Raw genomic sequence first — 57,671 nt, 5'->3', positions numbered from 1 at the left:
CCACGCCTGGGTGGGCATCAAGATATGCCGCCAATTTTTCGGTAGCATCCATTAGGCTTAGTTCTCTTCGGTATCCGGCTGGCGGTCTTCTTTGCTTATTTTGTCAAATATCTTATCCATGCGCTCTACATAGTCGCTGGTATCATCCACAAAAAACTCCAGTTGTGGTATTATCCTCACCTGGTCTTTAATACGGGCACCTAATTTATACCTGATTTCGGATGCGTGCAGTTTTATGGTTTGCAGGGCTGTTTGGTTGTCGGTATTATTAAAAAAGCTTAAAAATACACGGGCAATAGCCAAATCGGGCGTTACACGTACGCGGGTAATAGTTACTAAGGTATGTGGTAAATAATTCATGCCTTCGCGTTGAAATATTGCTGCCAGGTCTTGTTGTATTACCCCGGCAAATTTTTGCTGACGTTTTGATTCCATGATATGTTAACGCTTATAAGGCTAATGAGTTTGTTTTAATGCCTTTTGAAAGGCAACGGATAAAGCTACTGAATTGAAAACGCCCTGCAAATTATTTGTTATGTTTTGCTGTGAGTTGCATATCATTAGATTGCCCCAACATAGTATTTTACTTAAAGGTCTTGCTTAATTTCGTCTAGGCCTTTAACGCTTAACCGGGCGCTGATGCCTGCAGCTATCAAGGCAATCCCGCTTACCGTAAAAAACACCAGAAATAGGTCGCTTAGTTTAAAGGCTACGGGGTAGGCATCCAAAACGGATAGCTTTGCGCCCAATTTGATGAGCCCAAATCGCAGCTGTATCAAACATATGATGTAGCCAAAAATAATACCGGCTATACTACCTATAAAACATATCATCATTCCTTCAAAAAAGAAGATGCCTTGTATAAGCCCCCTGCCGGCACCTAAACTGGTTAATATGGCAATATCCTTGCGCTTATCCATCACCAACATGGTAAGTGACCCAACTATATTAAATATGGCTATGATGAGCACAAAGGTTAATATCATAAATATCGACCAACGTTCGTAATTAATGGTTTTGTACAGCTCGGTATTTTGCTGTTTGCGATTTTTTACAACAAAGTTACTGCCTGTTTTTTCCTGTAGTTTGTCCTGCTCGGCGTCCAAATTGGTTCCGGGCTTGTAATTAATTTCGATGGCCGATACATTCTTAGGTTCATCGAGCAAATCGCGGGCGAACGCTAATGGGGTAATTACCATATCATCAAACTCCTGCTGAACCGAGAATACACCTGACGGGGTAATGGAGCGGATAACAAAATCGTTTAACGGGTTATTTGAGTTACCAGCCGTGCGGCTTGGTGAATATATCTGTAATGATTGAAACTGGTTTTTTAAACTTACCCCCAGGCTGGCTTGTATGGTAGAGCCAATAACGGCGTAAGAATCCCCTTTATTAGATAAGGTGAATGAACCAAATTGTATAATGCTATCTAACCTCGGGTTTTTTAAAAAATCGTTGCTTACGCCTTTAATAGTTCCTATAAATTGGCGGTTATTATAAAGTATCAGCGCTTTTTCTTGCAGCACTTGCGTATAAGATTCGATGTTTGCATCTTTTTGTAGTGTAGTAAAATACGCGGCTGTAGGGTCAAATGTTTTGCCTGTGCGCGGTTCTATTCTCATCTCGGGGGTGAGATTGCTGTACATAGATAAAATAACCTGCTCGAGCCCGTTAAATACCGATAGTATAATAATAAGTGCGGCACTGCCCACCAATACCCCAAGCATAGATATTCCTGAGATTATATTAATGGCATGTGTCTGTTTTTTTGAGAACAGGTACCTTTTTGCTATGTATATGGAGGTATTCAATAGTCTTTGATTTGTAGATAAGCTTTTACGTGAACCCTTATAACATTATAAATACGGATTATGTTGTTTTTCGTAACCAATAGTTGTTTCGGGGCCATGACCGGGGCAAACAGTGCAATCATCAGGTAATACAAACAGTTTTTCTTCAATGTTCTTTATCAGCTGGCTATAGTTACCCCCCGGGAGGTCGGTACGGCCTATGCTGTTATGAAATAGCACATCGCCGCCTATTAATATATTGGCATCCTTGTCGTAAAAACATAGGTGTGCTGGCGAGTGGCCGGGCGCAAATATCAATTGCAATTGAGTGCTACCAAACGCAATTACACCTTCTTCGGGCAAAAATTCATCAGGTACCGGCGAAGCATCATACCTAAAACCCATTGCCGGTGCATAGGCTACCACAGCTGCCAGCGTTTCCGATTCGCCTTGGTGAAACTTTGGCTTTAAACCATATTGGTCAAACACAAAGCGGTTTCCCAACACATGGTCTACATGGCAGTGGGTGTTTAACAGCAGAACGGGGGTTAAATTATTGTCTTCAATAAAATTTACCACTACATTTTGTTCGGCTGCAGTATACATACCCGGGTCTATGATGGCGCACTCGCCGCTATCATCAAACAAAATGTAGGTGTTTTCCTGGTAGGGATTATTTACAAAGGACTGCACATTGGCCATGGGGCAAAAGTAAGGAGAATAATGTTGAAAGCGGGTAGCTCAAAGCAGAAAGCTTTTTAAGCAGTAATAACCGGCTTTTTGCTTTTACCTTTCAGCTAATTCTTCCACTTAAACGTTTTTATCATTACATCCACATCTTTTTTGATGAAGGTGAGCACCGGCTGTATTGAATCTAAACGGGGTTCGGAGTTAAAATATAGCGCACCACGCACGTAGTGACGGGTACTGTCTGTCAAAAAAAATTGTGCGGATGATGCCGCGTTACCATCTATGGTATAATAAATGCCGTAAACCTTCCGATCAGGGTAATGTATTATACCTTCATCAATACTGGTAGCTTTTACAGTATGTTTAAAGCTGAGTTTATGTGCATCTTCAACCATGGCATCCAACTCGTGCTTTGAGGCGATGGGCTGGTAGCTTAAATGCAGCGTAGCATTAAATTGCGGAAACTGTATATTTTGAAAGCATGGCCTGCCGGCAGCCAGGTCTGATCTATCCTGCTCTATGCTGCTATATTTAGGGTACTCAAAAGTAAAAGGGCAGCCTTCGGTATATTGCTGATACTCTTTTTTGGGGAAGCTAATGCGGTAATAACCGCGCGGCTTTGGCGAATAGTCGGCATTGCCGCCACATCCAAAAATCATCAATATTGCCGCAATTACAAAAAACGATCTCACAGGTTCATTTCTTTTGAGTTCCAAATTTCCCAGGCTTTTTCGGCCTGCAGCACTAACATTTCGTATCCGTTTTTGGTAAGCGCTCCCTGGTCGCGCCCCTTCCTTAAAAACATGGTTTCTACCGGGTTGTATATTAGGTCATATAGCAAATGATCTTCGCCAATGCCTTCATAAGGTATGGCCGGGCACTCATCTACATTAGGGAACGTTCCTATCGGCGTAGTGTTAATTATCAGTTTATTTTCTTCAATATCTTTAACGGTAAGCTGGCTGAATAAGGTATTACCAGGATGTTCTTTGCGGGTTACAACCTTGTAGCTTATCCCCTTGTTTTCGAGTACACATCTTACAGCTTTGGCAGCGCCGCCATCGCCTAATATCAGGGCGGTGTCCTGGTCGCTGCGTAGTAACGGACTAATAGATTGATCGAAACCATATATGTCGGTATTGAAACCTTCCAGTCTAAAATCGTGTCCCTTAAAACCAACCTCGCCAGAAAATGCCGCCATTACAGGGCTTTCGGATATTACTCTTATGCAGTTTACCGCGCCGGCTGTTTTAGCATCGTGCTCTATCCAATCAAGGTATTTTAAAACATTTACCTTATGGGGTATGGTAACATTAAGCCCGCAAAGGTTGGGGTGTGCATGCAGCAGCGCTGGCAAACCCGAGATATCTTCCAGTGGATACAGGTCGTAAGCCGCATCTGTTATTTTTAGCGTTTCAAACTTTTCTGTAAAGTATTTTTTGGAAAAAGAATGCGAAAGCGGATAACCTATAAGCCCGTAGTGTCTCATCTTGATTACAAATAAGGATGTAATATTAGTAACAATGCAGCAGGTTTTATAATTTATTATTGCTTAGATAGAGGCTTGTAAAAGCGCTTCGTATAGGCGGTCAATTTCTATTGGTTTGCGCAAAAAGCCTGTAAAATAAGGCTTATATTCGTCGTTACTTTCAGCTGTAATATCGGCTGTTAGCGCAAATACAGGTGTATTTGCATTGGGGTTTTGCTTATCGCGAATGTTTGCCGTAGCATCAAACCCATTCATTTCGGGCATGTGTATATCCATCAAAATAAAATCAAAAACCTTATTGCGCGATTTTGCCACCGCCTGTATACCATCCATTGCATGTTCAGATACCATACCCCAGTTAGATAACAGTTTGCGTGCAACCATCGCATTTATCAGGTTATCTTCAGCCAGTAAAACAGTTTTTCCGGTTAACCCGTTAGCCAGTTGGGCAGATACCTTAACAGGTGTTTCTGCTTTTTTCAATTTAAGTTCAAAACTAAATGTCGAACCCTCGCCAACAATACTTTTTACCTGTACTGTACTTTTATAAAGTTCGATAAGCTTTTTTACAATAGCCAACCCTAACCCGGTACCGCCTTGCTTGCGCGTAGTAATTGATTTTGGTTGCGAAAAACTCTCAAATATTTCTTCAAAATAATCCTGGTGTATGCCGGCACCTGTATCAATAACGCTAAACAAAATCGTATCTACATTCTTGTCTCTCGCGGTTTTCTCTATTTTTAAGCTCACCTGGCCACGGTCGGTATATTTTATAGCGTTACTAACAAGATTGCCCAATATTTGCGATAGCTTGGTTTCATCCAATTCATAATAATCGCCTAATGTAACATCGGTGTTCAGCAATAGCTTTATCCCTTTCTTAGCAGCCATGCTATTATAGGTTTTTATCACCCGGCTAATTAACTCGTTAAACTGGCAGGCATTATTTTCTATTTGCATTTTGCCGTTATCCAGTTTAGTAAAATCCAATATGTCGTTAATTACAAGCAGCAAGTTGTTCGATGCGAATTTTAACGACTCCAACAGCTCATTCTCTTCTTCATTTTTTGCGGTAAGCAATGATGTTATGGTGGTTACAGCATTCAAGGGCGTCCTTATCTCGTGGCTCATAGTCGATAAAAACTCCTGCTTTATCCTCGCCGATTGCTCCGCACGTTCCTGCTTTTCCATTATTGCGGCCTTCTCCCTTTCCAGGCGGGCCTCTTGTTCCATGGCTTGTATACGGGTAATCAGCTCATAATTCTCAATCACCTTTAAGGTTTGTGTATTAATTACCGCCTCTTTTTGGTGCAGGTAAAGCTCCAGATATTCTAATGATCTTTCAGTATCCTTTTCGGCTTTGCTTATACTGTAAAGCAGGTAATTACATTTAAAGCGTGTAATTGCAATGTTGTATTTATCGCTAAGGCTAAGACATTTTTTTAGGATGTTTTTGGCAACCTCTAACTTTCCCATTGCAATGTATAATGCCCCCATTTTGCAATAAGCCATACCAAGCCCCAATTTTTCGCCGGCATTAGCATGTATCTCAACCGCGTTTTTAAAATCATTTTCCGCTTCATCCAACTGGCCGGTTATAGTATATATTTTACCGCGGCCGTATAAAGCAAAAGCCAAACCCCTTATATCGCCAGTTTTTGATTTTATGGTTATTGAGCGCTCAATAGTTTTTAGTGCTTTTGCAATTTTGTTTTGTTTTAAATAAATGCCCGACAAGGGGTTATATACGTTTGAAATAAGGTTTAAATCGTTAACCCGGCGGGCGGCATCAATGGCATTTTTATAGGCACGTATGGCATTTTTACGATCGCCAAAATACTCATATATGGTTCCTAAGGATTTTTGGGTGCGCGCCTGGTTGTGGTAATCGTTAAATTTGCGGTATATGGACAGGCAATCAAATAAATTAATGAGGCCTAAGTGGTAATTGTCTGTTTTATAATAAACCCCTGCTATGCTGTATTTAGCATCGGCTATGCCCTTTTCATCATTTAAAGCCTCAAAGCATTTTATGGCCTCATGCGCCATATTTACCGATCGCCTGTAAGCCCCTCTTATCATATAAAATAACGACAGATGGTTAAGGCTTTTGCCGATAAGTTGCTGGTCGCCGGCCTGGCGGCTCAAGCGCAGGGCTTCATTAGCCTGTTTAAGGCTATGGGTTAAGTTATGGATACGGTTGGCATAAGCATCATCCAATAGAGTGCCTATGCTTTGGTTGTCCGTACGTATCTCCGTTTCCATAATCATTATTAACTACCCTAAGATAATGATTTGTTCAATCTGTTTAATGTAATGTTATAACCAATGTTTATCAGTGCAAACTAACACAACAAAGCCGCATAGCTATTACACTATACGGCTAATAATCAATAAGGTTTCCCTTCTTTATGTAATTATTTAATGCATTCAAATTTTACAACCAATTCCCAGCGTTTCCTATTTTCAACCAGTTTAAACATAGGGTCAGCCGAGTCATTGAATTCGCAGCGGCGTATATTAGTAAAGCCGGCTTCACGCAGTTCCTTTTCTGTTGATGCGTCGTCCCAAAGCCAAAGGTGTTCCAGATAACCAAACAAGTGCTTGCTTACTGCCATAAAGTTGCGTGGCCTAACCTCCTGGCCCATCATCATTCGTTTTATTAGTGTAATGGATGAATCGGGGTCGTGTTTAACATCTTTATCATTAATATAATCGCGAACCAAAACTTCCAGGTCAGGCATTATCATCCTAAAGATGCCGCCGGGCTTAAGCATTTTATAGGTGTTCCTTAAAGCTATCCTAAAATGCTCCAAACTCATATGCTCCAGCACATGCGAACAATATACCCCATCGGCTGTACCATCTTTTATACCGGGCAGGCCTTTAGTAATGTCGCCATATTGCACATTGGTATCAAATTTTTGACCAAGGCTTTTTTTAAGCAAAAAACCTACTACGGGCGTTTTTTGAATTAAAAGTGTGGGCGAAACATCAAAGTTTTTCCATTCTTTTGGGGCTGCTTGCCCGCAACCATAGTGTACATATAGCTTGTTTTGAGACATTGGCTAATAAGGTGTTATCGTTATTTAATTCTCGTTTTTAAATATAATTCTTTTAGCTCGAATTTTAACGAAAATTAAAACATACATATTACGCTTTTCCTAGTAATATACCGCCCTTAAAAACAAGTATTAATTTATTTATTAGCTTTAGCAAACTATTACAAGGCATGCTCACTAACCGCAATATTTTATGCATAAGCGGTACCGAGTGGCACGGCAACTACATTAAAGCAGTTGTTGAGTTAATGAAGGTACTATCGGCAGGTAACAAGGTTTTGTTTGTAGAGAACGCCTATACCTACAAAGACGCCCTTGCAGGCGTAAGCGATAAAAATAAAATAGACTTTAAACAAGCTTTTGGTTTAAAAAGCCGCATAATTCCTATTGATACCGGCAACGGCGGCACTGTTTATTTATTAATCCCTCCTCTTGTTTTCCCGGTGAGTTTTTTGCCGGAGGGTTTTGTTTATAACAGCTTGCTCAAATTTAATGGCTACCTGTTACGCAAGGCCACCAAAAAAGCGTTGCGTAAATTGGATATGAACCACGAGCTGATCAATTTTACGTCGTTTAACCCGGGTATGGGTGTGGTTACCGGACGTAAGTTTGGCGAAAAGACCCTGATTTATCATTGCTACGACGAAATAAAAGGCACCGTGCGGTGGCTCAGCAAACATGGGCTAAGGCTTGAAGCCATTTTTATGAAGATGGTAGATGCTACCATTGTAACCTCAAAAGGATTATACAACAGTAAGAAAGAAAGCTGCAGCAAATGTTTTATTGTGCACAATGCCGTAAAAGTAGATTTGTTTAAGCAGGGTTTTACCCCCGAACCCAAAACCGGCAAAAAAACAATAGGGTATGTAGGCAGTATAGACGACCGCTTCGACTTACCTATGCTCGATTACCTGTTCACTAAGATGCCCGATGCAGAATTTGTATTTGTGGGCCGTATATTAAGCCAGCGTACCGAGCTTATGCTCAAAAAATATGCTAATGTAAAGCTGGAAGGCCCCAGGCAGCCCGAAGAATTACCGCCGTTTTTAAGGTCATTTTCGGCAGGTATCATTCCTTTTATAAGCGATGACTTTACAGGAGGTATCTACCCAATGAAAATTAACGAATACCTTGCTGCCGGCTTGCCGGTTATTAGCACCGAATTTGGCGACATTAGTGAGTTTGAAAGCATCATAAAAATAGCACACACCAAAGAAGAGTACTTGCAATACCTAATACAGGAAATTGAAACCGATACCACCGAAAAGCGCAGTGCAAGATTAGTTATGGCCGAAGGAAATACCTGGGAAAAACGTGCCGAAGAAATATCGGCAGTAATTGAACAGGTTGAGGCAGGCCTATAAATAAGTGATTCCGTCAAAAACTGACTTAGTATAGTATATAGGATTAAATGGCTCGTTCTCGGCCAGTTGACAGGCTGCTTTTATGTTGGTACAATACACATCGCCAAATATACTGGCAATAGCAGCATCGGCGGCATCGCGGCCGGTGGCAATTTTTACCAGTCCGTTTAGTGGCGCTAACTTTGTGGCATCAAACAATATCCACTGCCCACCCAAATAAGCTTCAAAACAGGCATGAAAATCGGCCGGCGTAAGCAAGTAGGCATAGCCCGTAAAATAGCGGGCAGGTATAGTTAATGCCCGGCATAGTGCAATACCCAGGTGCGCAAAATCTCGACAAACACCGGCTTGCTGTGTAACTGTGTCATAAGCGGATGTTTCGGAATTGCTGAAGCCGCTTAGGTACTCCACATTTGTATGTATCCATTCGGTTATAGCAACCACCTGCTCATACGAATTTTCTATTTTACCAAAGGTATTGTTGGCTAACCGGTATAGCTTGTCGCTTTGGCAATAACGGCTGGGGTTTAAATAGGTTAATACCGAGGGGTGAAACTGGCTTACAGGTATCTCGTCGTATGTGGTGTAATCTATTACTTCATAGTAATTATCAACCGTAGCGTCGTATTTAATATTAAAATGGCCGGGTTCGGCAATATCTAAACGTACAAACCTGTTTTCGCCATTAACAGAGGGTATCTCTTCGGCTTTTAGGTATGGGTCAATATCCAGGTTTTCGTTTAGTACGGTTTGGTGTGGTGTTCTTAGCGCGTGTATATTTATTATTAAAGTACTTGGTGCCTTTACCTCATATCCTAACTCAGCCGATACTTTAAATTTCATTATTTTACTTTGGTAGTTTTTTAAACGCTTTTTCCATCCATTCGCCCGGAACGTTCATCAGGGCATTTTTTAATTCGTCATCCCATTGTGCCGATATATCGGCCATATCTTTTTGCGTATAACGTTGCTCTATCAGTTCAAAAGTGTCCTTTTTATACAATGCCACATCAATCGGAAAATCAACATTGTTGCTACTAACTCTTGTAGAATCAAACGATAAAAAACCGGCCTTTAAAGCCAGCCTCATATCCGAATCTTCATTTAATATACGGTTAAGTATAGCTTTGCCATGCCCCGAGTTGCCTATTACTACAAATGGTGCGCCAAGACCCAATTCAACCCAATTTCCTTCTGGATAAAGCAGGAACAGCTTATGTTCTTCATCATCTTTAAGCTGCCCGCCTATAATAGTGTTTAAATCAAACTTAAAACCGGCTTTTTCTAAGGTCGATCTGTCCTCATCTGCTACACGCCTAACCTGTTGCCCAAAGGCGTTTACAGCCTGGTATAGTTTGCTAAATTCGGATGTTTCCAGTATCTCGTCAAAATACACTATAGCCTTATCACGTACCGACCGCAAACCACTCGTCATGATAAACATGGATGAGTTCTCTTTTTGCAGGATGCTTATTTTTTTCTTTATCGTAGTATCTGTGCCTGTAGTAATGCGGGTATCGGCAATTGCTATTAAGCCTTCTTTAACTTTTATTCCTAAGCAGTAAGTCATGTAAGTATATTTCTAATCCGTTATTGCTGCTGCTGTTGCTGCTGCATAATTTCCATATACCTTGCATAACTGTTACGTGCAGCGCTGCCATCAGGTACAGGGAATGTTGAAACGGTAAATATATCTTTTTCTTCGGGGATATGGCTGTCTTCGTGCCCAACCGAAACAGATACCTCCAGCTTGTGGTGCGCCGAACCTTTATAAACACCCTTAACCGGCGAACAGTCAGAAAAATTGCGACCTACTGCCAGGCGCACATGGTTTTCGTTAGCAATACAATTGTTGGTAGGATCGATACCTAACCAGCCGTAGCCCGGCAGGTAGGCCTCTGCCCAGGCATGAGTAGCTCCAATCCCCCGCAGGCCGTCTTTATTAGGGCAAATATAACCGCTTACATAACGGGCGGGTATGCCTACCAAACGCAGCATTACCATTAGTAAATGGGCAAAATCCTGGCAAACACCGGCTTTAATTTTCCATATTTCATCAAGAGTGGTCTCTACAGTGGTTACCCCTTTTATATATTCAAAGTTTTTGTAAACGTACTGGCAAAACTTAAGTGTAGTATGGTAAGGCGTATCATCGGTTAAGCGTTCGCTGTTTACAACGGGTTGTAATTCGTTAAGCCCCTCAAAATACTCTTGTTTCAAAAAATCAATGTAAGGCACTACATACTTTAAGTTAAATAGTTCGTTCCACTGCTCGCTGGCAAACATATTATCAACCGGCAAGGGCCTTGGGTGTGTAATTACCGATACCTGCGAATTAATAACCAGCATATTATGTGGTTCGGTGTAGGTAAAGCTGCCTACCTCATTGCCATAATAATCTACATAAGTATCTACTTGTGGGTGGCCGGTTATATCTAATTCGTGCTTTAAAACATCCTGATAAATATCAACAATAGGAAATAGAATGATCTTGTTAGCACTATCGCGCACAAAGTTATCATAAGAGTACTTGGTGATATGCTGTATCTTAAATTCGGGCATGTTTAACTAATTAGGAATTTGCAAAATAATACTCGTTTAACGAATTACCTATCTGGTACAGGTCGTCTTTAATTTGTGTTAAAAACTCGTGAAGGCCAACCTGCCCGATACTTTTAACCGAACTATATTTAATGTTGCTTTGCAGCTTGCCAATATGGAACGATATCTCGCGATAATCATTCACATTGCTGTTGTTTTTTAGTCTGTCAAAATACCTTTGTATATTATTTACCGAATAAATTACCGAGCGCGGAAAATCGTTATTCAGGATGATCTGTTCTATTACATTCTGCGCTTCCAGGCCATCGCGATAAGTTTTTTGGTAAAGTTCATACCCACCTATAGATTGCAGCAGGTGTTTCCAATACGTAATATCGGTGAGCAGGTTTGGGTTATTGTTTGTTGGCCCGTATTTAATGTCCAATATATCTATTGATTGTATGGCCCGCTCTAAATACTTCCCAATATTCATAAAGCTGCGGGCCTGGCCGCGCTCCATGGTAATTTCGGCTGTACCATAGTATAGCATTACCTGTTTTATCAATACATCTAAAATACCTATGGGGTCTTCCTTTTTTAATGCAGATGCAATTTTGGGTTCTTTTACGGTGTGGTAATACTCATTTAAACACTGCCAAAGGTCCTTAGGGATATGCTCTTGTACGCTACGGGCATTTTCGCGTGCAAGGGTAATAATGTTTAATATAGAGTTGGTGTTCTCTTTATCAACCACCATATACTTTAACACTGCCCGGCTATCGTTCTTTAACTTTTCTATCAATCCTTCATCCGGGCCCGAAAAGATCTGAATAACAGGCTCCCAGGTAAACCCCGCTACCGAATCTTGCGACGAGGCATAGTTTATCTTCAGCATTCGTAAAATACCGTCGCTACGCTCAATATACCGGCTTAACCAATAAAAACTTGCTGCTACCCTGCTTAACATATTTTCTTTTTATTTCCATACCGATAGCTATCGGCATCGAAGTTATTTCTGTCTTAATTCTTGCTTCTTATCTCTTGGCTCGGCACTTAGGCCAATACCCAGGTATCCTTACTGCCGCCGCCCTGTGAGCTATTTACCACCAGCGACCCTTCGGTTAATGCCACGCGGGTTAAGCCCCCTGGCACAATTTGGATACCATCGGGGCCGCAGAGAGCATAGGGCCTTAAATCTATGCGCCTTGGCTGTAATATACCACCAATATAACATGGCGCTGCCGATAGGCTTATGGTTGGCTGTGCAATAAAATTGCGCGGCTCTTTCAGTATCTCCAATTTATACTTTTCAATTTCTTCCTCGGTTGATGCATGGCCCATCAGCATACCATAACCGCCGCTTTCGTTTGTTTTTTTAACCACCATTTTATTGATGTTTTTAAACACATGCTCGCGCTCATCAGGGTTGCTTAGCCTGTGTGTGGGTACATTTTTTAGTATCGGCTCTTCGTTCAAATAGTATTTGATCATGTCAGGGACGTAAATATAGGTGGCTTTGTCATCGGCTACGCCGTTACCTATAGCGTTTACTATGGCCACATTGCCTTTACGGTAAGCGCCCATTAAACCAGCTACGCCTAATACACTGTTTGGGTTAAATACCAATGGATCTAAAAACTCATCATCAACGCGGCGGTATATTACGTCAACCTGCTGCAAGCCGGTTGTAGTTTTCATATAAACCTTATGGTTGTTTACTACCAGGTCGCGGCCTTCAACCAGTTCAACCCCCATTAAACGGGCAAGTGTGGTATGCTCAAAATAGGCCGAGTTATATATACCCGGGCTAAGCAGCACAATGGTAGGGTTGCTTATTTGCCTTGGAGATAATGATAAAAGGTTTTTATATAATATTGATGGATATTCTGTTACACTGCGTACCGCGCAATTAGGCAGCAGATCGGGAAATAAACGTTTGGTTATCTCGCGGTTCTCCAGCATATAACTTACGCCCGATGGTGTACGCAGGTTATCTTCCAGTACGTAAAAGGTACCGTCGTGGTCGCGTATCAAATCTATACCGGCTATATGTACGTATACATCGTATGGCACATCCAGCTGATACATTTCGCGCAAAAAATGCGGGCACGAGTATACAATATCAATAGGCACAATGCCATCTTTAATAATAAACTGATTGTGATAAATATCTTTCAGAAACAGGTTTAAGGCTGTAAGCCTTTGCTTAATGCCCTTCTCTACAAAAGCCCATTCTTCGGCAGTAATAATGCGGGGGATGATATCAAAGGGGAATATCTTTTCAATACCTTCGCCGCTATTATATACGGTAAAGGTAATGCCCTGTGTCATAAAAAGCCTTTTAGCCAATTCCTCTTTCTTATTAAGATCGTCCGGGCTTTCAAGGGCCAAATATTCAATTACTTTTTTATAATGATCGCGGACAATGCTGTTTTCGTTGTACATTTCGTCCCATACGCCATTTAATAAATTGTATTTTTCAAAATGCTGCGCTTTGTACATAAAAACTGCTCTTAATTGCCTCTAAAAAGTATTCATTGTATCTTAATGCATCTATTTAAATAAATAAGCGCACCTAAATCGTAATATTTTTGGTAAATTATGAAAAATATAACTTAAATAATGCAAATTTTATAATAAATAAATTTTATATGCGCCATAATAGATCCGCCATTAAAATATTTGGTAATTATTTAGCAAATCGCATAGTAGTAAAATTATATAGATAAAAAGGGAATCTGGATAATCTATAGCTAACTGATAAAATTTTATCCTTTGCTAATACATTAATATCATTATTAAAAGGCTTAACTATATAGCACCTATATTAGGGCTATTATAACCTTCAAATTCTGCTACGCTCATGAAAACAATTACTAAAAACCCACTCGTGGTTTTAACGCCGTTATTTTGCGCAATAATTTTAGTTTTTTCGATACAAAAAGCATCAGCCCAGGCTGAATTAATGCCCTATGGCAATCTTAACGGCATACGTATTAAAGGCCAGTTAATGCCTTTTGATACCCGCATAAATGTAGTTAGGCAAAACTGGGGCAAAATAAAATACACGGGTAAAGAACTGCAAAAACCAAAGTTTAGCAGAGAGGGCGATACCCAAACCGTAATTACCAATATAGACAGCGTGTTTATTACCGAGACTGTTAAGGACCAGGGAAAGGGAAATGTAAAAATTACCGTGCGCTGCGATATACATAAAGACACACTTATTAAAGCCATATACTTTGGTATAAAGTTGCCCAAAAGCATTTATGCCAATGCTTCACTAAAGCTTGAAAATGTTAATGCTGATCTTATAAGGATAGCTAACGAGCCCGGCTACCAAAGCGATTATGTTAAGGGGATAGCCTTTACTACCCCAACGCAATCATTCGCCTTAAAAACGGATGAACCCGTGGTATTGTTAAGGCAGAATGATGCAGCAGTGAAAGACTCCATTCAATTATACCTGCCAATAGCAATGGGGCAGCTAAATAAAGGCGATGTTTTTGAAAAAACATATACTATTAAGGTTGCAGGTGTTATAGATCAATCGCCGGCAGTAATAAAGCTGGATGCTACCAAACCCGGTAATGAGTTTGCAGGACTGGGTGGGAACTTCAGGCTACAAAATATGAAGACCGACCCCCAGGTGATTGATTATTGCCTTGAGAATTTACGCGTGGCATGGAGCCGCGTAGAAATGCCCTGGAGAAGCTGGCAGCCCGACATTAACATTGACCCAACGGAAGCAGCCAACAACGGCAAACTTAACGAGCATGTTCGCAAATCGATGGAGATGGCGCAGCGCTTAAGTAAAATGAATATCCCAGTTATTGTATCGGCATGGGCACCACCAACATGGGCGGTAGAGGGCCCTTTACACTTTGGCCCTACCCCAGCCGGTGTTTGGGGCAACCCTTTACGCAAGGATAATATGCAAATGACCTATAAGTCGATAACGGATTATATTATTTACCTAAAAGACCACTACGGCGTAGAGGTGAGTTGCTTTTCATTCAACGAGTCGGACCTTGGTATTAATATTCGCCAAACCGGCGAGGAACATTTAGAGTTGATAAAAGGTTTGGGCGCTTATATGGCATCCAAAGGGTTAAAAACGAAACTACTATTAGGCGATAACTCGGATGCCAATACTTATAAATTTATTTACCCGGCCATGAATGACCCTGAGGCAAGGCAATATATTGGCGCTATATCTTTTCACTCGTGGCGCGGCTGGGATACGCCAACTTTGCAAAAATGGGCCGACGCTTCCAAACAACTGCGCCTGCCGCTGTTAGTTGGCGAAGGCAGCATTGATGCCGCAGCCTGGGGGTACCCGGCGTATTTTGAAGAAGAATCATACGCGTTGGAAGAGATAAACCTATACACCCGATTGTTAGCTATTTGCCAGCCGCTGTCTATTTTACAGTGGCAGCTAACTGCCGATTATTCGCCGCTTAAAGGGGGTGGCATATTTGGCAACAATGAACCTTTGGCACCCACACGCCGTTTTTGGCAGCTTAAACAATTAGCCTCAACGCAGCAAGGGCAGCAGTACCTGCCGGTAACTACCGACAAAAGCGATATTACCTGCGCCGCCCTGGGTAACACAGCTGCCAATAATTATACACTACATATAGTAAATAACGGCGCCCAAAGGCAGGTGACCTTAAGTGGCTTACCAACCGGACTTAATAAATTTAAGCTTTATATAACCGATAAAAACAAAGACATGAAGTTGGCAAAGCATATTAGCATCACCAACAACCTGGCTGTATTTAAGTTAAACGCACGCAGCTATGTTACGCTGATAAGCGAATAATAAAAGCCCCGCCTAAATTAATCAGGCGGGGCTTTGTATTTAATTCAGTCGGATTAGGTTATTTTACTTTTTTGATAATCACGTTGAAATCCACACCGGCTACAGGTGTTTTTTTCCAGCGCCCACTCTCTTGCCTGTAGGTGCCGCCGTTAAATAAACCAATTGCAAAAGATGGATCAGCGCCCTGAATGGTTTGTAACCACTCGATAGATACCAGGATGTTCTTTTTGAGGGCGATGTTGTAGGGAGCAAGGTCTACCGTTATCTTATTTTTACCTTTTGGAATATAGCTGATAATGTCCTGTTTAACGTAATTATCTCCTACCGATATTTCGTTGTATTCGTAAACATTTACCTTAAATGGTATGCTGTCGCGGTAGTTATTGGTTACATCAAAGCTAAATTGTAAAAGCTGCACCTGTTTATTGCCGGCATCCATTTTAATGGCCACCTGGTCACCTTTGACAACGTCGAAGCTACTGTTTGACGAACCGGTGCGCGGCTTATTACCAATGCGCTTGGTTTTGTCTTGCGCGTGTGATGAGGCAATTGCGGCAAACATAAATAACGCGGCAAATGCAATTGTTTTTAGTGATGGTAGTGATTGGATCATGTTGTTTTTGTGTTGTTACTATTTGGTAGACGATAGATGGCGTGCAATGGTTACAAATGTTTTTTTATATAAATATGTTCTCTATTTTTATAGCATACCGTTTAGCAGCTTATGAAACAAGTTTTTTTGTGCATTTTAATGATGTTGCCATTGATGGTGTTAGCGCAACAACCCTTTAAAATTACAGTAAGCGGTGATGCATATAAGAACGGGGACAAAATTTACCTTGTTTACAAGGCTGGCGATAAAGTAATAACCGATACAACTATAGTAGCCAATAACATTATTGAATTTAATGGCAGCATAACCGGCCTGGCAAAAGCAACTATATATAAAAATGAAGACCCCAGGGTTATAGAAGTGTCGCACGACGCAATTAGTTTATATATAGAGCCGGGTAATATTTTGATAAAGCATAATAATAACCCTTACCTAATAAAGTTATCAGGCACCCCAAATAATAACGACTTTAATGAACTGGATAACTTACTAAGGCCCTTTTATTCGCAACGGACAGATGTTGAAAGTAAATATGAAGCGTTAACACCCGAGCAGCAAAACGACATTAATAACAAAGCCGTGTTAATGGCCGCTTTAAAAAATATATTTAACCAAATGTCAACCGTTCAATTGGCATTTGTTAGCAGGCATCCAGGGTCGTACATAAGCCTGGTTACATTAAGGCAAATAGTAGACAATGCCGATCTGCTGCCACAAATTGACGCGGCTTATACCCGTTTAACGCCCACGTTAAAGCAAAGCCCTTTGGGTGCGGATATGGCGCGTATCATTGCCGCAGCAAAAGCATCAGCAGCAGGATTGGCAGCTAAAGATTTTACCTTGCCCGATGCCAAAGGGCGGCTTGTAAAATTGTCAGATTTTAAAGGCAAGTATGTTTTGGTCGACTTTTGGGCGTCGTGGTGCATCCCCTGTCGGGCCGAAAACCCAAATGTCATGATGGCCTATCAACAATATAAAGACAAGGGCTTTACCGTTTTAAGTGTTTCTATTGAAGATGCTGATGAAAAAGCCAACTGGTTAAAAGCAGTTAAAGCTGACAGATTAGTTTGGACCCAAGTGCTGGATGGTAAACCTGAGAAAGAAAAAGTAAAAACCCTTTATGGAGTTACCACCATACCTGCTAATTTTTTAATTGACCCATCAGGTAAAATTATTGCTAAAGATCTACGAGACAAAGTACTGCTAAATAAGCTGGACGAACTATTAGGTAAACACTAAGGCACCCCGCCTTATTAATTACCTTCCCAATTAGCTAATTTACCTGCAATCGTTCCATCTCTTTGTGCATCGTTGGTAACCCTTATAACGGCTGCCGACCCCAGGCGACTTTCTAACTGACTAATAAAAATACTGCGTGTAGCTACAGGATGGCCCGGCGAAATATAAGTGCCGCCACCGTTTTGTTGCGAACCAATACAGCCAATACCCCAATTATTTGCAGTAGGAGGACTAAATACACCAAAGTCAACAGATGCCGTACAGTTCCAGAACATTACTTGGGCACCTGTCCATCCCTGGCCTGTCCCGGTTTCTCTGCGATTTGTTACCCGAAGTTGCCCGCCCGAAATGTTATCAAAAAGGATACCGGTAGCCCAACGATGGTGGGGGCCGGTTTCTGCGAATGTTGCAGTGGCAAGGCCGTCCAAGAAAACGTTTGGCCCGGTCACACGGGCACCTGTTACAAAATCATGGCGTCCGCCGCGTGTATAGCAACGCTGAATTAAATTACCCATGCCGCCTGCTATGTAAAAAGAATATCTTCTGCTGCCGACAGGCTGTGATTTTGGATCTAATACAGCACAATCTTGCACAAGGTTAAAATCCGACTGGTTATAAATGCCCACACAACCAAAAGCAAAATACTGGCTTGTTACATTTTTAACCCAGCAATTAGTTGCCCGCGATAACTGTATGGCCGTCCATGCATGATTCTCGTCTTCGTCGGATGCGTAATACGAACGCAGCCGCATATTTTCAATGGCACTATGAAAAACCCGCCCCGGAACTGATGCTTTAGCTATATAACCACCACCCCAAGGCTTTTGGATACCATCAACTACGGGTATATCTATCCATATAGCCGTTGGGTCAACCCTTTTAACTATTCGTAAATGCTGCATTTTGTAACCAGCTGCTGTCCAGCCGTATTCAGCCATTTTAATCGTATTTATCCATGCATCATTGGGGGTTTTAACCAAAACTATCGTATCACCTACATTATATCCTGCTGTAGTAGCTACCGGTATTTTTGTAGCACCTACCCTAACCGCCGAATCGGCAGCAACCTCCAGCGGTGAGCCTATTTCCTGTATATCTTGCCCGCCTCCAATAATTTTCATAAAGGTAAACGCCCTGGCTCGCGGTTCTTTTGAGGTGGATATAACTACTGTACCACTATCTGATTGCCCCTCACCGCGTAGTATAACTCCGCTTGCAGCAATAACAATTTGGCCGGCAGTTTGATATGTCCCGGCCTTAAGCAAAATCGCCCCGCGATAACCATTCACTAAAGGCATAGCCGATACTTTGTCAATTGCTTGTTGTATCCGGACGCCATCGTCGCCGCTACCGGGCTTTAAGGTAACTTTAACATCAACCTGTGGTACGGCTTTTTCGTTCCTTTCAAACCCTGCAAAAGAAAAATCAGGAATTTGCAGCTGCCCGTCGTCCAACGACAATAAGCGCTCCAATTTCTTTTGTTCTAACTCCGATGAAAAGCGCTCGCGTTTACATGAATTTGCAGTCATGCCTACAATAGCGAGACAAAAAATTATTAAAAAAAACGAAATATTTTTTCTCATGAAGCGGTATCACCTAATAATTTAAGCGGCGTAAGTTGCAAAAATCTTTGTAATATTAAAAACTACAATTATTATTACAACAGCCCATTTACATTATTTATATGTTAACGCGGCATAAAATAGCTATATGGTGATGTTTTATTCCCGGTAGTTGTTATAAATGCCTTGACTGATAACCCCTAACGAATACACTGGTGGCAACCAACACTACATTAGTGGCTAATATTATCAGCAAATAGATCATTGCATTGCTATGGGGCATCGCACCAAGGTAATCTAACGGGGTGGCTCTTTGGGTGATCATGTAAGTAAGTAGGAAGAAAAATACTTCGAACAATTTTTTACCATCGCTAACAATCCCCAGACATACCGCCAACAGAACAATAAAGATAGCCCCGTTGCAAATATTGAAAATGGCGTACCAGTTAAATATCATTGCATACCTTGCTATTAATGGCAGACTTAATGTCAGCGCCAATATAATACCAGCAATTACCTGGGCAGGCAGCATACGCTGCAATGGCTTATAAGAGGCATAAGTAAAGTAATGCAACCTGTTTGTTTTTTCTTTTGTAGCCAATTCAGATAAGCGCGTTACCTGCAAAAACCAAAGTATAGGCAACAAATACAAATGACCTATAGCTAATGGTGCAAAAAGCATACTTATTGATAAGCCCGCATTAATAAGCCAAAACCATTTGGAGCCTTTGCGCAGCATTAATAAAAGTTCAGTTTTTATAAAGGGGATAATGCTATAATTGGTAGTTACCAATGGTAGGTTAGCCATGGTTATACCACCTTGCGGCATTAAGTTTTCGTGGTTAATCTGAGGCGACGCCATTGCCTTTTTCTTTTTTCCGCTACGTTGCTTAATATCAAAGCGATGAAAGAAAAAGGACGACGAGTATACCAACCCTACCGAAATACCCACCCATAGCAGGCGGCTAATACAAAAAACAGGGCTAAAACTGATGCCCTCCCAAACGAAAGTTTTAAATGCGTTATGACTGTGGAAAGTAAAACCAAAAGAAACTTCGGTTATGTCGGCATGGAATTGATTGTTCACCAGATTTTTTATACTAGCAGTCATGGTACGTAACCCAAATGGATCGGTTATGATGCCAAGGGTATCATTTTGTTCACCGTTAGCATGCGCTACGATCACCCCAAAAAGGAAAACAAAAAGGATATATTGTAAAATACTTTTTCGACCTAAAAAAACCTCGCCAACTATAGCAATAGCCGATATCAGTAATAATGCCGGCACTGCTAACAGCAAAAAGGGCACTATAAATTTACTTATGATAAAAGGGTAATCGCCGCTGCGTACAAAAAACATGGCAATGCTAATAACAAATGTGCAACCCATTATGGTAAGCAGTACCAAAAAGTTGCTAAGGCATTTACTTAGCAGGTATCCAAAGTTGCTGATAGGTGTAGTTGCTACTATCAAACCCACTTCTGTGTCAATGTCTTTTTTTATACCGCCAGTAACTAAAAAAAAGCCCCATAGCGAAAGCATTACGGTTGTCATCATTGCCGATACATTACCTACCCATGCCGAATTGTAAACGCCTTTATAACCAACTACGTTTAGTGTAGTATATGGTGCAGAGGGCGGTGGCACAAAGGAGTATGCAGCATAAATGGTTACAGCCATAGTTATTAAAAAGCTATAACTCCGTGTTCGCTGTAAATAATCTGCCTTTATAATGCTGTAGATATATCTCACGGTTAGGCGTTGCTTTGCGTTAAAAATAAATAAGAATCTTCAAGGGTAGCGCTTATGGCAACAGAGCTATCCTCAGGCACGTCCGAACGTAAAATATACCTCACCTTTGTTTTTTCTTTCTGGCGGCTGGTATCAATAACCAATTGACGCGTTTTTAACGCATTTAAACCCGGAGTATCTATAACCGTTTCAAATACACGACCTTCAACTATTTTAACTATATCAGGCTGTATGGCTTTCGCCAGCAAAGTGCCATTCTTCATAATAGCAACCTCATCTGCAATGGTTTCAATATCCGATACGATGTGCGATGAAAGTATAATGATGCAATCATCGGCCATGTCTGATATTAACTGCCTAAAACGCACGCGTTCTTCCGGGTCAAGGCCAACGGTGGGCTCGTCAAAAATTAACACCTTAGGGTTGTTGAGTAATGCCTGCGCAATCCCAATACGCTGTTTCATACCACCCGAATATGTGCCGATGGGCCTTTTGGCATCGGCAGTAAGGTTAACACCATCCAGCAGCATATCTATTCGACTACGAAGGCCTTTGCCGCCAACGCCTTTCATAGCCGCTATATATTCTAAAAACTCATAGGCATTTAAGTTGGGGTATACACCAAAATCTTGCGGCAGGTAGCCCAGCACTTGACGTATTTTATCAGGATTGTTTACAATATCCACACCATCTAAAAACAACGTTCCGCGGGTGGGCTTGCTAATAGTAGCAATTATTTTCATAAGAGTTGATTTGCCCGCGCCATTTGGCCCAAGCAATCCCAATACGCCTTTATCAATAGTTATTGAATAATCGGACAGGCCAGTTTTGCTTTTATTGTATTGTTTAGTAAGGTTTTTAATTTCTAAAGCCATGCAATTATATTCGTATGCTGCTATGACCTATTTTTGAAGATTAAGTTACAGTCTTATTTTTATTTAGGTATAGTCTCATTTATTAACCTGGTAATAGCCAAGGCTTCATTGCTGATTATTTCGGCATGGGTTGTTTTTAATGAACAAGCCTTAAAAACGCCGCCAATATGATTTTTCCAGCCAAAAAAATCTCCTTTGTCCCATAAGTGCGACCTGCCTGCCTTAACATAAAGGCAGTTATTAATGGTTTTATAATTTTTTACTTGTGCAAGCATATAAGTAATACCTTCAATAAACGAGTTATCTGCAGGGGCTTTAGGCTTTACTTTAAATAGTTTCGCTTTTAACAGAACGGCGGGCAAGCCATAATCTCCGGCATTGATTATATGCCATGCCATTGCCTTTATAAAGGTTTTAAGTGTGTACTTAAAATATACCTTCTTCATGTCGAAATAGTTGTAGGTATCAATTAATATGCACCATGTTATTTGCGGCACTACGCAGGCTAATTGCTGCGCCATATAGCCATCAAAACTATGGCCCATTACTATACTACCATTTTGCACGCCTACTATCTTTATCATTGCAGTCATTATAATGCTACTACCATTGGGTAGCTGGTGGCTTTTTCGCAGATCATAATAAATAATGGTAATGTTAAATCGTAAGGATAGCGAAGTATCTTTAAAATGCTTGTATTTATTACCCGGCGAATTATCTAAGATATATAGGTTTTGCCTGCCTTCCAGATGCTTATTTAATTGGTGTGTTGCTACCAACCCGGTGCTATTATCGTATGCTCCGCTTAGATATAAACTTAATTTTGCAGCCGTGGCATGGTACAAAATAGCGAATGATGGAATCCTGATATTTAAGCTCTGCTCTATTTCGGCAATGCAAAGCAAGCTCGTGAACGAGTCGCCACCCAAGTCAAAAAAATCGCTATTTGCACTTACTTTATCAAGTTCTAAAATCGATTTAAAGGCAGCAATAATAACATTTTCGATTTTATTAACACTTTGTGGGCCTTCCGGTTGCTCTATCTCTATCAAATCCTTAATGGGCATGGCTTCCAAAGTCTTTCTGTCAATTTTCTCAGAATGCGTTGCGGGCAGTTCGCGCACTCTAATAAAAAATTGGGGGATATGCGTGGTCGGCAAATAAATACTGATGCGCTCTTTTATTTGATTGCTGCATACGTCATCCCCTGCCTTGAAAAAACAGACGAGCCTGGCTAAGTTACCCATAGTATTATTTATAACAACAGCGGCTTGGGTAATGCCGTTAACTTTCTCTACCTCATCCTCAATATTTTTAATATTAAGTTTAATACCATTAAGTTTAATTTCGCTTTTAGTGCGTCCGGCGTAAAAAAGATAGCCCTCCTCATTTAAATAACCCAAATCACCCGTTTTGTATTTTATAAGATTGCCATTGCGACTAAATTGCGCCAGGTTTTCCTCCGTCAGGCCGAAGTACCCGTCGGCAATATACTCCGATTCAACCACGATTTCGCCAATGCTGCCTACAGGCAGTATCTGATTATTTCTATCTGCAATAAAAACGTTTTTGCCATTAACCGGCTTGCCAATAGATGCCGTGTAAGGTTGCTCGGTGTTATCGTTTACTATCTTAAGATCGGTGATCGTTCGCGTTTCGGTTGTAGCATAGGCTATCTGTAGAACAGCACCAGCTGCAAACTTATTCTTAAAGTAAGCTATCGTAGTATCCTTTACCGGCTCGGCACTTATTGATACAAATCTGATAGAAGGGATATGCTTTAATGTCTCGTTTATTTTGCAAATACCTTGAAAGGTGGTTACAGATATTGTACTAAAGGTAACTCCGTTTTGCTGCCAAAAATCAGCAAGCCCAGTTAAGCCATGCTCTTTTACATTATAAACGCACAGCCGGGCACCGGTTAACAGCGCAGGGAAAACACAGGATAATGCCGCGCTAAAACTTAGCGAAAAAACAAAGTCGAGTTTATCTGTGCTGGTGATTTGGTTTTGCTCAATCTCGTTTAGTAATTGGCTGTATATACTGTAATGGTTATGGATAACTAATTTTGAGGAGGCTGTGCTACCCGATGTAAAATAGGCGCACAGTTTATCATACGGGTCTATCTTAGGAAGGCTTGTAGTATTGGATGTATTATATTTCAGGATGTCTTCTATCAACACCGCCTGGTACGATTGGCCAAGCTGGCTATCGGCAATATATAGCCCCAAGGGCAAATTTCTTTCTGCCAAAAAAAACGCATTATTATCACTTGTTACCGATAGGTAATAATTGCCTGAAAGGATCACACCTATCATAGCTATGATATGTTCTATGGTATTATTAACCTCAATAGCAATACAACTGCGCCTTATGTTTTTATCAGCAATAAAATTCGCTACAACAAGGCTTTGATCTAACAATGCCTGATAGCTTATAGATTGCTCGCCCAGGCTAACTGCAATATTATTTGGAAATGCTTTACAGGTGGTTAACAGCTTAGTTACAATATTCATAAACCATAAACTTTTGCTGTACGGTCATTTTTAGTTTAAGCATGTTTTGCAGGCTAATACTATCATCGTAGGCCCAGGCCACAATTTTTTTTGAATTATTTAATGCCAGCGATTGCTGAATACGAAAAGCAAGGCCGCTTTTATGATAGCCATGGTTTCTAAATTCGGGCATAATTGCCCCGCCGGCCAGCAAGCTTTCATCGTTATGGTGATATAAAACATTTATCCCTACAAAATCAAGATTATGCTGCAGCACGTATAACGATATACCGGGCTTATTTAACAGGGTGCCAAAATTGTCTAACACACTATCTGCATTGCGGTTTACCGCCCCAAAGCCGTTTAAATATAAACGGGTAAAAACGGCTAAATTATTTTGTGTAACCGGTACAAACGCTAAACCCGGCATTATTTGCTGGTGGCTAAAGCTGTTTGGCAGCAATACTGTTTTGGCAATAGTGGCTTTATGGGCGTAACCACTGTTAGTTAATAATAGGCCATTATCCTTGTGTTTAGCATCAACTATTAACTGGTGTTTAGCTATATCTTGCTGAAGGTAAAAGGCTTGAATGTTTTTAAGTTGCTCTTCAGTAAAAGGCTCATCATTATGGTTAAAGGCGTAATTAAAGTAACCGACCTCGGGGAAAGACAGCAGCGTGTAGGGTGCAGCTTCGAGCACTTTAATATTATTGGCTTTATTAACCGAATACGACATCAATCGCTCGAAGTCGTATTTAAAGATCAACTGCATATTTAATTAGGGATAGGGCGCGTCAAATTTAAATATTAGCCTGGTATTAACAAGTAGTACGTGGCTAAAATACACGTATACGTATTTGGCGCTAATTAGATATATAGAAAATGCTGCAGAGATGTTGATGTTTTATTTTACCGGTACCAGTTTATAAACGCCATCAGCCTAACCGTAAATACCGAGCCATTTTTTAGCTGATAATCGGTAACTATGTAGGGTGTGCTATCGGCCTGTATAAGTTTAATTTGTTTGGTTTTTAAATCAAGTGTGTAGTAACCGTCAATGTTTACCGCGGTATCAAAGCCAAAACTCTGGTAAAAAGTAACTACATCGTTTGTTATAGCGGCATTGCCTTAAATAGTATTAGTCCGGCATTTTTATAACAGTAGTATGTTTAGGCGGGTTAAATGTATCGTCCTTTTTGTACAGGCGCAAATAAGCAGGATGTTAGCTGATAAGTAAAGGTATTTTTCATAAAGGAAATGTTTAACCAAATATATTGCCTTAAACGATGAGCTTAGTTAAGTAATTATTATTGTTACATAAATATATACTATGCCCTTTTATCATCGAAAACTCAGTTTTTAAGCCAAAAAAAACATTTTATACCTTATAAGGTTAAGCTATCAGAAACCATACGGCAGTTACTAACACTAAAAGCGTGAAATTACGGCAAGCCACTTTATTAAAATTTTTACTATTTACCTTGTTTATAGGCTTTAATGCCATTGCCTATGGGCAGATAACCCTTCCTGATACGATAAAAGCTGATTCGTTGCACGCCGACTCTGTGAAGATAAGGCAGGAGGCTAATGCACTCGCAAAGCAGTACGATATTGGCAACCTTTTCAACGATATTTTTCATCCTCATAAAAAACCCGACTCGGTACGTAAAAAACCATCGGGCATAACCATTATTCCAAATATCGCGTCAAACCCAAGCATCGGCTCGCAGTTAGGCATAAAGGCGGTTGCAGGCCGTAAGTTAGGCAACGACCCTAATACGCTGCTCTCTGTAGCTGCAACATCAGCATCTATCACTACCAAGGGCATTATTTATTTTTATGTTAACCACAACGTTTATACACCCGGTAATAAATGGAATTTTCAGGGTAACCTGGTAGCGGCACTAACAGTTTCGCCCGATTTTGGGTTAGGTATAGGCAAGGCATCTACGGGCAGCGAAGCCGACCAGATACTGGCCAACCCCGAGCGAAAGGGCCGGGCGCTACACTCGCAATATTATAATTTTAGAGAGAAGGTATATAAAGAGGTGCAAAAAAACCTGTTTTTAGGTGCGGGCGTATCATTTGATATTCGCCGAAAAATAGAAGACAGATCTTCAACCACCGACTTAACGCCATACAATATCTATAGTGATAAACATGGCTTCGATCGCGATAGCTATATGGCAAACGGCCTGCTGTTTAATGCCCAGTATACCACGCGCGACAACCAAAACCGCGCCTACAAAGGTATTTATGCCGATGCCGGTTTCCGTTTTAACGAAACATGGATGGGTAGTAGTAAAAGCGCCGTGCAATTTACTACTGATTTCAGAAAATATTTCAGCCTGTCATCCCGTAACCCCGAACATGTATTAGCCTTTTGGAATTGGGGATCGTATTTGTAAACTGGCAATGTGCCCTACCTGGAGTTACCCGGTACCGCAAAAGACGCAAATTTTAGAAGCGGGCGCGGCTACGTAACCGGCTACTTTAAAGGCACACAGTTTAACTATTCGGAAGTAGAATACCGTTTCCCGATATTAAAAAACAAATTTATAAGTGGGGTTACCTTTTTTAGCATGCAAACCGCTAATGATGAATCGGGTACCACACTTTTTGAGAAATGGCAGCCCGGCGGCGGTGGCGGCTTACGTGTGCTGTTTAACAAAGCCACACGCACCAACTTATGCTTAGATTATGCCTGGGGCAAGTACGGCTCACGCGGTTTTTTCCTGGGGCTAAACGAAGCTTTTTAAGCTAAACATCAATATTAGATACTGGTTCTGTAAGAATCAGAAAGCCCCGGGCATATTCAGTCTGGGGCTTTTTGATCAAAAAATAAAGGCGTTTAGCTTTTTATACGCACACCTGTGGCATCAAACATGGCCATTAGGCTACCGGTAACATTATCTTCATCCTTTTTTGCGAGCGTTAACGAAAGATCGTACGACTGAATAGTAAAGTAAAGGGTAATTTTATCATCCTTTAATTCGGTTTTTGTAAGCGGCACTTCTGCTTTGGTCTCAGGGTCGGTGTAGGTTCCTTTGATCGTTCCGGCTGAATCGGCAAGTGTAAACAAGAAATGTACATCACCCTGCGGGGTACCCTTAATTAATACATCCCATTTTCCCTTAATGTAGGTAGATGTTACCTGGGCGTTTGTTTTTACTGCAAAAATCAGCGTTGCTACTACTATAGCGGCAAATAATTTAAAAGTTTTCATCGTTAATAGTTTAAATTTTGTTTATTTATTGGTGATGGTGGTTGGTTATACCACTGCTACTAACATACAAAACATAGATGACAAAACTAACGCCAACCCTGCTAAAAACTAAACAACATTTTGATATACTTGATGGCTTACGTGGCGTAGCTGCTTTGGCTGTAGTATGTTTCCATTTTATGGAGGTGGCTTATACAGATTACAGCAAAAATTTTATAGGCCATGGCTTTTTAGCCGTCGACTTTTTTTTCTGCTTATCGGGCTTTGTAATAGGTTATGCTTATGACGACCGTATAAGCAAAATAGGCATTTGGGAATTCATTAAATCGAGGCTCATCAGGCTGCATCCGCTGGTTGTTTTAGGCGCGGTACTTGGCGTACTTACCTTTTTGTTCGACCCCTTAGTTGGGCCACCCGCATCCTATACCGCAGGCAAAATATTGCTGATATTTTTAAGCTCGATACTAATGATACCCGATGGTGCCATCACCGAGCGTTATTTTAACCTGTTTAGTTTTAATGCCCCGGCATGGTCGCTATTTTGGGAGTATGTAGCTAACATTTTCTATGCTCTTGTTTTGTACCGTGTTGCACGCCGTTACCTCCTCATATTAACCATACTATGCGCGTTACCCATTTGTTATATAGCCTACAATACGGGCAACTTAATGGGAGGCTGGGGTATCCCTAACTTTTGGGATGGTGCAGCGCGTATTGCCTATTCGTTTTTGGCAGGGCTGCTTGTTTACCGCTCTAACTGGATCATCAAAAACAGGCTGGGCTTTTTAGGCCTGTGTGTGCTGTTGTCGGCGGCCTTTTTAATGCCCTTTGGCAAATGGAACTGGATAACCGAGCCATTTGTGGTATTTTTATATTTCCCACTGCTTATTGCGTTGGGGGCCGGCGCTGTACTATCGCCCGGTCTAAAAAAGATATGCGTGTTCTCGGGTAATATATCTTACCCCCTTTATATGACACATTATGCTGTAATATGGTTTTTCGCCCATTATAACAATAGATACAAACCCGCCCCGGGGCAGCTATCGCTTATAATCATAGTGAGTATGATATTACTGGTGGGCTTTGCCTGGCTGGCATTAACCTTTTATGATGCGCCTTTACGCAAATACCTTAGTAATAAAAGGAAACAAGCTTAATCATTTAAAATAAACTACCTTGCGTTAAATGGCAGACTATCTAACACTATTTAAAGATTGGGTGATACGCTTAGGCGAAAAACACGAGGTTGACCCTTTAATATTGGGCAGCCTGTATTTGATAAGTAAGCTATGCTTTTTCTCATTTTTAGGATGGACGGTTAAGAACCTGCGCGCCAAAAGGCCTATACTTATCCCGTTATTACTTGCGTCGGTAAGTTTTAGCCTGCCTTACTTGTACATGGTAATAGCCGGGCGCAATATATCGGTATGGGTATATGTATGTATAGGGTTAATGTTTGTATACGGCGGCTATTCCATCTGGAAAAAAATTACCGAGAAACCTATAACCAACCTCCCGTTATTATTGGCAGGTTCAATAATAAGTGTTTTGTCGCAATTTACCCTATAAACTGCCGCTATAATACCTTGCTTAGCCCTTATGCCGTCGTAAATTGCGTTATAAATTAATTACGATGAAAATAGTAAGAGTACATTACACCACCACCCATGAATACGCGGCTACTAATGCCGAAAATATTAAAGCTGTAGTAAAGGAATTAAAAACCATAAACCGACCGGGTATTAAATACAGTACTTATGTATTGCCAGATGGTAAAACCTTTATGCATTTTGACCAACTTGAAACCGAGGCAGACCACGAGTTTTTAACATCGCTGGCATCTTTTAAAAAGTTTGCTGATGAATTGGAAGCCAGCGGACTGGAAGCTGAACCCAAACTGGAGTTGCTGAGTTTAGTAGGCAGTACAGAACAGTTTTGGGATTAGTTACTTAAACCAAGGTTTAAATTGTAATTTAGTGATGCCTTATAACCAATTGCAACCATGGCCAAGCGTATTACTATTATTACTTTTTTAGCCTTAGTCGCTTTAGTTACCCCACTTTATGGGCAAGATGTTTACCAGGCTTACCGTGCCCAATGGCTGGCCAAAGCAAAGCAGTATATACCGCCGTTAAAAGAGACCATCAAACAGCCGGTAAGTACTGTTGCCTTGGTCAAAAACCCCACTGCTTTCCAGGGATGGGAAGCAAAAAAGACGGATTCATTAGACGTATTTTATAATGAATCGTTCCAAAAAAGAAAAACGGTAATACTTGATTTTGGCGAGCACTTAACCGGCTACGTAAGTTTCGACCTAAAAGTACTTACCGGCACTGCCGATGCGCCATCGCGGTTTAAACTAACCTTCGGCGAGGTACCCATCAGAAATTGCCACACCATTTGACCCATATCCCGGTGGCTTAAGCCGCGCCTGGCTCCAGGATGAAGTGGTAACTGTTATGGATGTACCCGCAACTGTAACTATCGAAAGGCGCGTTGCTTTTAGGTACGTAAAAATTGAGCTGATGGGCAGTTCTCAAAATTTCAGCTTTGCTATAGCTAATATACAATGTAAAGCGGTTAGCTCTGTTGCTACCCAGCCCGCGGCTTTGGCGCAAACAACCACGCCAGAAATTACCGCTATTGACGCCGTTGGATTGAAAACGCTTAAAGAATGCATGCAAACTGTTTACGAGGATGGCCCCAAACGTGACCGTCGTTTGTGGATTGGCGACCTATATCTGGAGTCGTTAGCTAACAGCTATTCATTTAAAAACTACGACCTGACTAAACGCTGTCTTTACCTGCTGGCCGGGCTTAGCGGCAAAAAAGGGTTCCTGATGGGTACTGTATTCGAAAAACCCGAGCCCCACCCGCAGGAGAACCAATATTTAATGGACTACGCCCTCTTATATAATGTAGCCCTTAAAGAGTATTTATCCGCCACTAACGACCAGGAAACCGCCAATGACCTATGGCCGGTGGCTAAGAAACAACTGGAGATCATCAACAAATATTTGCTGCAGGATGGCATGATGGACTATGAGCGCGCCAACAAAGAATGGTGGTTGTTTTTTGATTGGAAAGACCGGCTGGATAAACAAGCGGCACTACAGGGCTTGTGTATTTATAGCTTAAAGCAAACGTATGGGTTAGCCAAAATGCTAAAACACGAAGCCGAGTTGCCCCAAATACAGGCGACAATTAAAAAAATGTCGGTAGCTGCAAAGCGCAATTTATACGATGCAAAAACAGGTTTGGTTTACAGCGGCACTAAGCGCCAGGTATCATACGCCTCGCAAATTTGGTTTACGCTGGGCGATGTATTAACATATACCGAGAGCAAACGCGCCTTGCTAAATGTTGTAAAGCAAAAAGACGCCTTATACCCCGGTGCGCCATACTTATATCATTATTATGTGCAGGCACTTGTTAATGCGGGCCTTAATACCGAAGCTAAAGCAACAGTATTAAACTACTGGGGCGGCATGGTTAATAAAGGCGCCGATACATTCTGGGAAGTGTACGACCCCAATAACGAATATTTATCGCCCTACAACTTTTTCCCGGTAAACAGTTACTGTCATGCCTGGAGTTGTACGCCGGTTTACTTTATACGCAAGTATCCGCAGATTTTTCAGCAGTAAACCAGTTAATGCGCTTTTAAATACGATCAAAAAAAACAGCGAGCTTTCGCATTTTACCCAAGGGGATGTTTGTCAGCTCATCCTCCATTAATTGCCAGCGCCAGTTATTGCCGCTTTCGCCGGCCGGTGTATTCATCCTGCTTCGCTCATCCATGCCAAGCCAATCTTGCAGAGGCACGATGGTGCAATTACAAACAGATGCCATAGCAAGCCTTATCATGGTTTTGGCCACATTTTTTTCGCTTATATCACCCCTCGAGTACTTTTCTAAATTTTTGATTGCTTTTTTGCCGGCATCATGCCTAAACCAACCCAGTGTGGTATTATTATCGTGCGTACCGGTATAAACCAGCTGCCCCGGCGTATGGTGATGCAGTATATGGCCCGACTGTGCCATATCATCACCAAAGGCAAATTGCAATACCTTCATCCCCGGCAGGGCAAATTTATCTTTAAGTGCATAAACGTCATCATCTATTTCTCCAAGGTCTTCGGCTACCAGCGGCAAATTGGGTAAGGCAGCTAACAGTGTATTAAAAAGGCCCTCGCCCGGACCATTGATCCATTCCCCGTTTATAGCGGTTTCTTCTTGTGCAGGCACGGCCCAATAAGCGGCAAATGCCCTAAAATGGTCAAGCCGTAGCATATCGTACCATTGCAGGTTTTTTTTGATACGGTTTACCCACCACTCGTATTTTTGCTCTTTTAATTTTTTCCAATTATACACAGGCATGCCCCAGCGTTGTCCGTTGCTGTTAAAATAGTCTGGCGGCACGCCGGACACATTGATCATTTGCAGGTCTTCATCCAGACCGAATATATCCGGGTTAGCCCATACGTCCGCCGAGTCGTAACTAATGTAAAAGGGTAGGTCACCAAAAATGCTAACCCCCATTTTATTACTATATTCCTTTAGCTTTTTCCAGTGGCGGGTAAATATAAATTGCAGCCATTTAATCTTTTCCAATGCCTCAGTATGTGTTTTGGATAAATCAGCTAATGCCTTTTGGTCCCTGAATTTGAATTTATCGGGCCACTCATTCCATGGAGCCTGACTATGCTGATCTTTTAAAAAGCAGTAAAGCGCATAATCGTCCAGCCAGTACTTTTCCTGCGTGCAAAACGACTCAAAATCTTGCTTTAGTTGTTCGGACGGATGGGTGCTGTAAACAGCCCAGGCCTGGTCAAGCAAGCCTCGCTTAATTTGCTCTGCTCTTTCAAAATTTACTTTCCCGCTTTCTTGCTGATCGTACTGACTAATGTCGTTTAAGGTTAATAACCCGTCTTCCACCAATACTTCCGGACTTATCAATAGGATATTCCCTGCCTGGCTTGATGTGGAACTATAAGGCGAAAAAGCACTATCTGCACTTACCGAATTGAGCGGCAGAATTTGCCAATACCGCTGATAACTGCTTTTTAACAGGCTAACAAAGCGCCTGGCTTGTGGCCCAAGATCGCCGATGCCAAACTTTGATGGTAAGGACGTAATATGCAGCAAAACGCCCGCGCTGCGGGGATTTACCGATTTGCTTAATTGCAGTACGGCTACCGGTAGCTCCTTTAATAATTTGCTTATTTTTATTTTATTGTTAACTACGCCACTTGCCTTTGTAAACACGTTTTCGTAACAAACAGGTGCATCAGCGGGTAAATGCACATAGGTATCGTGCAGGTCGGCATTTGCCCGTATGGGTACAATGGTTACAAGCCATTTATCATCATAAACTCTTGCAAAAGCAATTGCCTCATCCTTGTGCTTGCCGCTAACGGTTAAAGGAATATAATCGCCGTTTTCAAAAACATCAACAAATTTTGTCCTTAGTTGCAAAAGGTGCTGCAACAGCCAGGCTTTAATATGCCCGTTAAACCTGTTTTTCCAAAGTTTCTTTATATCAGCATTATTGTCATCAATAAATTTTTGCCTTATCTCATAATCAACAGGCCTGCGGTTATCCGGGTCAACCATGCTCAGGTCCCACAGTTCGCAGCCCTGGTAAATATCGGGTATGCCGGGGCAGGTAAGCTTTAAAGTAAGCTGGGCAAGCGAATTTACAATACCCAAATCGCTTACTTTTTGATGGAAGCTTTCAAAGTCAACCCAAAATGGCCGCTTTGTGTCTAATAGACCTTCTACAAAATATTTGGCAGCATCTTCATAATCTTCGTTTGGTTCGGCCCAGTCGGAATGGCGCTTTGCTTCGCGAAGTGTTTTTTCCAGGTAATCGTTCAAACGGATTATAAAGCCTTCTGTATCCTCGCCTGGCATTGGGTAAACACCAATAAGGGTTTGGTAAATAAAATACTCGTCGTTGTTATCAGGTGCGCCGCCTACCTTTAACTCAGCATTCATAGTTTGCCACTCGGTAACCTTTTTTATCCATTCATCGCTAAGGTTGCTGAGTACATTGAGCCTGGCCCGTGCGCCCTCGCCGCGTTTGGTGTCGTGTGTGGCGGTTGCGTTAAGCGATAACGGCCATTGCAAACGGCGCTGCATCATCAGCGCATGAAGGTCGTCCACAGGAAGGCCAAACGTATGTGGCGAATCGCCTACTTCGTTATGATCTATAAAGCGGTTGTAGGTGTACATTAAAGTATCTTCTACACCTTTTGCCATTAATGGCCCGCTAAATTGCATGCATCGCTGGTAAAAACTTAATGCTCTTTGGTTATAGCTGTCATCTCCCTCTGTAATGAGCGGTTGTAACACCTCTCCTTTAACATCTTCCAATATTTTGCTTAGCTCCTGCTTTTCGGCCTCGGCCAGCGGCAAGCTATTGCCATAAAAGCGATAAACAGGCAGGCTCACCAGTACCCGGGCAATTCCGTTTTTTATAGCATCGCGGTTAGTCTCATCTCCTAATCCTAACCCAATAAAGTAGCTGGCAAGGTTTTCCAGTTCCCCATTCATGTGCCTGGTTAGTATCAGATTTTTTTTATCGTGTATCTGTTGGCTCACCGGTTTTTTTTTGCCGGTAAGTTCCTGGTAAAATTGGGTGAATGTTTTTTCGCTTTTGCGGTTGGTGAACAGGTTATTAACTTGCGCTAAAAAGTCATATCCTGTTGTGCCTTGTATAGGCCAGGCGGGTAATTCTTCGCCTGATTCTAAAATTTTTTCTACAACAATATATGTTTTATCGCCGGCAAGTTTGCGCAGGCGCTCTAAATATTGCTGCGGGTTATATAAGCCGTCTATATGGTCTATACGCAGGCCTTGTATAATATCTTCCTGCAGTAAGGTTGCTATCAATTGATGAAAATGGTCAAATACTTCCTGGTGTTGTATATTGATACAAATAAGGCTATTTACAGTAAAAAACCGCCTGAAATTGATGATTTCATCTGTTTCTTTCCAATTACATAAGCGGTAAAATTGCTGTTTTGCAATGGTTAATAGTTTGTCTTTATCCTTGTTTAGCTCATTTAAATCTGCCGGGGTTAGGTTTGCGGTCGAGGTTGAATTGAGGGGCCACTTTTGATCAGCATAGCTTAAAAAGTAATCGTTCTCTTCGCTGATAATTTGCAGCTGGTCATTTTGTATAACGGTTTCCAGGTCATCACCCAAAAACGGAACCATAATGGGGCCTTTAAAAAAAGCTTCATCGGCAAGGCTTTGATCAAAGTAGTTACGATAAGGAGATTCGGGGCCATTTTTTAGCAGATCCATTAACCATTTGTTATGGTGATGAAAAGCCATGTGATTGGGCACAATATCTTGCAGCCAGCTTATACCAACCTGCTTTAGTTTATTACTTACCTGTTTTAACTGTGCTAATGTGCCTATCTCGGGGTTAATGCTAAGCGGGTCTACCCCGTCATAGCCGTGGTTGCTGCCCGGCACAGCATTAAATATGGGCGAAGCGTACAGTGTTTTTACACCCAACTTAGCCAGGTAGGGGATGATCTGCTCCAGGTTTGCAAAGGTAAAATCTTTATGAAATTGTATACGATAAGTTGATATCGGGTTAAACATGTTAGTTTGTGTAAATAATTATCGACTCGGGTTGCAGTATGTTGCCGGGATGATCCTCGTTCTCAGCTGAATCTAATGCAATCTTTAGGTCTCCGGCGGGCATATCAAACTGCTGCTGCTGTTTAGAAAAGTTCATAAAGCAATAAACACGGTTATCGCCCTCACGGCGGTATAGGGTTAAAGTTTGTTGATCTTCGTTATAACTTACCGATAGGTTTTTGCGGTTAGGGTTGCGCAATGCAGGCAGGGTTTTACGTAGCTTAATAAGCTTTTTGTAGTACTGCAGCATGTTCGTTTGTTGCGCATTATTCTGACTTTCCCAGTTCAATTTAGACCTTTCAAAAGTTTCGGCAGCTTGAGGGTTCGGGGCTTCGCCTTGTGCATGAAAAGCTTTGAATTCATCCTTACGGCCCTGCCTTACTGCTTGTATCAGTTGCTCATCGGTATGGCTTACAAAGTATAAGAAAGGGTTTTGCTCACTGTACTCTTCGCCCATAAACAGCATAGGCAAATAAGGGCTTACCATTACCGCCGCAGCCATTAGTTTTTGCATTTCGAAGCTAAACAAGGTGCTACTGCGTTCGCCCAGCATACGGTTACCCACATGGTCGTGGTTTTGAGAAAATACTACAAATTGCCTGCCCGGGTTATCTGTTTTGGTGCCAAAGGTTTTCTGCCGCTCAGCCGAATATATACCATCATATACATAAGCATCGCGGTACGATTTTGCCAGGTGTTTTATCCCTTCAAAATCTGCGTAATAGCCGTTGCGATCGCCGCCTGCAGTTACCCGCAAGGCATGATGAAATTCATCTATCCATTGCGCATCCATGCCGTAACCCTCTTCGTTTACAGGGTTGATGAATCTCTGGTCGTTCAAATCAAACTCGATGATGAGGTAATGCGAACGCCCCGTTTCGGCCGTTAGCTTATCTACGGCCTGGCGCATCTCTTTTAAAATATGTTTGGGGCTAAAATCTTTTATGGCGTGCACGGCATCTAAACGCAAAGCGTCTATCTTAAAATCGCGGAACCACATGAGTACGTTTTGTACAAAGTAGTTGCGTACCTCGTCGCATCCGGCATCATCAAAGTTGATGGCATTACCCCATGGCGTTTGATACTTGCTGGTAAAGTAAGGGCCAAATTGGTTGAAGTAATTACCCTCGGGCCCCAGGTGGTTATACACCACATCCAATATTACAGCCAGCCCAGCATTATGGCAGGCATTTACCAGTTGCATCAGCCCATGGGCTCCGCCGTAAGTATTTTGTACCGCGTAGGGGAAAACCCCGTCATAGCCCCAGTTGCGACTGCCGGGAAATTGGGCAACCGGCATTAGCTCTATGGCGGTTATGCCTAAGCTTTTTATATAGTCAAGTTTCGATTCTATCGCCGCGAAAGTACCCTCGGGGGTAAATGTGCCGGTATGCAACTCATATATCAGGTAGTTTTCTAAAGCAGGGTTTCGCCATTTAGTATCGCTCCACGCAAAGTTATTTAGGCTTATGGCCTGCGATGCACCATGCACACCATCAGGTTGCGCACGCGAGGCCGGGTCCGGCAGTTTTTCATTATCGTCTAAGATAAAGTAGTAACGGTCGTTGGGTTGTACATCCGGTGTTTTAAGCGTCCAATATCTCCGTATGCCTTTATCAAGCGGCAACGTTACATTTCTTTCGGGCAAGTATATAGCAGCCTGCTGGGCTTTTGGGGCCCAAAGTAAAATGCTGGCTAAACCATCATCTAAAAAAGTGATGCCCGGCTGCTTTTTTAAAATATCTCCGTTTGCTGCCATCTACACAATTGGGTGATGTAATAAAACAATTGACCTGCCCTCTACCAAAATACTTTTCTGCTGGTTTAAGGTTTGGCCGGTAGCATCAGGGTGTGCAGTATCTAAAACTACCGTCCAGTTACGCATAATAAGCTTTTCGGGCAATTTGTATTCCAAAGCGCCGTGATGGGCGTTAAACATCACATAAAAATCGTCATCAGTGATCAGCTCGCCTTGTGTGCCTACCGAATGCAGCCCATGGCCATTTAAAAAAACACCAAGTGAACGGGCAAAGTCGTGGTTCCAGTTCTCGTCCTCCATTTCGGTGCCTTCGGGTAAAAACCAGGCAATGTCTTCCAGCCCCTTGCCTTTTACCGGCTGACCCTGAAACCACCGCCTTCTTCTGAAAATGGGGTGGTCTTTTCGCAGTTTAATAAGGTTTTGTGTAAACGATAGCAACTCTTTATCGGCAGATGCCCAGTTTAACCACGATATTTCGTTATCCTGGCAATAGGCGTTGTTATTGCCTTGCTGGGTACGGCCAAATTCGTCGCCGGCCACCAGCATGGGTACACCTTGCGATAAAAACAGTGTGGTTAACAGGTTACGCTTTTGCCTGTTGCGCAATTCATTTATTTCGGGGTCGTCTGTAGGCCCTTCCACACCGCAGTTCCATGATCTGTTATGGCTTTCGCCATCGTTGTTGTCTTCGCCGTTGGCCTCGTTGTGCTTTTCGTTGTACGATACCAGGTCGTTTAGTGTAAACCCATCATGCGCCGTTATAAAGTTGATACTGGCTGTTGGTTTACGATTATTGTCCTGGTACAAGTCGGGACTACCGGTAAAACGCTGGCCAAATTCGCCCAGCATGCTATCGGCGCCTATCCAGTAATCGCGTATGCAATCCCTGAATTTACCGTTCCACTCGCCCCATCCGGGCGGGAAGTTACCTACCTGGTAGCCGCCTTCGCCTATATCCCAGGGCTCGGCAATTAGCTTTACCTGCGATATAATAGGATCCTGGTAAATAATGTCGAAAAAGCCGCTTAGCCTGTTTACCTCATGTAGTTCGCGGGCAAGGGTAGCGGCCAAATCAAACCTAAAACCATCTACATGCATTTCCAATATCCAGTAGCGCAGGCTGTCCATAATATAGCGCAGCACGTTAGGCAACATGGCGTTTAATGTGTTACCGGTGCCGGTATAATCGCTATAATAGCGTTTATTGTCGTCTACCAGCCGGTAATACGATGCATTATCTATCCCTTTTAAAGATAAGGTTGGCCCCATGTGGTTGCCTTCGCCGGTATGGTTGTATACTACATCCAGTATAACCTCTATCCCTGCTTTATGCAGCTCTTTTACCATTTGTTTAAACTCCTGCACTTGCCTGCCGGGCTCAACATCACCAGCGTATCGTATATCGGGCGCAAAAAAGCCAATGCTGTTGTATCCCCAGTAATTGGTTAAGCCTTTTTCAACAAGGTGGCGGTCGGCAACAAACTGGTGTACCGGCATCAGCTCAATGGCGGTAATGCCCAAATCATGCAGATATTTGATACAAGCAGGATGGCCTATGGCGGCATAGGTGCCTCTTATCTCTTCGGGGATGTCCGGGTGTAATTGTGTAAAGCCTTTTACATGCGCCTCGTATATTACCGATTGATGGTATGGGGTACGCGGGTGCTTGTCGCCTTCCCATGCAAAGTGGCTATCAACAACAACCGATTTTGGCACAAAGGGCGCGCTATTGGTTTCACTAAAACTCAGGTCCTCTTCAGGGCTGCCCAGTTCGTAACCGAATAATGAGTCGTGCCAGTCTATCACACCCGAAATTGCTTTAGCATATGGGTCTATTAATAATTTATTTGGGTTAAACCTGTGCCCGTTTTGGCAATCGTAAGGGCCATGTACACGGTAGCCATATAATTGTCCCGGTTCAATATCGGGTAAGTAGCAATGCCATGTTTGATGAGTGCGTTCTAAAAGGTGTATGCGTTCTTCTGTCTGCGTATCATCTGTATTGTTAAACAAACACAATTCAACACCTGTAGCATTTTCTGTAAAAACGGCAAAGTTTACGCCGTTGCCGTCCCAGGTTGCGCCCAGCGGATAGGGTTTGCCGGGATAAATCTTTCTCGCCATATATATAGTAAACAAAGTAGCTTAAAAATGTTTTATTAGTTATAAATTTTCTTAGAACGATAACAAATGGACTAAAATTTGTTGTTTTGCATTTAAATGCCATCCTATCTATGAGAAAAGTAATGCTAATAAGTACAGACGAAACTGTTATTGATTTGTTTACAAAAATTCCCGGTTGTTAAATATCGAGCTTGATGTGTTTAGCTCGTCCGGGGATGTGTTGCAGGAAATAAGGCAGCGAAAACCCGACCTGCTGGTGATTGATTTTATATTGAATGATGATAATGGCGGTGGATTATGCCACCAGGTAAAATCGGATATGCAATTGCACGAGCTGCCGATAATATTACTATCAGAATACACTACTTTAGACCGTATTGCCTCTAAATTTGGCTGTAGCACGGTTGTAAACAAGCCGATAAGCCAACCCGATTTATATGAGAATATAAACAACCTGCTACAGCAGCAAGCTGTTAGTTAACCAAAACCTTAATTTTTTTGGTAACAATTATAAATTATCGTTGTTGGTATGGTAATTTATAATAGATCCATGGAAAAACACGTCTATCAAACCGGTTTAATAGGCAATTGCGCGTTTCTTGCCCACATCAACAAAAACACTAACATCGAATGGATGTGCTGGCCCCGGTTTGATAGTCCGTTTGTTTTCGGCAGCTTGCTGGATTCAAAAAAAGGCGGCGAGTTTTCTATTTTACCAAAAGGAGAATATACCACCAAGCAGTTTTATTTAGAAAACACCAATGTATTACGTACCGAGGTGACCTGCGCGAACGGTAAGTATCGCGTTACCGATTTTGCACCACGCTTTTTTAAAAACGGGCGGTATTTTAAACCGCTAATTCTTATTCGCAAAATTGAACCGATAGAGGGCACACCACACATTATTGTTAAATGCGACCCGGTATGCGATTATGGCCGGGCAAAGCAAGACCGCCTGCAGGGCAGCGACTCGATAGAATATACCGGCTGCGGCGAAAAAATGACGCTGACGTCTAACATCCCGCTTACTTATTTAATGGATGAAGAATACTTTTCGCTTAACGAAACCAAATACCTGCTGCTAAATTATGGTGCCGAACTTGACGGCTCTTTAAACAGTATATCAGAAGAGTATCTGCGCGAAACGATAGATTATTGGCGGCTTTGGATAAAACACTCGTCTATCGCTACATTTTATCAACCCTATGTTATCAGGGCAGCACTGGTTTTAAAAATTCATCAGTATGAAGATACGGGCGCCATTATTGCGGCAAGCACCAGCAGCTTGCCCGAATTCCCCGGGAGTGAGCGCAACTGGGATTATCGTTATTGCTGGCTGCGCGACACTTACTATGTCTTAACATCACTAAACCACATTGGCCATTTCGAAGAGATGGAACGATACTTTAACTATGTAACCGATATTTCTTTTTCGGAGAATGATAGTTTCCGCTACCAGCCTTTATATAGCATAACCGGTAAAAAGGACCTTACCGAAACCATTATGACTCACCTTGATGGCTATATGGGCAATAAGCCTGTGCGTATTGGCAACCAGGCTGCCGAGCATGTGCAAAATGATATTTACGGGCAGGTGCTGATATCGCTTTTACCGCTGTATAACGATCACCGCTTTGTATTTAGCGAGCGTAAAGATTCGGACAAGTGGATAGCATCTATATTAAGCAAGATAGAACGGACCATTGATGAAAAGGATGCGGGAATATGGGAGTTTAGGAACATAGCGCATATACATTGCTACAGCAACCTTTTCCAATGGGCGGGCTGCTGCGCGGCAGAAAAAATAGCTTTAACCATAAATAATACCGAGTTGGTAGAAAAGGCCCGCTCGCTTAAAGAAAGGGCAGCGGCACATATCGAAGCCTGCTATGATCCGGAACGCAAAGTTTACACCCATGCCGTAGGCAGCCCCCATCTTGATGCCAGCACCCTGCAACTGATAATGATGAATTACCTCGACCCGGCATCACAAAAGGCAAAAGACCATTTAATTGCCCTCGAAAACGAACTTAAAACGGAGGGTGGCCTGTTTTACCGCTATATACACAGCGATGATTTTGGCAAACCAAAAACTACATTTTTGATATGTGCATTTTGGTACGTTGAGGCCCTGGCCTGTGTGGGCCGCATGGACGATGCCATACGCGAATTTGAAAAGCTGCTGAAATATTGCAACCACCTGCTGTTGTTTAGCGAAGATGTTGACGAGCAATCGGGCAGCCAATGGGGTAATTTCCCCCAGGCCTATAGCCATGTGGGGTTAATGAATGCCGCTTACCGCATAGCCATAAAGCTGGACAGGCCGATATTTTTATAAATGGAGAAATACATCAACATATGGTCGAAACAATTACCGCCATGGCTTTGGAATGGGGTAATTATTGCCTTTGTGCTGATCATTGGCTTTATAATAAACGCTTTCGTAAAGCTGCTTTTAAACTATTATAAAAATAAAAAAGACGGGGAGTACTCGTTTTTAAGATCATTTGTAACACACTTTAGCCGGCCATTAAACCATTTTATACCTCTGCTGGTACTAAATATATTGTTGCCTTATTTTTCATTAAAAGATGTATATGCCGACGATGTAAAAAAATGGCTGGGGATATTTTTGCTGATATCATTTGCCAGCTTATTATTAAACGCTATACGTATACTTGAAGACTATGTGTATTACAAGTACGATTTTAACAAGGCGGATAACTTTAGAGAGCGAAAGATAAGGACGCAGTTACAGTTTATAAGAAAGTTGGCTACCGCGCTCATCATCCTTATTACCCTATCGCTGATACTGATGAGTTTTGAAAGTGTAAGGAAACTGGGAGCGGGCCTGCTTACAGGTGTAGGTATTGGCGGTATCATTATTGGTTTTGCGGCGCAAAAATCGCTGGGGAACTTGCTGGCCGGTTTCCAGATAGCGTTTACACAACCCATACGCATTGATGATGTATTAGTTGTTGAAGGCGAGTGGGGCAAGGTAGAAGAAATTACCCTTACCTATGTGGTGCTAAATATATGGGACCAGCGCAGGCTGATACTCCCTATTAATTATTTTATTGAGAAGCCTTTTCAAAATTGGACCAGAAGCACATCCGAACTATTGGGCACCGTTTTTTTGTATGTTGATTACAGCGTACCAACCGATGAACTCAGACAGGAACTAACACGCTTATTAAACGCATCTGAACTGTGGGACAAGCGCGTTGGCATATTACAAGTTACCGATGTCAAAGACGGCACGGTTGAGCTACGGGCGTTGGTAAGTGCTAAAAATTCATCAAACGCATTTGATCTGCGCTGCTATGTGCGAGAGCACCTAATACAATACCTGCAACAGAATTTCCCGGGTAGCCTGCCAAAAACCCGTTTGTTAAAAGAGGCGGAAAATAGCTGATGCTATTTACATTATATTACAAGGTTGCCTACCCCTGCTTCCTCAAAAACTTTTCTGTTAACCATTTGCGCACGGGTTCGTCATATAACTTAAGCGATGCATAGGCAATGGCAATGGCCGTTATGAGTACCAGTACACCAACCAGCAGGCCGGTTTGCATAGGCACGTGGTTGCGTACCACCCAGCCCTGGTGCAGGTATATTAAAGGGTAATGTGTAATATAAAGCGGGTAACTTATGGCACCCAAAAACTTACAAAGCTTTGTAGAGTAACCACCTACCATACTACCACCGGCACCTATAGCAACTATAACGGGGAATACTAATAAAATAACTACACACTCGTAAATGCCATTTGGCAATACATTGGTGCTATCGCCTAAGCGTGGTATGGCAAAGGCTATTATAAGCAGCAGGCTACTTATGGCAAACGCGTTTTTTACGCGGATAAGCTTATCCATACGGCATAGCAGCACCCCGCCAAAAAACGGGAACAGCAAGCGCGCAAAGCCAACGTGCATGCCGTTGGCATCAAGCGCCCAGCCGCCAATAACATCACCCTGCGGGCTGGTTACTAAATACTGCACCAAAAATACCGCCGAGGCTAATACAAATATCCAAAGCAGCGTTTTAGAAAACCGGCGCACAATTACCGCGTACAATATATTGGCTATATACTCAAAATATAAACTCCAGGCGGGGCCATCTAAAGGGTGCATCTCTTGCCATCCTCGAATATCCATTGATACAGGCAAGGGTAGCATGGTAAAGCCCAGCAACATCACCAAAAGCATCTTCCATAAGGGCGTATCGGCAATTAGCGGGTATACCGGGCTTGCCTGAAAGTAAAACAGGATGGCACCTATAATGGTACCCACAATAACCATTGGCTGCAGGCGTATAAGCCGGCGTTTGTAAAAATCCCATTGGGTCATTTTGCCCCAGCGGTCGTCATAAGCATAGGCAACCACAAAGCCAGATAGCAGGAAAAAGAAATCGACCGCCAGATAGCCATGATTTATTTTTTGGTGAAAGCGGTCGCCCGAGTAGGTTTCTAACACGTGGAAAATAACCACAATGATAGCAGCTACGCCGCGCAAGCCGTCTAATATTTCGTAATGTCGTTTAGGCGGCAGGTAGGTTGTATCGGTACTCATATTTTACAATAGGTTTACAGGTTATGGAATCCTAAACATAAACAAAAAAGGATTTAAAACCCAATAGCCCTGCGGTGATACTATACTATTAATAAGGGCACTGTAAATAGCCTAAAAATACAAAGCCCCGGGCGTTTTTGCGTCCGGGGGCTTTGCGTTAAATCGCATTTGGGCAATTACCTTAATAGCGCATAAATGCCGCTATAGTGCTTTCTTTAGGCATTTTTTCCTTATCGAGCAGATACACGGCGCCGCCGTTTAAATAAGTTTGCGCCGCCGCTTTGTTAATAAGGCATTCGTCGCCCTCCGTTTTTTGCGGGTGAATCTCCAGCTTGTTATCGTCAGCATTAAACTTCCCCCAGATATGTTCATCCTTGCAAATAAACAGATCTGATACCTGCGCATAAAAGCTTGCCGGTATTATCGTTTCGGGCATTGATGATGTTAAAGGCGTAGCCACCTGGTTATAATAGTTTTGCAGGGCCTTGTTGGTTTCTTGCTTGAAATAAGGTGCCAGCACTTCGCGGCATTTGGTAAATAATTCCAGTGTGCTTTCGCGTTCCTGGTTACCTGTTATCGCATTTTCGGCAATATTGTTATAGCTGCTAACGCTTCTATAAATAGGAATCAGATATTCTACACCGGCCAAAACCAGTGGCGCGTTTTTATCGTGCAGCACTTCGGCAAACAAGGTGCGGTCCACCTCCTGAAAGTAAACCTTAAGGTTGGTTTTTTCATCGGGCTGCCCGTTGCTATGGCCATGAAAGTTAGCACTGCCTGTACCACCCTTGCCGCCCTGGCGCAGTAAATGCTCGCCTTCCTTCTCTTCAAAGTGTATCACATCATCCATCCCGTTAGGCAAGCCTTCCACCTCAAGCCGTTGTAAGCCAAACGCATTCCCCTGGAAAAACTGGGCATCTTTTTTACTTAATACCAGCAGGTAAAAGTCCTCGTTATTGGTTATTGCAGGCAACAGCGGACTTACATGAAACGAGCTGTTAACAAACAACTCCTCGTTTACCGCGAATGGCAACTGTATAACTTTCGAGAATCCCTTAGCTAAAAAAAGTGCAAGCCCATCGAGTTGGTTATTCCAAAACACCTCGTTTTTGTATAAGTCAAAACCAGGCTGCATAATGCTGTCAATCTCCTGCGATGGCAACCCCTGCTTTTGTAACTGGACTATCGCATCCTGTAATGCATTTTTCAAAAGTATGGCATCTTGTTTTTGGTTAACCTCAACCCCTGCGCGGTGCGTTGGTATATAAACAGAAATGCAATTACTGCCTTTATAATTTATCAGTTCTGTAAACTCTTCTTTTGGTAATAGCTCCATATATGTTTAAATTAACCGTTGTTGCTGTTATTAGTATCTTCCAGATCTTCGCCTTTGTGCAGGTTGCGGTTTACATGGCGTACATGTATGCCCTCTGCCATTTCATCAGTACCATCTTTAGTGTATTTTGCCGCTATTTCGTTTTCAGTTTCGGGGTCGGTAACCGAAAACGCGTCTTTTAAATGATGTGTTTCGCGCCCATTGCCTGATGGCTTTCCTTTTGGCGGGACAAAGCCGCCGTTCTTATCTTTTCCCATAACCTATTTATTAAATTAACCTATTAGATAAATAATTAATATTTGAGAAAGTTTTGATTTTTTTAATTCCGCAGCCTTTCATTTTCATCATCGGTACCTAAAGGCTTAATAGTTTGTATATTAACAAAATACCCTATCTTTAATAGGTAATCTAAACCTTACTTATCACCAGCTAAAAACGATGGTATCACAAAACGGCCAAAACCACGCTACAAAGCATAAACGCTGGGTAAGGGGTACGCACTTTATAATTACGCTAAGTTTTTTGGCGCTTACCATTAGCGGCTATGTTATTTTAATGTCGCATCCCAGGCTTTATTGGGGCAAGGCGGGTAACGATCTTACCCCCGCGCTGTTTGAGCTACCTATCAGCCGCAACTATCATCATGGCGGATGGAGTAAAACCATGCCTTTTAAAAACTTAACGGGCAAGCAGATATCCGCGGCCCGTACCTACGATATTTTTAACCAGAATGGCTGGGGCCGCAGTACACACTTTTTGGCCGCCTGGTTTATGGTTATTACCGGTATCATCTACTTTATAGCCGGTTTTTATAGTCGGCATTTTCGCAATAACCTAACACCGGCCCGCGCCGAGTTTAATTTTAAGCGGCTTTGGAAAGATCTTACGGCACATTTTGGCAGGCAAACGCACTACACAGGCAAATATGGCCCACTGCAAAAAATCACTTACCTGCTGGTTATCTTTTTCCTGTTCCCGGTGGTTATTTTAACCGGCTTAACTATGTCGCCGGCTATAACGGCATCATATCCATTCCTGTTAAAAATATTTTTTGGGCATCAATCGGCGCGTACCATACACTTTTTTGCGGCTGTATTACTATTGCTGTTTTTACTGGTGCATATAGTGATGATAATTAGAACAGGCTTTAAACGAAATATTTGGGCAATAACTTTTGGCAGGTAACAATGAGAAAAAAAAGAACGATGAACCGGCGACAGGCCATTTTAGCCGGACTAACCTCGGCAGGGGCGCTGTTGCTTTCGGGGTGCCTTAAAAAGTTACCGCCAACCTATGGCAATATTTTGCGCATGGGCGACAACCTTACCTATATAAGCCAGCGTAGCCTGCTTTCGCAGCGTGCCCTTGCTACAGAATATCAAAAAAGCGATATAACCAGTTTCCCGGTAACAGATATTGGCGACCCTGCCAACCCCGCCAGTACAAAGGCATATAGTAAGGACTATCAGCAACTGCAGCACAATAATTTTAAAGACTTTGTACTTACTGTAGAAGGCTCGGTTGCAAAACCACGTAAATATTCGATGGACGACCTTAAAAAGCTGGGCGCACGAACTCAAATAACCCGGCACACCTGCGAGGAAGGTTGGAGTGCCATAGCCGAATGGACCGGCGTGCCGCTAAGCGCGCTACTAAAGGATGCAGGCATATTACAATCCGCACGGTTTGTATGCTTTTACGGTTTTGATAATTATAGCGAAAGCATTGATATGCTGGATGCCTTCCACCCCCAAACCATACTGGCCCATACCATGAACGGTGAGGACCTACCCGCGCGCAATGGTGCGCCGCTACGCCTGAGGGTTGAAACACAGATAGGCTACAAAAACGTTAAATTTTTGCAGCGCATAATTGTAACCGATAAATTTACTGACCCTGCCGGCGATATTAAGGCGGGATGGTCCTGGTACACGGGGATATAATTTTTTTGGCGGATCACGGCAGCTAACAAAGAAATATCAGGCATAAAAAGCCCCAAGGCTTTCGACTTAACTGAGGTAGGCCTAACAGGACTATTATCAAATCGCTTGATCAAAGATTTGCAAACTGTTGTTGCATTGTAATGGTGGTTCGCATCCTATTTGGGTCAATTTTATTTTAAGATGTTCCCAATTTGCGTTTTGTTTGGTTTTTGTACAGTTTCATCAGCAGATAAATTGTAGAAAGGGCGGCAAGTGCTATAATCATTCCAATTATTTCGGGATTAGTTAAACTGTAAAGCAGCCACATAATAGTAATGGTAGCTAAAATTGGAACTGTTAACCCTCCTGGCGTGGTGAATGTGTTTTCGGATTGTTGCGGCCCGGTATACCTAAGTTTTATTGAAGCGAGCACAACGCCAAGGTATATCAGCAATACAAAAGCCGTTGATAAAATCACCAGTTGTTTAAATGCGCCAAACACTGCAAAAAGGTAATCGATAGTTGCGTAAAATATAATTGCTTTGTGTGGGGTTATGTATTTGTTATGCACATCTCCTAAAAATTCAGGGAAAATGCCATTTTTTGAGCCGGCAAATAAAACGCGCGGTATGGCAAGTATAGCCCCACTTAAACTTCCAAGCATCGAAACTGCAGCACCAACGGTGATCAAAATAATTCCTGTGTAAGCAAACAACCTTTTGGACACTTCAGCAAGCGGGGCATCTTTGTATAGTGATAATTGAGTGCCCAATATACCTTGCGTAACAAGTTGTATAGCGATGTACAGCAATAACACAAAAAAAAGTCCTGACAAAATACCTAAGGGAACTACTCTGGATGGGTTTTTAAATTCACCGCTGTTGGCAACGGCATTTTCTATTCCGATGAAGGCATAGAAAATTATAAGCGTAGCGGAGCTTAAGCTACCGAAAGTAAATGAACTTGTCCAGTTAAGATTTGCTACTGAAATATGGCTTATCCCAAAAACCACAAGTAGAACAAGCGGAACTATTTTGGCAATAGTTGCCGCAATAACAAGATTTACGCCGCCCTTTGATCCGCGGATATTTATCCATGTAAAAATACCTATAAGCAGCAGGAAGAATAAGGGCCGCAGAGTGGTGTCTAACGGCGGATAAAAATAGCCAAGCGTTTTCGATAAACCGTTTGCAACAGCAGCATCAGACAAACAGCAGCTAAGCCAAAAAATATTATTCGCTAAAAAACCCATCCATGGGCCAAACGCGGCTTCGATGTAGGCGTATGTGCCGCCGCTACCGGTAACCTTACTGCCAACTTCGGCAAAGCAAAGGCCAATTAAAAAAATCAGTAAACCACATATCAAAAAACAGATAATCGCGGCAGCACCTAAATGTTCGGCAACCAGGGCAGGTAATATGAATATTCCTGTACCGATGGTAATGTTAATTATGGCACAGGCTAACCCAAATACACCGATGGTGCGTTTAAGACTTTCGGTTGTGCCGGGAGAGGCTACTGGTTGGTCAGTCAAAATAAAAGTATGTTTGATTGTAATAGGCCGAAACGAATTTAACAATATGATTTGGAATGTGAAACGGGTAGAACGAAACAGATTTTTAAGCGCAGTATCATTGGTTCGATATATCCTGAAAAACTATGTTTTGACGGAAGTGCTTATCGAACCGCTCGGCTGAATGAAGCTTCACCCCTTGGGGAGAACCTACGTCCGTTAGCCAACGGATATGAGCCCGGCGAGCTACCAACTGCTCCAAACGCAAAAAAGCCTCAGATGAAAATCTGAGGCTTTTAACTTAATTGAGGTAGCGGTCCCCAAAGCCTTGGGGAGAACCTACGTCCGTTAGCCAACGGATATGAGCCCGGCGAGCTACCAACTGCTCGAAACGCAAAAAAGCCTCAAGACTTTCGACTTGAGGCTTTTGACTTAACTGAGGTAGCGGGAGCAGGACTCGAACCTACGACCTTCGGGTTATGAGCCCGACGAGCTACCAACTGCTCCATCCCGCACTATTTTTTGGTATTTTACATAACGGGCATAACTCCGAAATGTTTGTTCCAATTGTCAAAAAAGCAATTTGCTGTTCCTTTTAATTGGACTGCAAAGATATAATTCGTTTCTTTGCAGTCCAAATAATATTTTAATTATTTTTTTATGGCACACAAGGCAGGTTTTGTAAGTATAATTGGTAAGCCCAACGCGGGTAAATCAACCCTTATGAATGCCCTTGTGGGCGAAAAAATGTCTATCATCACACCCAAGGCGCAAACCACCCGCCACCGTATTTTGGGTATTGTTAACGAAGAGGATTACCAGATCGTATTTTCGGACACCCCCGGCATCATCAAACCGCACTATGCCCTGCACGAGAGCATGATGCACCAGGTGGATGGTTCTATTGTGGATGCCGACCTTATTTTACTGGTTACCGATATTAACGAGCAGTACGATGAACAGGACGTATTTAAAAAGCTGGAAGGCTCGACAGCCCCGCTGGTAGTGCTTATTAATAAGATAGACCTATCAACAGAAGAAGAGGTAAAGGAAAAGGTTGAATACTGGCAGGACAGGTTAAAGCCCGTAGCGGTTTTTGCCATATCGGCCCTGCACGATCATAATATTAAAGCTATTATGGATTTTGTGCTGGAGCACCTGCCCGAGCACCCCGCTTATTACGAAAAAGACGCCCTTACCGACAGGAACGACCGCTTTTTCGCATCAGAGATGATACGGGCGCAAATATTTAAGCAATACAAAAAAGAAATTCCCTACAGCACCGAGGTAATTGTTACCGCCTTTGTTGAAGGCGAAAAACTGCACCGTATAAGTGCCGAGATCATCGTAGAGCGCGACTCGCAAAAAAACATCATTATAGGTAACAAAGGCGAAATGCTTAAAATTGTTGGCACCTATGCACGCCGCGATATGGAAGACTTTTTTCAGAAAAAGATATTCCTGGAGATGTTTGTAAAAGTGATACCCGACTGGCGCAGCAAAAAAAATTACCTGAAAAAATTCGGGTACGAATAGAGAAAAAGAATTACGATTTACGAATGACGATTTTAGATTTATGCTGGTCGGATTTGTAAATTAGCATAAGGTTTTATGAGGGCGTTTTGAGCAGGTCAAATCGTACATCTGAGATCTAAAATCTAAAATTGAAATGAGTAATATAGTAGCCATAGTAGGCAGGCCCAACGTTGGCAAATCAACCTTATACAACCGTTTAACCGAAAGCCGTAAAGCTATTGTTGACGATTTTAGCGGCGTAACCCGCGACAGGCACTACGGCACCGCCGAGTGGCTCGACAAAAAATTCACCATTATTGATACCGGCGGTTATGTAGCCAACTCTGACGAGCTTTTTGAAGTAGCCATACGCGAGCAGGTATTGATAGCCATTGAAGAAGCAACCGTAATTTTATTTATGGTGGATGTTACCACCGGCATTACCGACCTTGACGACGAAATTGCCAATTTACTGCGCAAGGGTAACAAGCCCGTTTGTGTGGTGGTAAACAAGCTGGATAATAACGCGCAAATGGCCGATGCTACCGAGTTTTACAGCCTGGGCCTTGGCGAAATATACACCATATCGTCTATGACGGGCTCGGGTACCGGCGAATTGCTGGACGAGGTAGTTAAGCATTTTGAAGACGTACCCTTTGAAGAGAACGAACGCCCCAAATATGCCATAGTTGGCCGCCCTAATGTTGGTAAATCATCCATCATTAACGCGCTGATAGGTAAAGACCGTAACATAGTTACCCCTATTGCCGGCACCACGCGCGATTCTATCCATATCCATTACAACCAGTACGGCCACGATTTTATGCTGATAGATACTGCGGGTATGCGTAAAAAAACCAAGGTGAAAGAGAATATCGAGTTTTACTCGGTAATGCGTACCATTAAGGCTTTAGAAGAAGCGGATGTGGTGATCATCATGATAGACGCTGTAGAAGGTTTGGAGTCGCAGGATGTAAACCTGTTTCACCTAGCCGAGAAGAATAAGAAAGGCGTTGTTATTGTGGTAAACAAATGGGACCTGATAGAAAAGAACAATAAAACCATTAAAGTTTTTGAAGAGCAGATACGCCAAAAAATTGCCCCTTTTAGCGACGTACCCATCGTATTTACTTCGGTATTAGAAAAACAACGCGTGCTTAAGGTAATTGATGTAGCCAACCAGGTTTACGAAAACCGCGGCCGCAAAATACCAACCTCAAAACTAAACGAGGTGATGCTGCCAATAATCGAGGCCTACCCGCCACCATCATTAAAAGGCAAGTACGTAAAAATTAAATACATTACACAGATAGCCGGCTCATCGCCCATGTTCGCGTTTTTTTGCAACCTGCCGCAGTATGTTAAAGAGCCTTACTACCGCTTTATAGAAAATCAACTTCGCCAAAATTTCGATTTTTCGGGTGCACCCGTGCAGGTTTGGTTCAGGCAGAAGTAAGAAGGTATATATGATATCTTTAATAGCGGTAAGAGGTGATCTTGCCGCTATTTTTGTTTAAGGCCGCAGTCAAGCGCATAACCCCTGTTAATATCCACCTAACATTAAAGCAACAATTTTAAAACATTTATAGGCTTTTGCCATTAGTATAATTTTAGCTGAACCTATACTGATGACTAAAACCTCTACCTGTCATAACACACGGTTTTTTGCCTTATTGCTTTTGGTAATGCTTGCCGCGCCATTCTATGTATCCGCACAAACCGCAACTGATGCTCAAAAACTCATAACCGATACGGTTGCCAAAGCCCCGCCTAAACCCCGTAGCTACCTGCCACCGCCCCCACAACAAAAAAGATTTGGCCGCGCCGCTTTTGAATTGCTTGGAGCCGAAGTGGTGCCCCAACTATTTGACCGCTTTGTACTAAAGGAAGATTTCGCCAAAACATCTTTTAAAACCTTTGGCCACAACCTTAACCCCAACAGCTGGACCTGGGACAGCGACCTGTTTGTAACCAACCAGTTTGCACACCCTTACCATGGCAGCTTATATTTTAGCGCTTTCCGTACCAATGGCTATAGCTTTTGGCAGTCGACCCCGGCAGCTTTTGCGGGCAGTTACTTATGGGAAACCTTTGGCGAAAAAGACCCGCCATCGCCAAACGACTTTATTAATACCAGCTTTGGCGGTATTGTACTGGGTGAGATGACCTACCGCTTTGCCAACAAAATTATCAATAACCGGCAGCGTGGGTTTAAACGCCAGGTGAACGAAGTGGTAGGCCTTTTAATAAACCCTATGAATGGCCTTAACCGCATTATTGATGGCAAGTGGGGCAAGGTATACGGCAACCCTACCGACAGGGACTCGACCCGGTTAACCGCCGAGTTTGACCTGGGTATACGCAAATTTGGTGCTAAGGTAGGCGCGGTAACCAACTACGGGCAATTTGGCTGGTTTGGCCGTGCCCGATTAATGTATGGTAACCGCTATAAAGATTACCGGGTACCCTTTAGTAACATTTATGCCAACGTGGAGTTTGGTAACGACGATAGCTCGGGCGTAAACTCGGTAAACGTCTACGGCTCGCTGGCCGGCTGGGAAATACGTTCTAATAAGGATCTGCAACATCTGGCCATCCTATCTGCCAATTACGATTACATCAGCAACGAAGCGTTCTTTTATGGCGGGCAAAGCGTTAAGATGAACATCTTTTCGCAGTACGACGTATCAAGCAGGGTTAAGTTTACCACATCGGTAAACGGCGGGCCGGTGCTGATTGCCGCTATACCTAACCATGGTGTTTTTAGGGGCCGCGCATACGATTACACCATGGGTGGTAGCTGGGGCGGTGGTGCCGGTTTAAACCTGATGGATAAGTTTACCGTAGGGGTAGATTACCGGGGTGCCTGGCTGCTAACAGTAAATGGCAACCAATCGCATTATGTTTTACATGCGGTAACAGGCGAGGTGCGTTACCAGTTTACCAAGGCCCTCTCGGTAGCTACCGAGCCGGGGTATTTAAACCTGCGCAGCACCTACAAAGATGCCGACGACGTTACCCGCATTTACCCCTACTTAAGGTTGTCTGCCAGATATTCTGTTGATCTTTATAGATAATATCTGAAATATTTTTATTATATTAGTTAGCAGTACCCGAACAAAAAAATGGAATTTTTTACAGCTAAGCCTGCAAAAAAATGGAATCCGCTGAACGGGAACGAACAATACTTTTATAAGTTTTTACGCATCACGTAATCGTTCATCCAATACGGCCCAATGGGGATGTCTTCTTCATAAGCAATGGTAAAACCCATCTTTTCATAAAAGCTTTTGGCTTTGTTATGGCGGTTCACATTTAGTTCTAAAACCTGCTTCCCGGCGGCTTTTGTACGGTCAGCAACCTCGTTTATCAGCACCTTTCCATAGCCTTTCCCCTGGGTAACGGGCAGGCAGTAAAGCTTGTGCAGTTTGTATATATCAGGGTCCTCGTCCCTTGGCGAATAAGCTGCAAAAGCTACCGGAAGGCCTTGCTCTTCCAGTAATATAAACACCTGTTGATTATCTGCTATTTGCTTGTATATCTTGTCTTTAGTATACAATTCAGTAAGCATATAGGTTATTTGCTCTTCAGACAGAATAGGCGAATAGGTAGGCCACCAGGTTTGTTGGGCTATCTGTAAAATAGCGTCAACATCGGCTGTTGTTGCTTCTCTTATCAGGTACATAACGGTAGTTTAATGGTTCTCTTCTGTATCAATAGCACCAATAGTATTGGATATCTGCCCAACACCAAAATACTCTTCCAGCTCCGATAGGGTGGATGATCCAGTAGCAATATCCTTGATCACTTTACCCTTCTCCATCAGCAATATACGTTCGCAAACATCGGTTACGTGGTTAAGGTCGTGGCTGGATACAAGGGTAGTAACGCCCTTGCTGTTTTGCTCCTTTAAAATGTTCTTTAACCTGAATTGGGTACTGGGGTCTATGTTGGCAAAAGGCTCATCAAGCATCAGTAATTCAGGTTGTTGCAGCAGGCAAGCACCCACGCCAACCTTACATTGGTTACCCTTTGACAGGTCGCGAATGTATTTGCCTTTCTTTAGTATCTCTCCGTTAAAAAAGTCGGTTAAACCCAACAGGTGCTCGTCTACCTGGGCCTTGTTTTGGCCATGCAGTCCACCTATAAAGTATAGGTACTCTTCGGGAGTTAGGTAGTCTATTAAAAAGCCCTCATCCAGGTACGATGCGGTGTAATTCTTCCAGTCTTCGCCGCCGGCAACAGGTGCGCCTTTTGATAAAACCTGGCCGCTTTCGGGGCGTATCAGGTCCAATATCATTCTAAACAGGGTTGTTTTACCGGCACCATTGTTACCCACCAGCCCTATGCTTTCGCCTTTGTTAATTACCAGTTGGGGTATGTTTACTACGGTTACGCCGTTGTAAACCTTTTTCAAATCCTTTATCTCGATCATCGTCTTATTTATTTCTGAAGCCTTCGGCTATTTTAAATCGTTTGGTGTAAAAATCAGCTTCAAGTTGCTTTATCCAAAAGTTACGTGTAGCAATAAATATTAGTGCTATTACAGCTAATGCGGCGTATCCCACATTAGGCATATCTAAGTATTTAAAGGGTAAAAATACCAGGTAAGGGAAAAACAATAACGGGAACGATAACAACAATTGCGTAGCACCAACGCCCTCCCAGTTAAACGACGCCCCTTTCGACAAATCGATACGTTTATAGTTACGGTTGGCAAAAAACAACACGATGGTGGTGTTAATCCCCAGGTTCCACAGATACATGATAAAGTGTATCATTACTACTCTCCAGCCAAAGTATACGTAAGGCGTGGTAAGTATAAATGCCACTGTAGATACCATGGTAAACAGCATATACTTAGCTTTTAAAAAATCGCTGAACTTGGTTTTACTTACCAGTATACCATCAAAATGCGAGCCCTGCCAGCTATACATAAACTGCCCATAACTGATAATAAATATACCGGTCATAAACATTCCTATGAATATCTTAAAACTCTCCCCGTATATTTTCTGCGTGTAAAATATCAATCCGTAAAACATAAAAAACAACCCCATCAAAAGGGCCGATCTCGGGCGTTTGTTGCGGAGTATCAGCTTTATTTCGTTGGCTACCAAATCGCCTACGCTGCCAAAACGGCTAAGCACAGGTATCTCGGTACTGCTCTTATACGCTGATGCTTTTGTAGTGCTCAGTTCCTCGAGGTAAAGGTTGCCCTTTAGATAATAAAAATTAACATAAAACATGGTAATTGCCAATATAAGCGGCAATAGCACCAAATAGGGCTTGCCTATTAAGTTGCCAAAAAAGTAGTATGAACCACTGCGCAACGAGTATAAATGCCATACATAATCGCCGCAGGTAATTAAGGTAAGTGCCGCGCCAAATATTAAAAACACCCACCCGTTTAGGTTAGCTTTGCGCTTTACATACAACGACAGGTAGTTATTAAACACCGATAAGGCTACAATAGACACAAAAAATGCAGCCACCGCTATACCACCTGATGCAGGCAATATCACTTTAAATAAAAACGGCGTAAAGATGATAATGGGCCACAGGTTAAAAAATGAGAACAGGGCAGCTAAGGCCAGGTAACCAACCACACTATTGCGCTTAACCGCTAAATGCAAATAAGGCTGTACTTTAAGGGTTGGTAATTCTTGTAATTGCATACGCATGAGCAGGTCGAACAGGAAGTAAACCAATATGATACCGCAAAAGGCTACGGTCGGGTTCTCCTTCGGAAACGACTTGGACAGTATTAGATCTAAGAAAACACCCAATACCACCACGTACATCAGCAGGAACAAGATCAATATCCCCATAACCGCTTTAATGGCTATGCTTTTGCCCGTATTTTTTGACCGCCAAAAAGATTTTAACTCGTGACTAAAAAAAGTTGAGATCATATAATTATGTTTCTAAAAAAAGATTCAGCGATTTTACAATACCGTGTTTCCGGTACGGAAAATAGACTTTTTAAAGCAACCGGGCAAGTAATAGTTAATATTTATCTTAACGGTTAATATTTGTAGCGGTCGCCCCAAAGCTTCTTTAACTTTTCTTTTGATTCGTTTTCGCGGGCATTGTTACCGGGGTTGTAAATTTTGGTGCCCTTTATGGCCTCTGGTAAAAAATCAAGGTCGGCAAAGTTGCCTTCGTAGCTATGGGCATATTTGTAATCTTTACCATAGCCTATGTTTTTCATCAGTTTGGTTGGGGCATTGCGCAGGTGCAGGGGTACGGGCAGGTCGCCGGTTTCTCGCACCAAAGCAATGGCTGCACCTATAGCCGTGGTAGCCGAATTACTTTTAGGCGATGTAGCCAGGTAAATAACCGTTTGCGATAATATCAACTGTGATTCGGGCATCCCTATCTTATTCACCGCCTCGAAGCAAGCCTGAGCCAATAAAAGGGCATTGGGATTGGCATTACCGATATCCTCCGATGCGAGTATCAGCATGCGCCGTGCAATAAACAGCGGGTCTTCGCCGCCTACTATCATACGGGCCAGCCAATACACAGCACCGTTGGGGTCGCTGCCGCGCATAGATTTGATAAAGGCCGAAATAATATCGTAATGCTGCTCTCCGGTTTTATCATAAAGGGCCATGTTTTGTTGTACATGCTCCAGCACTATATCATTAGTAAGCACTATTTTTTTACTGTCAAAGGCATTCACCAGCAACTCAAAAATATTCAGCAGTTTACGGGCATCGCCGCCGCTTAGGCGCAACAATGCTTCGTGCTCTTTAATGGTGATGTTTTTTTGCTTGAGTACAACATCATCCTTCTTAGCCTTTTCTAACAGATCCAACAGATCCTGCTCTTCCAAAGGTTTTAAAATATAAACCTGGCAGCGCGATAGCAAAGCCGATATTACCTCGAAGGAGGGGTTTTCGGTAGTAGCGCCAATCAGCGTAACAATGCCCCGCTCTACAGCCCCTAAAAGCGAATCCTGCTGCGATTTGGAGAAGCGGTGTATCTCGTCAATAAACAATATGGGCAATACTTCGCCCTGCTCTTTTAAAAGCGAAGCTTTTTCTATTACCTCGCGTACATCTTTAACGCCCGAATTTATGGCGCTTAGCGAAAAGAACGGGCGATAAAGCGATTGGGATATGATATAAGCCAGCGTGGTTTTACCCACCCCCGGCGGCCCCCAAAACAGCATAGACGGCAACGTGCCGCTTTCAATGGCTTTACGCAAAACTGCGCCCGGCCCCACCAAATGCTTTTGCCCCACATAATCATCTAACGACTTTGGGCGCATACGTTCGGCTAATGGCGGCAGGTTATTCATCATATGTAAAAATCAGAAATAGAAATGCTATATCCTAAAAAAATTAGTAATTTTAAATTAACAATTATATGCCCCAACAGTTTACACACGCCACCTATCATTCCATTTGCGACGAATTGGCCTTACTGGATGCCGACCTTGCCAACATCATTAATACCTACGGCTATCCGCCTATGTGGACCAGGCCTAATACGTTTGAAACACTGGTACATATTATACTGGAGCAGCAGGTATCGTTGGCATCGGCATTATCTGCTTTAAATAAACTGCGCGAGCGGGTTTGCGAGATAACGCCTGCAAGGGTTTTATTATTAACAGATGCCGAAATGCGTGAATGTTACTGCAGTCGGCAAAAATCGTCGTACATCAAATTTTTGGCTGAGGCTATATTAAGCGGACAAATTAATCTTGCCGCATTTGAGCAAATGGAAGATGA

General features: G+C 42.5%; 46 protein-coding genes, 1 tRNA gene and 3 pseudogenes (2 of these 50 running past the window's edge). 18 read left to right on the top strand and 32 right to left on the bottom strand.

Translation table 11 applies throughout. The features are described from left to right. From FFF34_014210 to FFF34_014175, 8 genes are all read right to left on the bottom strand, one after another. Window positions 1–52: the 5' portion of a peptidoglycan DD-metalloendopeptidase family protein gene (locus tag FFF34_014210; GenBank protein TSD65040.1), read on the bottom strand. It extends 644 nt beyond the left edge of the window; 52 of the gene's 696 nt are visible here — the first part of the coding sequence; its start codon is at window positions 50–52; its stop codon lies off the left edge, out of view. A 5-nt stretch (window positions 53–57) separates the two neighbouring features. Further along, entirely contained in the window at window positions 58–435 is a 378-nt protein-coding gene (rbfA, locus tag FFF34_014205; protein ID TSD65039.1) for a 30S ribosome-binding factor RbfA, read from the bottom strand. A gap of 152 nt (window positions 436–587) precedes the next feature. Further along, a complete protein-coding gene (locus tag FFF34_014200) occupies window positions 588–1,814 on the bottom strand; it encodes an ABC transporter permease (protein TSD65038.1) in 1,227 nt (408 codons plus the stop codon). A gap of 45 nt (window positions 1,815–1,859) precedes the next feature. Continuing rightward, complete coding sequence (locus FFF34_014195; GenBank protein TSD65037.1) at window positions 1,860–2,495, bottom strand: MBL fold metallo-hydrolase; 636 nt, start codon at window positions 2,493–2,495, stop codon at window positions 1,860–1,862. A gap of 95 nt (window positions 2,496–2,590) precedes the next feature. After that, window positions 2,591–3,142: a gliding motility lipoprotein GldD gene (locus FFF34_014190; protein ID TSD65036.1), complete on the bottom strand. Its 552-nt coding sequence runs from the start codon at window positions 3,140–3,142 to the stop codon at window positions 2,591–2,593. Window positions 3,143–3,171: 29 nt separating this feature from the next. Continuing rightward, window positions 3,172–3,972, bottom strand: a complete 801-nt coding sequence (aroE, locus tag FFF34_014185) for a shikimate dehydrogenase (protein TSD65035.1) — start codon at window positions 3,970–3,972, stop codon at window positions 3,172–3,174. Window positions 3,973–4,035: 63 nt separating this feature from the next. Beyond that, on the bottom strand, window positions 4,036–6,243 hold the full coding sequence (locus tag FFF34_014180) for a tetratricopeptide repeat protein (protein TSD65034.1): 2,208 nt from the start codon (window positions 6,241–6,243) through the stop codon (window positions 4,036–4,038). A gap of 146 nt (window positions 6,244–6,389) precedes the next feature. Continuing rightward, window positions 6,390–7,037 (bottom strand): methyltransferase domain-containing protein, encoded by a 648-nt coding sequence (locus tag FFF34_014175; protein ID TSD65033.1) that lies wholly within the window; start codon window positions 7,035–7,037, stop codon window positions 6,390–6,392. A 167-nt stretch (window positions 7,038–7,204) separates the two neighbouring features. Here FFF34_014175 and FFF34_014170 point away from each other — a divergent pair, with 167 nt between their 5' ends. Further along, the gene (locus FFF34_014170; protein ID TSD65032.1) at window positions 7,205–8,398 is read left to right on the top strand and encodes a glycosyltransferase family 1 protein; all 1,194 of its coding nucleotides are present in this window, start codon (window positions 7,205–7,207) and stop codon (window positions 8,396–8,398) included. On the opposite strand, the gene FFF34_014165 is transcribed toward FFF34_014170, so the two are convergent. From FFF34_014165 to FFF34_014145, 5 genes are all read right to left on the bottom strand, one after another. Further along, window positions 8,393–9,241: a transglutaminase family protein gene (locus tag FFF34_014165; GenBank protein TSD65031.1), complete on the bottom strand. Its 849-nt coding sequence runs from the start codon at window positions 9,239–9,241 to the stop codon at window positions 8,393–8,395. The two genes, FFF34_014170 and FFF34_014165, sit on opposite strands and share 6 nt — an antisense overlap. Before the next feature lie 4 nt (window positions 9,242–9,245). Then, entirely contained in the window at window positions 9,246–9,968 is a 723-nt protein-coding gene (locus FFF34_014160) for a peptidase (GenBank protein ID TSD65030.1), read from the bottom strand. Window positions 9,969–9,988: 20 nt separating this feature from the next. Next, on the bottom strand, window positions 9,989–10,960 hold the full coding sequence (locus FFF34_014155) for a transglutaminase family protein (GenBank protein TSD65029.1): 972 nt from the start codon (window positions 10,958–10,960) through the stop codon (window positions 9,989–9,991). Between the two features lie 10 nt (window positions 10,961–10,970). Next, a complete protein-coding gene (locus FFF34_014150) occupies window positions 10,971–11,906 on the bottom strand; it encodes an alpha-E domain-containing protein (GenBank protein TSD65028.1) in 936 nt (311 codons plus the stop codon). Between the two features lie 86 nt (window positions 11,907–11,992). Beyond that, a complete protein-coding gene (locus tag FFF34_014145; protein ID TSD65027.1) occupies window positions 11,993–13,441 on the bottom strand; it encodes a circularly permuted type 2 ATP-grasp protein in 1,449 nt (482 codons plus the stop codon). A gap of 361 nt (window positions 13,442–13,802) precedes the next feature. On the opposite strand from FFF34_014145, the gene FFF34_014140 reads away from it, so the two are divergent. After that, window positions 13,803–15,764 carry a hypothetical protein gene (locus FFF34_014140; GenBank protein TSD65026.1) on the top strand — a complete coding sequence of 654 codons (1,962 nt, stop codon included), beginning with the start codon at window positions 13,803–13,805 and terminating at the stop codon, window positions 15,762–15,764. Window positions 15,765–15,822: 58 nt separating this feature from the next. Here FFF34_014140 and FFF34_014135 read toward each other — a convergent pair whose 3' ends face one another. Further along, window positions 15,823–16,377, bottom strand: a complete 555-nt coding sequence (locus FFF34_014135) for a hypothetical protein (GenBank protein ID TSD65025.1) — start codon at window positions 16,375–16,377, stop codon at window positions 15,823–15,825. Window positions 16,378–16,488: 111 nt separating this feature from the next. Between FFF34_014135 and FFF34_014130 the strand changes: the two genes are divergently transcribed. Then, window positions 16,489–17,616, top strand: a complete 1,128-nt coding sequence (locus FFF34_014130; GenBank protein TSD65024.1) for an AhpC/TSA family protein — start codon at window positions 16,489–16,491, stop codon at window positions 17,614–17,616. A 14-nt stretch (window positions 17,617–17,630) separates the two neighbouring features. Here the strand turns inward: FFF34_014130 and FFF34_014125 are convergent, their stop codons facing one another. The 5 genes from FFF34_014125 to FFF34_014105 all read right to left on the bottom strand — a co-directional run bounded on the left by FFF34_014125 (window position 17,631) and on the right by FFF34_014105 (window position 25,073). After that, window positions 17,631–19,145, bottom strand: coding sequence for a hypothetical protein (locus tag FFF34_014125; GenBank protein TSD65023.1), 1,515 nt, complete (start codon window positions 19,143–19,145; stop codon window positions 17,631–17,633). A gap of 208 nt (window positions 19,146–19,353) precedes the next feature. Further along, window positions 19,354–20,859 (bottom strand): hypothetical protein, encoded by a 1,506-nt coding sequence (locus FFF34_014120; GenBank protein TSD65022.1) that lies wholly within the window; start codon window positions 20,857–20,859, stop codon window positions 19,354–19,356. A gap of 74 nt (window positions 20,860–20,933) precedes the next feature. Beyond that, window positions 20,934–21,806 (bottom strand): ABC transporter ATP-binding protein, encoded by an 873-nt coding sequence (locus FFF34_014115; GenBank protein TSD65021.1) that lies wholly within the window; start codon window positions 21,804–21,806, stop codon window positions 20,934–20,936. A gap of 59 nt (window positions 21,807–21,865) precedes the next feature. Then, on the bottom strand, window positions 21,866–24,322 hold the full coding sequence (locus FFF34_014110) for a non-ribosomal peptide synthetase (protein ID TSD65020.1): 2,457 nt from the start codon (window positions 24,320–24,322) through the stop codon (window positions 21,866–21,868). Then, window positions 24,306–25,073 carry a hypothetical protein gene (locus FFF34_014105; GenBank protein ID TSD65019.1) on the bottom strand — a complete coding sequence of 256 codons (768 nt, stop codon included), beginning with the start codon at window positions 25,071–25,073 and terminating at the stop codon, window positions 24,306–24,308. The genes FFF34_014110 and FFF34_014105 overlap by 17 nt, the downstream gene beginning before the upstream one ends. 709 nt (window positions 25,074–25,782) lie before the next feature. On the opposite strand from FFF34_014105, the pseudogene FFF34_014100 reads away from it, so the two are divergent. Then, window positions 25,783–27,060: pseudogene (locus FFF34_014100) on the top strand (BamA/TamA family outer membrane protein). A gap of 92 nt (window positions 27,061–27,152) precedes the next feature. Here the strand turns inward: FFF34_014100 and FFF34_014095 are convergent. Continuing rightward, window positions 27,153–27,527, bottom strand: coding sequence for a hypothetical protein (locus FFF34_014095; protein ID TSD65018.1), 375 nt, complete (start codon window positions 27,525–27,527; stop codon window positions 27,153–27,155). Between the two features lie 77 nt (window positions 27,528–27,604). On the opposite strand from FFF34_014095, the gene FFF34_014090 reads away from it, so the two are divergent. From FFF34_014090 to FFF34_014075, 4 genes and pseudogenes are all read left to right on the top strand, one after another. Further along, complete coding sequence (locus FFF34_014090; GenBank protein ID TSD65017.1) at window positions 27,605–28,684, top strand: acyltransferase; 1,080 nt, start codon at window positions 27,605–27,607, stop codon at window positions 28,682–28,684. Between the two features lie 28 nt (window positions 28,685–28,712). Continuing rightward, window positions 28,713–29,003 (top strand): annotated as a pseudogene (locus FFF34_014085) (hypothetical protein). Between the two features lie 157 nt (window positions 29,004–29,160). Continuing rightward, the gene (locus tag FFF34_014080; GenBank protein ID TSD65016.1) at window positions 29,161–29,472 is read left to right on the top strand and encodes a hypothetical protein; all 312 of its coding nucleotides are present in this window, start codon (window positions 29,161–29,163) and stop codon (window positions 29,470–29,472) included. A gap of 57 nt (window positions 29,473–29,529) precedes the next feature. Further along, window positions 29,530–31,174: pseudogene (locus FFF34_014075) on the top strand (Bacterial alpha-L-rhamnosidase). 16 nt (window positions 31,175–31,190) lie between these two features. On the opposite strand, the gene treY reads toward FFF34_014075, so the two are convergent. Genes treY through glgX form a run of 3 tightly spaced genes read right to left on the bottom strand, consistent with a single transcriptional unit; the run spans window position 31,191 to window position 39,069 of the window. Beyond that, on the bottom strand, window positions 31,191–35,147 hold the full coding sequence (treY, locus tag FFF34_014070; GenBank protein TSD65015.1) for a malto-oligosyltrehalose synthase: 3,957 nt from the start codon (window positions 35,145–35,147) through the stop codon (window positions 31,191–31,193). A gap of 1 nt (window position 35,148) precedes the next feature. Then, window positions 35,149–36,945, bottom strand: a complete 1,797-nt coding sequence (gene treZ / locus FFF34_014065) for a malto-oligosyltrehalose trehalohydrolase (GenBank protein ID TSD65014.1) — start codon at window positions 36,943–36,945, stop codon at window positions 35,149–35,151. Next, on the bottom strand, window positions 36,946–39,069 hold the full coding sequence (gene glgX / locus FFF34_014060; protein TSD65013.1) for a glycogen debranching protein GlgX: 2,124 nt from the start codon (window positions 39,067–39,069) through the stop codon (window positions 36,946–36,948). 175 nt (window positions 39,070–39,244) lie between these two features. Here glgX and FFF34_014055 point away from each other — a divergent pair, with 175 nt between their 5' ends. From FFF34_014055 to FFF34_014045, 3 genes are all read left to right on the top strand, one after another. Next, window positions 39,245–39,550, top strand: coding sequence for a response regulator (locus FFF34_014055; protein ID TSD65012.1), 306 nt, complete (start codon window positions 39,245–39,247; stop codon window positions 39,548–39,550). 69 nt (window positions 39,551–39,619) lie between these two features. Beyond that, entirely contained in the window at window positions 39,620–41,407 is a 1,788-nt protein-coding gene (locus FFF34_014050) for a glycoside hydrolase family 15 protein (protein TSD65011.1), read from the top strand. Then, window positions 41,408–42,484 (top strand): mechanosensitive ion channel, encoded by a 1,077-nt coding sequence (locus FFF34_014045; GenBank protein TSD65010.1) that lies wholly within the window; start codon window positions 41,408–41,410, stop codon window positions 42,482–42,484. 28 nt (window positions 42,485–42,512) lie between these two features. Here the strand turns inward: FFF34_014045 and FFF34_014040 are convergent, their stop codons facing one another. From FFF34_014040 to FFF34_014030, 3 genes are all read right to left on the bottom strand, one after another. Then, window positions 42,513–43,640 carry an acyltransferase gene (locus FFF34_014040; GenBank protein ID TSD65009.1) on the bottom strand — a complete coding sequence of 376 codons (1,128 nt, stop codon included), beginning with the start codon at window positions 43,638–43,640 and terminating at the stop codon, window positions 42,513–42,515. 181 nt (window positions 43,641–43,821) lie between these two features. Beyond that, window positions 43,822–44,976, bottom strand: a complete 1,155-nt coding sequence (locus tag FFF34_014035) for a hypothetical protein (GenBank protein TSD65008.1) — start codon at window positions 44,974–44,976, stop codon at window positions 43,822–43,824. 11 nt (window positions 44,977–44,987) lie between these two features. Then, window positions 44,988–45,233: a hypothetical protein gene (locus FFF34_014030; protein ID TSD65007.1), complete on the bottom strand. Its 246-nt coding sequence runs from the start codon at window positions 45,231–45,233 to the stop codon at window positions 44,988–44,990. A gap of 181 nt (window positions 45,234–45,414) precedes the next feature. On the opposite strand from FFF34_014030, the gene FFF34_014025 reads away from it, so the two are divergent. Both FFF34_014025 and FFF34_014020 read left to right on the top strand, forming a co-directional pair. Next, window positions 45,415–46,161, top strand: a complete 747-nt coding sequence (locus FFF34_014025; GenBank protein TSD65006.1) for a hypothetical protein — start codon at window positions 45,415–45,417, stop codon at window positions 46,159–46,161. A 2-nt stretch (window positions 46,162–46,163) separates the two neighbouring features. Further along, the gene (locus FFF34_014020; GenBank protein ID TSD65005.1) at window positions 46,164–46,919 is read left to right on the top strand and encodes a molybdopterin-dependent oxidoreductase; all 756 of its coding nucleotides are present in this window, start codon (window positions 46,164–46,166) and stop codon (window positions 46,917–46,919) included. A 175-nt stretch (window positions 46,920–47,094) separates the two neighbouring features. Here the strand turns inward: FFF34_014020 and FFF34_014015 are convergent, their stop codons facing one another. Next, a complete protein-coding gene (locus FFF34_014015; protein TSD65004.1) occupies window positions 47,095–48,546 on the bottom strand; it encodes an amino acid permease in 1,452 nt (483 codons plus the stop codon). Between FFF34_014015 and FFF34_014010 the strand changes: the two genes are divergently transcribed. Then, entirely contained in the window at window positions 48,484–48,702 is a 219-nt protein-coding gene (locus FFF34_014010; GenBank protein TSD65003.1) for a hypothetical protein, read from the top strand. The genes FFF34_014015 and FFF34_014010 overlap by 63 nt on opposite strands. Window positions 48,703–48,850: 148 nt before the next feature. Here the strand turns inward: FFF34_014010 and FFF34_014005 are convergent. Further along, window positions 48,851–48,926, bottom strand: a tRNA-Met gene (locus FFF34_014005). A 145-nt stretch (window positions 48,927–49,071) separates the two neighbouring features. Between FFF34_014005 and FFF34_014000 the strand changes: the two genes are divergently transcribed. The 3 genes from FFF34_014000 to FFF34_013990 all read left to right on the top strand — a co-directional run bounded on the left by FFF34_014000 (window position 49,072) and on the right by FFF34_013990 (window position 53,003). Continuing rightward, window positions 49,072–49,947, top strand: a complete 876-nt coding sequence (locus FFF34_014000; GenBank protein ID TSD65002.1) for a GTPase Era — start codon at window positions 49,072–49,074, stop codon at window positions 49,945–49,947. Between the two features lie 133 nt (window positions 49,948–50,080). Next, window positions 50,081–51,382 (top strand): ribosome biogenesis GTPase Der, encoded by a 1,302-nt coding sequence (locus FFF34_013995; protein TSD65001.1) that lies wholly within the window; start codon window positions 50,081–50,083, stop codon window positions 51,380–51,382. 172 nt (window positions 51,383–51,554) lie between these two features. After that, the gene (locus tag FFF34_013990; GenBank protein TSD65000.1) at window positions 51,555–53,003 is read left to right on the top strand and encodes a DUF3943 domain-containing protein; all 1,449 of its coding nucleotides are present in this window, start codon (window positions 51,555–51,557) and stop codon (window positions 53,001–53,003) included. 113 nt (window positions 53,004–53,116) lie between these two features. Here FFF34_013990 and FFF34_013985 read toward each other — a convergent pair whose 3' ends face one another. The 4 genes from FFF34_013985 to FFF34_013970 form a co-directional block, all read right to left on the bottom strand. Then, window positions 53,117–53,611: a GNAT family N-acetyltransferase gene (locus FFF34_013985; protein ID TSD64999.1), complete on the bottom strand. Its 495-nt coding sequence runs from the start codon at window positions 53,609–53,611 to the stop codon at window positions 53,117–53,119. Window positions 53,612–53,620: 9 nt separating this feature from the next. Then, window positions 53,621–54,361: an ABC transporter ATP-binding protein gene (locus FFF34_013980; GenBank protein ID TSD64998.1), complete on the bottom strand. Its 741-nt coding sequence runs from the start codon at window positions 54,359–54,361 to the stop codon at window positions 53,621–53,623. Window positions 54,362–54,365: 4 nt separating this feature from the next. Then, a complete protein-coding gene (locus tag FFF34_013975; protein ID TSD64997.1) occupies window positions 54,366–55,841 on the bottom strand; it encodes a hypothetical protein in 1,476 nt (491 codons plus the stop codon). 113 nt (window positions 55,842–55,954) lie between these two features. Beyond that, window positions 55,955–57,235 (bottom strand): replication-associated recombination protein A, encoded by a 1,281-nt coding sequence (locus FFF34_013970; GenBank protein ID TSD65074.1) that lies wholly within the window; start codon window positions 57,233–57,235, stop codon window positions 55,955–55,957. Window positions 57,236–57,303: 68 nt separating this feature from the next. Here FFF34_013970 and FFF34_013965 point away from each other — a divergent pair, with 68 nt between their 5' ends. Further along, a protein-coding gene (locus tag FFF34_013965; protein TSD64996.1) for a DNA-3-methyladenine glycosylase 2 family protein crosses the window boundary here: on the top strand, window positions 57,304–57,671 show its 5' portion. The gene runs 277 nt beyond the window's last position; only the first 368 of its 645 coding nucleotides appear in the window; the start codon lies at window positions 57,304–57,306; the stop codon falls past the right edge of the window.

The organism is Inquilinus sp. KBS0705 (genome assembly GCA_005938025.2).
GTDB lineage: Bacteria > Bacteroidota > Bacteroidia > Sphingobacteriales > Sphingobacteriaceae > Mucilaginibacter.
The sequence above is the reverse complement of the archived record's forward strand: the minus strand, read 5'-3'. Positions and strand labels throughout refer to the sequence as shown.

Excerpts from the sequence above, each read along its gene's own strand:
- FFF34_014140 (TSD65026.1), top strand. The coding sequence starts at position 13,803 with ATGAAAACAATTACTAAAAACCCACTCGTGGTTTTAACGCCGTTATTT.
- FFF34_013970 (TSD65074.1), bottom strand. The coding sequence starts at position 57,235 with ATGAATAACCTGCCGCCATTAGCCGAACGTATGCGCCCAAAGTCGTTA.
- aroE (TSD65035.1), bottom strand. The coding sequence starts at position 3,972 with ATGAGACACTACGGGCTTATAGGTTATCCGCTTTCGCATTCTTTTTCC.
- FFF34_014035 (TSD65008.1), bottom strand. The coding sequence starts at position 44,976 with ATGGAGCTATTACCAAAAGAAGAGTTTACAGAACTGATAAATTATAAA.
- FFF34_013975 (TSD64997.1), bottom strand. The coding sequence starts at position 55,841 with ATGATCTCAACTTTTTTTAGTCACGAGTTAAAATCTTTTTGGCGGTCA.
- FFF34_014050 (TSD65011.1), top strand. The coding sequence starts at position 39,620 with ATGGAAAAACACGTCTATCAAACCGGTTTAATAGGCAATTGCGCGTTT.
- FFF34_014040 (TSD65009.1), bottom strand. The coding sequence starts at position 43,640 with ATGAGTACCGATACAACCTACCTGCCGCCTAAACGACATTACGAAATA.
- FFF34_014135 (TSD65025.1), bottom strand. The coding sequence starts at position 16,377 with ATGATCCAATCACTACCATCACTAAAAACAATTGCATTTGCCGCGTTA.
- glgX (TSD65013.1), bottom strand. The coding sequence starts at position 39,069 with ATGGCGAGAAAGATTTATCCCGGCAAACCCTATCCGCTGGGCGCAACC.
- FFF34_014115 (TSD65021.1), bottom strand. The coding sequence starts at position 21,806 with ATGGCTTTAGAAATTAAAAACCTTACTAAACAATACAATAAAAGCAAA.
- FFF34_014045 (TSD65010.1), top strand. The coding sequence starts at position 41,408 with ATGGAGAAATACATCAACATATGGTCGAAACAATTACCGCCATGGCTT.
- treZ (TSD65014.1), bottom strand. The coding sequence starts at position 36,945 with ATGGCAGCAAACGGAGATATTTTAAAAAAGCAGCCGGGCATCACTTTT.
- FFF34_014120 (TSD65022.1), bottom strand. The coding sequence starts at position 20,859 with ATGGCTGTAACCATTTATGCTGCATACTCCTTTGTGCCACCGCCCTCT.
- FFF34_014180 (TSD65034.1), bottom strand. The coding sequence starts at position 6,243 with ATGATTATGGAAACGGAGATACGTACGGACAACCAAAGCATAGGCACT.
- FFF34_014160 (TSD65030.1), bottom strand. The coding sequence starts at position 9,968 with ATGACTTACTGCTTAGGAATAAAAGTTAAAGAAGGCTTAATAGCAATT.
- FFF34_013985 (TSD64999.1), bottom strand. The coding sequence starts at position 53,611 with ATGTACCTGATAAGAGAAGCAACAACAGCCGATGTTGACGCTATTTTA.
- FFF34_014190 (TSD65036.1), bottom strand. The coding sequence starts at position 3,142 with ATGATTTTTGGATGTGGCGGCAATGCCGACTATTCGCCAAAGCCGCGC.
- FFF34_014170 (TSD65032.1), top strand. The coding sequence starts at position 7,205 with ATGCTCACTAACCGCAATATTTTATGCATAAGCGGTACCGAGTGGCAC.
- FFF34_014110 (TSD65020.1), bottom strand. The coding sequence starts at position 24,322 with ATGAATATTGTAACTAAGCTGTTAACCACCTGTAAAGCATTTCCAAAT.
- FFF34_014175 (TSD65033.1), bottom strand. The coding sequence starts at position 7,037 with ATGTCTCAAAACAAGCTATATGTACACTATGGTTGCGGGCAAGCAGCC.
- FFF34_014105 (TSD65019.1), bottom strand. The coding sequence starts at position 25,073 with ATGCAGTTGATCTTTAAATACGACTTCGAGCGATTGATGTCGTATTCG.
- FFF34_014000 (TSD65002.1), top strand. The coding sequence starts at position 49,072 with ATGGCACACAAGGCAGGTTTTGTAAGTATAATTGGTAAGCCCAACGCG.
- FFF34_014125 (TSD65023.1), bottom strand. The coding sequence starts at position 19,145 with ATGACTGCAAATTCATGTAAACGCGAGCGCTTTTCATCGGAGTTAGAA.
- treY (TSD65015.1), bottom strand. The coding sequence starts at position 35,147 with ATGTTTAACCCGATATCAACTTATCGTATACAATTTCATAAAGATTTT.
- FFF34_014025 (TSD65006.1), top strand. The coding sequence starts at position 45,415 with ATGGTATCACAAAACGGCCAAAACCACGCTACAAAGCATAAACGCTGG.
- FFF34_014195 (TSD65037.1), bottom strand. The coding sequence starts at position 2,495 with ATGGCCAATGTGCAGTCCTTTGTAAATAATCCCTACCAGGAAAACACC.
- FFF34_014095 (TSD65018.1), bottom strand. The coding sequence starts at position 27,527 with ATGAAAACTTTTAAATTATTTGCCGCTATAGTAGTAGCAACGCTGATT.
- FFF34_014090 (TSD65017.1), top strand. The coding sequence starts at position 27,605 with ATGACAAAACTAACGCCAACCCTGCTAAAAACTAAACAACATTTTGAT.
- FFF34_014155 (TSD65029.1), bottom strand. The coding sequence starts at position 10,960 with ATGCCCGAATTTAAGATACAGCATATCACCAAGTACTCTTATGATAAC.
- FFF34_013980 (TSD64998.1), bottom strand. The coding sequence starts at position 54,361 with ATGATCGAGATAAAGGATTTGAAAAAGGTTTACAACGGCGTAACCGTA.
- FFF34_014080 (TSD65016.1), top strand. The coding sequence starts at position 29,161 with ATGAAAATAGTAAGAGTACATTACACCACCACCCATGAATACGCGGCT.
- FFF34_014030 (TSD65007.1), bottom strand. The coding sequence starts at position 45,233 with ATGGGAAAAGATAAGAACGGCGGCTTTGTCCCGCCAAAAGGAAAGCCA.
- FFF34_013990 (TSD65000.1), top strand. The coding sequence starts at position 51,555 with ATGACTAAAACCTCTACCTGTCATAACACACGGTTTTTTGCCTTATTG.
- FFF34_014150 (TSD65028.1), bottom strand. The coding sequence starts at position 11,906 with ATGTTAAGCAGGGTAGCAGCAAGTTTTTATTGGTTAAGCCGGTATATT.
- FFF34_014130 (TSD65024.1), top strand. The coding sequence starts at position 16,489 with ATGAAACAAGTTTTTTTGTGCATTTTAATGATGTTGCCATTGATGGTG.
- FFF34_014020 (TSD65005.1), top strand. The coding sequence starts at position 46,164 with ATGAGAAAAAAAAGAACGATGAACCGGCGACAGGCCATTTTAGCCGGA.
- FFF34_014145 (TSD65027.1), bottom strand. The coding sequence starts at position 13,441 with ATGTACAAAGCGCAGCATTTTGAAAAATACAATTTATTAAATGGCGTA.
- FFF34_013995 (TSD65001.1), top strand. The coding sequence starts at position 50,081 with ATGAGTAATATAGTAGCCATAGTAGGCAGGCCCAACGTTGGCAAATCA.
- rbfA (TSD65039.1), bottom strand. The coding sequence starts at position 435 with ATGGAATCAAAACGTCAGCAAAAATTTGCCGGGGTAATACAACAAGAC.
- FFF34_014165 (TSD65031.1), bottom strand. The coding sequence starts at position 9,241 with ATGAAATTTAAAGTATCGGCTGAGTTAGGATATGAGGTAAAGGCACCA.